This window comes from Pseudomonas sp. PLB05 (genome assembly GCF_021106615.1).
GTDB lineage: Bacteria > Pseudomonadota > Gammaproteobacteria > Pseudomonadales > Pseudomonadaceae > Chryseomonas > Chryseomonas benzopyrenica.
Genome location: NZ_JAJOHO010000004.1, coordinates 284700 through 340235, shown reverse-complemented (window position 1 = coordinate 340235; position 55536 = coordinate 284700). Strand labels below are relative to the sequence as shown.

Sequence of the window (55536 nt, the reverse complement as noted above, 5' to 3'; positions counted from 1 at the left end):
ACTGAGTGCTGGGCTAAGTCTGCAACCTGACGGGGGTTTTTAGTCTCACGAAGTTGCCAGTTGATCCGGACACCTCGCATAAGACTTGTACCTAAAAATGGCAAACTAAGAGCGCGACATAAAACTTTAACATTTGTAAATTGAGGCGGTTTATCGGCTCGACTGCCACGCCGCACCAATGGAAACAAAAGACCATCAGCCTGGTCGGGAAACCACCTTCGACGAAATTCAAGATAATCCTCAAGCCATGACTTATAAGACTGGAAGATTTCGAAAAGAACCTCACCTTGGCGTCGTCTCTTAAAGGTACGAACCTGATAACCATCAAGATGACTAGTATAATGAAACTGCTCAAGCCGCAAACTGTAAGCCTGAGCTAGATTCAAGCCAGTTTGAGCTATAAAAATCAGAAGTTCACAGGCAATTCTCAAATTGACTAGCGGGTAGCGAGTTTGCAACGTTTTATCCGCCTCACGAGAAGATCGCCGCTTCAGTGATACAGCAATGCGAGAAAACCTTCGAGCAGGACTTGTCTTAGCTGCTATTTATTCTGGATCTTGCAAACGAGACCAGTGTAGATAAACCTGACCAGTACGTAGTGAGATAGAAACCGGCAATTCACCTATAGAGGCCTCCCACGACAGGGCAACACAAACATCTGAAAGCATGTGGCCGAAATTGAACAGCTTTTGCAAATCATGCTTATCAACTTTAGAGACATTTTTTCTAATTGATCCTAACTTGCGTATGCGGGTACTTTTAAGCAAGCTAACCTTACGATCCAGAATTCGATCCAACACATTACAACACCTGGTAACCCTGTCATACATCCATATTTCAGATATTGATCGATTGGTTCTTTTTAAATGAAGGAGATGGTCGGCATAACGGATAAATGATTCGGCGACGGAATCCATTGCAAGGCTGGCTCCAGACTCATCGCACCATGAAAAGAATTGCCGCAGAGCTCGAATTCTGTTCTCTACAGTATTACGACTTAGGCCGCTGACAAGATCAGCCGTCACATGCGCGTGAATTTGAAGCACTAACGGCATACGCTCATGAAGCAACGGATCCAATTCACCTAGCTCAATCTTCCGCCTAGCTACGTTAGATCTAGCCGATGCACCACCCTTGTACAAAAATATGATGAGATCCCATGGCGTCTCAGCAGTACCATACCTGAGCATAGGGAAAGTCAAGTTTAAATCATTGACGGCTTCCATTATTGCCTACCTTAAGATCGGCACCGCTGAATGCAGCCATAAACTTGTCAGCGAGCGCTTGCTTTACCGGAAGCGTCTGCACAAAGCGAATATATTTGAAAGTAGTAGCTTCAGAGTTCGGCCCATGAAGTAAAGCATCGCTCACAACAGCAATAACAAGTGCTGCGTCAGAAGTGACGGCCAAGGCTAATCGAGCCAACTCTGTGCCAAATGTGCATCGAGTTTGATGGAACCTGAAGCTACGAAGTACCTCCACTCCTTTCTGACTAGCCTTTCTCCTTATCGCGGACATCTCGACATTGATTGCGGAAGATTGGTTACTTTTCAGCCTCCCATAAGAATTTCCAAATCTGGTTAAAAAAACCAAGTCGCGATTTTCTTTTTTGGCCTTGGCTTGCCGCAGGCTCCTGCGCAAAGTTGCGGTATACTCCAACAGTTCATCCCGCAAGGCTTTGGGCATCCATACATGACCTGTCACATTAAACTTTGTATGGATTGGCGGTTGTGCACCAGGGCCAACAGCAAGCTTTAGAAGCGCAGGCGCATATGGATCGACAACCGCTTGGGCTAGGGCTGTGATTTTTAAATCGCAAATACTTCCAAGACGCATTCCAGTAAAGAAGCCAGTTGCTAACATTAAATATAGCTCGCGCGATCCATTCGCAGAAACGAAGTCTAATATAGACTCGCGGTCAGCGGACGATACTGGCAAGAGATTTCCTTCCAATCTAATCCCAGGCCTTTGTCTATTTGGAATGCCGAGGTCGGTAGTAATACCAGTAATCGTCCTGTTGAAGCCATGACTATCGAAAAAACTAAAGGCATAAGGAAGCTCTCGCCATAGTGGCACGTGCTCACCAAGCAGTTTATTCTCCTTAATCCAATGATAGAACATGATGCAATTACGCATGTACTCTGACGCGGTAGCAGGACTTATCGCGCCCGAATCCCGCAGTTTCACTAGGAATCCGCGATAAATAACCAAGCAGCGTTCTGACTTGCGACGAGGGAATTGAAACCAAGAGACATTTCGGGCTTCAAGAAAATTTGCATAGTTCAAAAGACCGTTCATGTTACTTGAAACAGTCTTTAGCGATGCCCTAGATGAAGTTGCACGTTCGACAGCCCAAAGATTTGCTTCTTGCCATGGCTTATTATTAGCCCAAAAGATTTGGGGGAGACCTTCAATGGCTTGTCGATTGCTTAAAGAATATATCGTCTTGTCTTCCGAAGGGACGACGACATAGGGAACGAAGCGCACACGCTCTATTTTTGCCATTTGTCGACCTCAACGAGGAGACGATGTCCATGGATGACATCACAAGGCTTGGGTGCCCCCACCATACACCTTGCCATTATCGATGCTGTAACGCTCCAGGCGCGGCACCAGGGTCGCCAGGGTGCGCATCACCCGATCGCTGAGATCGCCATAGAGGGCGTAGTTGGAACTGAAGGCCTCGACCTCGCCGCGCCGGGCCAGTTCGCGCACCTGGAACCAGGGCGCGGCCATGGCGATGCCCAGGCGCTTGGCCTCGGGCGAGCGGGCGATCACGCAACCGTCGTTGTTCGATAGCACCACCACCGGGCGCCCGGCGAGATCGGGGCGGAAGACCCGCTCGCAACTGCAATAGAAGGCATTGCAGTCGATCAGCGCCAACACCGACTCAGCCATGGCCAAAGCGCCTCAGGCTGTGGGTGGCTACACCCCACACCTCGAAGTCGTCGCGCTCGCCGATGACCAGGGGCGCATAGGCGGGATTTTCCGCCAGCAGGACGAAGTTCGCGCCGCGCCGGCCCAGGCGCTTGAGGGTGGGTTCGCGATCGCGCACCGCCACCACGATATCGCCGACCCGCGCCGGACGGGCGCGGTCGACGATCACCAGATCGCCAGGAAAGATGCCCACCCCGGTCATGCTGTCGCCACTGACCTGGATGACGTAGGTATGAGGAGCGCGCAGGTCGACCAGTTCGTCCAGCGAGACCTGGCGCTCCAGATGATCCTGGGCCGGCGAGGGAAAACCGCACGGCAGGCGAAAATCATAGAGCGGCAACTGGGTGTCGGACGACGCCAGGCAACCCAGGACGGTAACGGACATGACAAGGTGCTCCTGCGGATAACTGTCTATTTATACAGTTATCCGCAGGAGCCAGGTTGTAAAGTCGGACCTGGTTCCTGCCGATGAGCGGCGCCCTCAGGCGCTGAGGCGAAAGCGCGAGACCACGCTGCGCAGGTCCTGGGAGAGGCCCGCCAGGCGCTCGGCGGTACCGGCGTCGGACTCGATCCCGCTCAGTACCTGCACGGTACTGGCACGGATGCCCGTGGTGTTGCGGTTGATGTCCTCGGACACCGCGGCCTGTTGTTCCGCGGCGCTGGCGATCTGTACGTTGACGTCGACGATGCGTCCTACCGCGGAGCCGATGCTGGTCAGGCTGGCACTGGCCTGCTCGGCGGCCGCGACCCCCGTCAGCGCATGGCCACGGCTGGCCTGCATCTGGCCGACGGCCTCGCCGGTAGCGCCCTGCAATTGCTCGATGATGCGGCGGATCTCCTCGGTGGAGGTCTGGGTGCGCGAGGCCAGGGTGCGGACCTCGTCGGCCACCACGGCGAAGCCGCGGCCCTGCTCACCGGCCCGGGCGGCCTCGATGGCGGCGTTGAGGGCCAGCAGATTGGTCTGCTCGGCGATGGTACGGATCACCGCGATGACCCCGCCGATGGCCTGGCTGTGACTCTCCAGGGCGGCGACCTTGGTGGCGCTGAGATCCACCTCGGCGGCCAGGGCTTCGATGGCCTGTTGGGTCTGCTGCATCACCCGGGCGCCGTCACGGGTGGCCTGATCGGCCTGCTGGGCAGCCGCGACAGCGCCTTCGGTGTTGTTGGCGACGTCCGCCACGCTGGCGGTCATCTCGGTGATGGCCGTGGCCACCTGGTCGGTCTCGCCCTGTTGCGCCTGCATGGTCGAGCGTGCCTGACCGATGGAGCCGGCCAGGGCACCGGATGCCTGGGCGACTGCCTGGGAAGCCTGATCGACCTCGCGCAGCGAGCGACCGAAGGCCTCCAGCATCTCATCCAGGCTACGACCGATGTCGGCGATCTCGTCACGCCCGGACAAGGCGGCCCGGCGGCTCAGATCGCCCCGGGCAGCGGCGGCGGTCACCTCGACCAGCTCGGCGATCCCCAGGCGCAGGGCCTGGTAGATGCCGGCGAAGGTGTAGCTCAGCAGCAGCAAGGCCCCCAGGATCATGCCCAGCATCATATTGCGCAGCGCGGTCTCATAGGCCAGACGCTCGGCCAGCATCTGGGACAGAAGGCCCTGGGCCTCTTCCAGAACCTTGTAGTAGCGGGCGACCACGGCATTGCCCTGGGCACCCAGAGCGCGCCCGGCAACTACACCCTCCCCGCTCATGGCAGTCAGCATGCCCTGGCGGAAGTTGGCATAGTCGTCCGCCGCGAGCGCCAAAGAGCTCTTGAGGCGTTGCGCCAATTCAGGCGCCTGGCGCGCCAGCAGCCGCAAACCCTGCTCCAGTTCGTCGGCGGTCTGCCGCTCCTGGCGCACCAGGGTACGCGCCACATTGAGGGTGGCCGGATCGAAGTTGTTGGTAGCGCTCAGGCCGCTCGCCAGGCCGCGCAGCTGGCCGATGAGATTGATCTCCCGCGGCAGTCGCAGCGAGGTGATATCGATGAGAAAGAGGCTGGTGTAGTCGGCATCCAGCGCCAGGCCCGAGGTGGCCGAGACGTAATAGAAGAAGTTGAGGGTCTTGGTCAGCTGCTCATTCCAGCCTTCGAACACCTCCAGGGAGTTGCCTGAGGTGCCCTGCAACAACCGTTCGGCTCCCAGCCGCAGCTGGCTGACGCGATCGCCGGTTTCCAGCTTACCGCCGAGTTCACGATCCAGCTGCCCCAGGTCGTCATAGGCCTTGAGCAGGTTGTCGCGATTGTTCTGCCAATCCTGCTGCGCCGAGGTGTCGCCATCTTGGACACGCTTGGTTAGGGCACGCTGCAACATGCTCAGTCGGGCGACCGGGGTCAGCTGCGTCAGATAGCGTTGACCGTCGATCTCCTGGGTCAGGCTCACGCGCTGCTCCTGGATATCCTGATAGAGGTAGACGCTGAGAAACAGAAGCGGCACCAGAACGATGGTGGCGAGGCAGGCGAACTTGGCGGGAAACCTCAGGCGATTCATTATCGTTACAGCAGGGGTCAGCAGATTCATGGCTAGCTCGGGCGGCGGCGAAAGGGGTCATTAGGGCTGTACCGCCCTATTTGTGACGTAATAGACAAAAATTCTTGTAACAGTTTCGTCTCTATCGAGCTGTCGCTTCGCTTCCTTGGCTATTTGCCACTCGGCGGTCGAAAGCCGCCCCTCAACGGTCTTCGGATAGCTCTAGCATGCACGACTTATTGATTCGCAATGCCTTGGTGCTGGACGGCCACGACCGTCCGGGCAGGCCGCTCGATGTCGCTATCGCAGCCGGACGTATCCAGAAGCTGGGCGACCTGGCCACTGAACCAGCCCGAGAGGTCCGCGACGGCAGCGGCCTGGTGCTGGCGCCTGGCTTCATCGACGTTCACACCCATGACGACACCATGGTCATCCGCCGCCCCGAGCAGTTGCCCAAGCTCAGCCAGGGAGTCACTACCGTGGTGGTGGGCAACTGCGGCATCAGCGCCGCCCCGGTGCGGCTACGTGGCGAGCCGCCGGACCCGCTGAATCTGCTCGGCCCGGCCATGGCCTTCGTCTATCCCACCTTCGCCGCCTACCGCACCGCCGTGGAACGGGCGCAGCCCGGCGTCAACGTGGCTGCCCTGGTCGGCCACACGGCGTTGCGCAGCAACCACCTGGACGATCTCCAGCGTGCCGCCACTCCGGCCGAAATCGCCGCCATGCGCCTTGAATTGCGTGAAAGCCTGGCGGCTGGCGCCCTGGGGCTCTCCAGCGGGCTGGCCTATGCCTCCGCCGCGGCGGCGCCGACCTCAGAAGTAGCCGAATTGGCCGCGGAGCTGGACGCCGTGGGCGGACTCTATGCCACCCACCTGCGCAGCGAATTCGCCGCGGTGCACGAGGCCTTGGACGAAGCCCTGGACATCGGTCGCCAGGCCCGGGCACCGGTGGTGGTCTCCCACTTCAAGTGCGCCGGGGTGGACAACTGGGGGCGCGCACCGGAACTGCTCGGCGCCCTGGCCGAGGCCGCGCAGACCCAACCGGTCGGCTGCGACTGCTATCCCTATGCAGCCAGTTCTTCCACCCTGGATCTCAGGCAGGTCACCGACCGGCACCGCATCACCATCACCTGGTCCACCCCGCATCCCGAGTGCGGCGGCCGCGACCTGGACGCCATCGCCGCTGACTGGGGCCTGGACCTGCAGGAAGCCGCCCGTCGCCTGCAACCAGCGGGTGCCGTCTACTACGGCATGAGCGAGGCCGATGTGCGGCTGATCCTCGCTCATCCGCTGAGCATGATCGGCTCCGACGGCCTGCCCGAGGATCCCTTCCCCCATCCGCGCCTCTGGGGCGCCTTTCCGCGGGTGCTCGGCCATTTCAGCCGTGACCTCGGTCTCTTCCCCCTGCACACCGCCGTGCACAAGATGACCGGCCTGTCCGCCGCCCGCTTCGGCCTCAAGGATCGCGGCCTGATCGAACCAGGCGCCCAGGCCGACCTGGTGCTGTTCGATCCCGCCCGCATTCGCGACGTGGCCGACTTCAGCGAGCCACAGCGCCCCGCCGAAGGCATCCACGCCGTCTGGGTGAATGGCCGTCTGGCCTATGCGCCGGGCCAAAGCATCGACGAGCGCCATGGCCGCTTCCTGCCCCGTGCCGGGGACCTGCGGCAAACCTTCCCACGCTGCTGATCGAACGCTACCGGGTAACGTCCTGACCTGGTGCACCGCCGTTACCTTCCGCCACTTCCCGGTGCCACCCACGGCACCGAGAGCCTCTTCTTTGCTCGTCGTTCAAGCCAAGCCATTGATTTGCAAAGCCATCGAAAAAGCTGGCACAGTGACTGCAGTCTATTCCGTTGTTACGAACATTATTCCGCTATAACGGAAAAGGAGTCGCATGATGACGGGCAAGACGAAGGGGTGGAAAACACTGGCGCTGCTGGTGGGTCTGGTCGCCATGACCGGCGCCCAGGCGGCCAAGCTGGATGACGTACTCAAGCGCGGTCACCTGATAGTGGGTAGCGGCAGCACCAACGCCCCCTGGCACTTCCAGAGCGCCGACGGCAAGTTGCAGGGCTTCGATATCGATATCTCCAAGGTCATCGCCAAGGGCCTGTTCAACGATCCGGAAAAGGTCGAATTCGTCGTGCAGGGTTCGGATGCGCGCATCCCCAACCTGCTCACCGACAAGGTCGACATCAGCTGCCAGTTCATCACCGTGACCGCCAGCCGCGCCCAGCAGGTCGCCTTCACCCTGCCCTATTACCGTGAGGGCGTGGCCCTGCTCCTGCCGGCCAACAGCCGCTACCAGCAGATCGATGACCTCAAGGCGGCCAAGGACGACCTGACCGTGGCCGTGCTGCAGAACGTCTATGCCGAGGAGCTGGTGCACCAGGCGCTGCCCGGCGCCAAGGTCGATCAGTACGACAGCGTCGATTTGCTCTACCAGGCCCTGGGCACCGGCCGTGCCGACGCCGTGGCCACCGACCAGTCCTCGGTCAAGTACCTGATGACCCAGAATCCCGGTCGCTACCGCTCGCCCGACTATGCCTGGAGCCCCCAGACCTACGCCTGCGCGGTCAAGCGCGGCGAACAGGACTGGCTGAACTTCGTCAACACCGCCCTGCACGAGGCCATGACCGGTGTGGAATTCCCCACCTACCAGGCGTCCTTCAAGAAGTGGTTCGGTGTCGAGCTGCCGTCTCCGGCGATCGGCTTCCCTGTCGAGTTCAAGTGATCCTGGCCCGGCGCGGCCTGTCCGCGCCCTCTCGGTAGACGTCTAGCATGAACTACACCCTGAACTTCGCCCCCGTGTGGCAGAACCTGGATCACCTGCTGGCCGGGCTCGCCCTGGGTCTTCAGCTGGCCCTGGTGGGCATCGCCATCGGCTGCCTGATCGGCCTGGCCACCGCCTTCGCCCTGCTCTCGCCGGTGCGGGCGCTGCGCTGGCTGGCGGCGGGCTACGTCACCCTGGTGCGCAACACCCCGATCCTGGTGCTGATCCTGCTGCTGTACTTCGCCCTGCCCAGCGTCGGTATCCGCCTGGACAAGCTCAGCTCCTTTCTCATCACCCTGGCGCTCTATGCCGGCGCCTACCTGGCCGAGGTGTTTCGCGGCGGCCTCATGGCCATTCCCAAGAGCCAGCGCGAGGCGGGCCTGGCCATCGGCCTGCGCGAATGGCAGATCAAGGCCTACGTCATCATTCCGGTGATGCTGCGTAACGTCCTGCCATCGCTCTCCAACAGCTTCATCTCCTTGTTCAAGGACACCTCCCTGGCGGCGGCTATCGCCGTGCCGGAGCTGACCTACCAGGCACGCAAGATCAACCTGGAAAGCTACCGGGTCATCGAGACCTGGCTGGTGACCAGCCTCCTCTACATCCTCACCTGCTACGTCATCGCCCTGCTGCTGCGCCAGCTGGAACGACGGCTGAGCCTGACCCGCTAGGAGCCGTATCGTGTACGAAGCCCCCTCCTGGTTCCTGGAATTGTGGAACGCCCGCCAGACCCTGGCCGCCGGTTTCGCCACCACCCTGGCCTGCTCCGTGCTGGCGGTACTGGGCGGCACCCTGCTCGGTACCCTCGGCGGCCTGGCGCTGACCTATGGTCGCTGGCCGCTGCGCCTGCCGTTCCGCCTCTATTCCGACCTGATCCGGGGTACCCCAGTGTTCGTGCTGGTGCTGGCCTGCTACTACATGGCACCGGCCCTGGGCCTGCGGCCCACGCCCTTCCAGGCCGGCACCGCGGCGCTGCTGCTGTTTTGCGGCTCCCATGTGGCGGAGATCGTCCGCGGCGCCCTGCAGGCCATTCCGCGTGGCCAGCACGAGGCGGCCAAGGCCATCGGCCTGACCTTCGCCCAGAGTCTCAAGGAGGTGCTCCTGCCCCAGGCGCTGCGCCAGATCCTGCCAACCTGGGTCAACGCCTCCACCGAGATCGTCAAGGCTTCCACCCTGCTCTCGGTGATCGGCGTGGCCGAGTTGCTCCTGAGCAGCCAGCAGGTCATCGCCCGCACCTTCATGACCCTGCAGTTCTATCTGTTCGCCGGGCTACTGTTCTTTCTCATCAACTTCGCCATCGAGCGGCTCGGCCGCTACCTGGAAAAACGGGTGACCCTGCCATGACCGACCTCAACGCTCCCCTGCTCAGCATCGACGGCCTGCACAAGAGCTTTGGCACCGTGGAGGTACTCAAGGGCATCGATCTCGCCCTCCATCGCGGCGACGTGGTCACCCTGATCGGCTCCAGTGGCTCGGGCAAGACCACCCTGCTGCGCTGCGTCAACCTGCTGGAAGACTTCCAGGGTGGCAGCATCCGGCTGGCCGGCGAGGCCATCGGCTACCGTGAAGACAGCGGTCGCCGCCAGCGCCTGCCGGAACGCGAAATCGCTCGTCAGCGCTCGCTCACCGGCATGGCCTTCCAGCAATTCAATCTGTTTCCGCATCTCACCGCCCTGGAAAACGTCACCCTCGGCCTGCGCAAGGTCAAGAAGCTGGGCAAGGACGAAGCCATAGCCATCGGCGAGCAGTGGCTGCGCCGGGTCGGACTGATCGAGCGCCGCGATTACCATCCCGGCCAGCTCTCTGGCGGTCAGCAGCAGCGCGTGGCCATCGCCCGCGCCATCGCCATGAATCCCAGTCTGATGCTGTTCGACGAACCCACCTCGGCGCTGGACCCGGAGCTGGTCGGCGAGGTGCTGGCGGTGATCAAGGACCTGGCCCAGGATGGCATGACCATGCTGCTGGTGACCCACGAGATGAGATTTGCCCATGAGGTGTCGGATCGCATCGTCTTCATGAGCCAGGGCCGCATCGAGGAGCAGGGTCCGCCCCGCGAACTCTTCGAGCGGCCGCGCTCCACCCGTCTCGCCGAATTCCTCGGCCGGACCTCTTTTTGAATCCCATCCCCGCTACAGGAGCACCCTTATGAGCATCATCCGTTACGGCGCCGGCGAACGCGGCGCAGGTGGCCAACCCCTGCCCTTCGCCCGCGCGGTGGAAGCCGATGGCTGGCTGCACGTCTCCGGCCAGGTGGCCATGGAGAATGGCGAGATCATCGACGGCGGCATCGTCGCCCAGACCCACAAGACCATGCAGAATCTGATCGCCATCCTCAATGAAGCCGGCTACGGTCTGGAGCACGTGGTACGCGCCGGCGTCTGGCTGGACGATCCGCGTGACTTCTGGAGCTTCAACAAGGTGTTCGCCGAATACTTCGCCGGCAACGCCCCGGCGCGCGCCTGCGTGCAGTCCTCCATGATGGTGGACTGCAAGGTCGAGATCGACTGCATCGCCTACAAACCCAAGGCCTGAGACAAATCGCACAGATGACCGAACCTACCCGCCAGAGAGCCCGCGGCCTGGACCGCGCCTTCGATATCCTCGATCACCTCAAGCGGGTGGGTCGGCCGCTGCGCCCCAACGAGATCGCCGCCGGCCTGGGCATTCCCAAGTCCACCGTCTACGACCTGGTCGGCCTCTTGCTGGAGCGGCACATGCTCGATGCCGTGGGCCGCGACGGCCAGGTCTACCTGGGCCGCGAGCTGTACTTTCTCGGCCAGGCGCACCTGCGCCACTTCGACCTGGCCCGCGAGGCTGGGCTGCTCTTGGACGACATCGTCGCCCAGACCCGCGAGACCGCCCAGCTGTGCCAGCTCAACGGCCGCAAGTACACCGTCTCGCTGATGAAGGAAGGCGCCCGCGCCTTTCGCATCTCCTCCAATGTCGGCGAGGACGCGCCCATTCCCTGGACCGCTTCCGGACGACTGCTGCTCGGTCATCTGAGCGATGCCGAGATCCTCGCCCTGATCGATCCGGACGACTTCATCCTGCCCGATGGCAGCCGCCTGCCCCCGGCGACCTTTATCGCCGAGATCCGTAGCGCCTGCGCCGAAGGCTTCTTTTCCTTCGACAGCATCGCCGACACCTACACCCACTGCTTCGCCGCCCCGGTGCAGGATGCCAGCGGCCTGAACATCGCCACCCTGTGCATCGTCGCACCCCGTGCCGACGCCCAGGCCCACCATGCCGAGTACCGCCAGGTACTGGTCGACAGCGCTCTCCGCCTGTCCCAGCGCCTGGGCGGCCAGGAGAATCCATGACCGCTCTACATGCCCCCGAGAAAGGCGCCGCCAGTCCTGGCGCCAGCCTGCTCCGCGACATCGCCCTGCCCGCCCTGGTCATCCACCAGGACGCACTCGACCACAACATTGCCTGGATGCAGGCTTTCGCCAGCGACCGCGGCGCCGAGCTGGCACCCCACGGCAAGACCAGCATGGCGCCGGCGCTGTTCCAGCGACAACTGGTCGTGGGCGCCTGGGGCATGACCCTGGCCACCGCGGTGCAGACTCGCGCTGCCCAGGCCCACGGCGTGCGTCGGGTACTGATGGCCAATCAGCTGGTGGGAGCGCCGAACATGGCGCTGATCGCCGAACTGCTCACCGCCGATCCAGACTTCGACTTCCATTGCCTGGTGGATCATCCCGACCAGGTCAACGCTCTGGGTGCATTCTTTGGCGCACGCGGCCTGGCGCTGCAGGTGATGATCGAATACGGCGTACCCGGCGGCCGTTGCGGTTGCCGCAGCGAAGCCGAGGTGCGCACCCTGGCCCAGGCCATCGCCAAGCAACCGGCACTGCGGCTGACCGGCATCGAAGGTTACGAGGGCGTGATCCATGGCGCCGAGGCGGCCACCGACATCCGCGCCTTCGCCGATTCCCTGGTGCGCCTGGCCGAGGAGTTGCGTGGCCAGGGCGCCTTCGCCCTCGACCGGCCCGTCGTCACCGCTTCGGGCTCGGCCTGGTACGACCTGATCGCCGCCGCCTTCGACCAGCTGGAAGTGCGCGAGCGCTTTCTCGCCGTCATGCGTCCCGGCAGCTATGTGGTCCATGACCACGGGATCTATCGCGATGCCCAGTGTGGCGTCCTGGCCCGCACCGGTCTCGACGAAGGCCTGCAACCGGCGCTGGAAGTCTGGGCCCACGTGCAATCCATGCCCGAACCCGGTTTCGCCATCCTCGCCCTGGGCAAGCGCGACATCGCCCACGATGCCGGCCTGCCGCTGCCGCTACGCCGCTACCGGCCGGACCAGACCGCCAGCGAAGCCGTCGATGTCAGCGACTGTACCGTCACCGCCATCATGGACCAGCACGCCTTCATGGTCGTCGCACCAGGTACGGAGCTGGCCATCGGCGACATCGTCGCCCTGGGCACCTCCCATCCTTGCCTGACCTTCGACAAGTGGCGCCAGGGCTGCGTCGTCGACGAGGGGCTGCAGGTGGTCGAGACCTTCGCGACCTGCTTCTGAGGCGCTAGGGACGCAGCTCGCCCTCTTCCTCGCCATCCCAGTAGCGGATGCGCTCGGCATGCACCTTGATGAGAATCATGCCGGGCGTGTCGGTGCCCTGGGGAAACCAGCGATTGAGATTCTTGGTCCAGTGGGCCTCGAATTGCGCCTTGTCGCGGATCAGCTCGGCATGCCCTTCGATGCCGATGAAGATGCCGGGCTTGCCCAGTAGGCTCTTACCCTCGCTGAAGCTCAAACCCACTGCCGGATCAGCCTCGATGTCGCGGATCTTGGCCGAATCCTCATAGGCGTAGAACCAGGAGTCGCCGTCGTATTCGACGTCGCCGTTATTGCTCATCGGCCGGCTGGTCAGACGCCCGGTGCCAGTAGTCAGCATGCAGAAATCCAGATCGCTCATCGCTTTGGACAGGTCGTGCAGGGTCTTGTCGGCCATGGGTATTGCTCCGGTAGGGGGCAGGCAGTGCCCGTCTGAATTCAGACCCGGAGCTGCTGTCGCTTGGTTCCGACGCGCAGCCGCCGACCCGGCTTTTCAGACGGACTGCGCTGCCGACTTCAGGTCCCCCTGGGCTTGGCCCGCGCCGTCGGTTCGGCGATCAGCGGATCGTCCGGCCAGTAGTGCTTGGGATAGCGACCCTTGAGGTCCTTCTTCACCTCGCCATAGGTGTTGGCCCAGAAGCTGGCCAGGTCCTGGGTCACCTGCACCGGACGCCGCGCCGGGGAAAGCAGGTGTAGCTTGACCGCCAGGCGCCCACCGGCGAGGCGCGGGGTATCGGCCAGGCCGAACAGCTCCTGCAACCGCACCGCCAGCACCGGCGGCTGCTCACTGTAGTCCAGGCGGATGTTGGAGCCGGAGGGTACCGCGAGGGTGCGCGGGGCCAGCTCGTCCAGCTGGCGCGGCAGCGGCCAGGGCAGCAGGCCCTGGAGCATGGCGGTCAGATCCAGGGTAGCGAAGTGGGCCAGGCGGGTGACACGGTCCAGGTAGGGCAACAGCCAATCTTCCAGGTTGGCCAGCAGGGCCGTGTCGCTGACGTCCGGCCAGTCGCTCGCCTGCTTCTGCTGCAGATCCAGCTGGCGCAGCAGGGCCACCCGCGCCTGCCACTGGCGCAATTCCGGCGTCCAGGGCAGCAGCTCCAGGCCCTTGCGCCGCACCAGCCCCAACAGCGCGCGGCTGCGGGCCGCGGCGTCCAGGTTCTTCAGCGGTTCGCGACTCAGCACCAGCTGGCCGACCCGTCGCTGGCGCTCGGCGCGCAGGACGCCTTCGCGCTCGTCCCAGTCCAATTCATCGTGACTCACGACCTGCTCGGCCAGCGGCCCTTCGAACAATGCCGGATCCAGTTCGGCGGCCAGGTAGATGCGTTCCTCGCGCTGCCCCTGGCGACTGCCCAGGTCGGCCACCACCAGCCAGGGCGATTTCATCAGCCCGTCCGGCTCGCCAAAGCTGGCGGCCCGGCCATTGGCCAGGCGATAGTCCTGGCCGCCGGCCTTGCGCTGCTGGGCGATGCGATCCGGATAGGCACAGGCCAGCAGGGCGCCGGTCCAGCGCGGGTGCTCGGGATCAGCCACCGGCTGCCCGGCCGGGCCGCGCAACAGGCCGCGGTACTGACGGACCAGCTGGCGAATGCGCGCCACCCCGCCACGCGGACCGCGCCCCTCACCGGCCAGGAGCAGCAGGCGGGTATGCAGGTCGGCGCCCTGCCCCGGGGCCAGGTCGCGCTCGCCCAATAGTGCGGCGATCGCGCAGGCGCGCTCGGCCAGGCCCCAGGCCTGACCACGCAACAGCAGGTGCGCCAGCCGCGGATGGGCCGGCAGACCGCTCATGGCCTGACCGTGGCTGGTGAGCACACCCTGAGCGTCCAGGGCACCCAGGCGCATCAGCAGGTCGCGGGCCTGGGCCAGGGCGGCGGCGGGCGGGGGATCGAGCCAGGCCAGCTCCTCGGCGCTCATACCCCAGCGGGCCAGTTGCAGCGCCAGCCCGGCCAGATCGGCCTGGAGAATCTCGGCGCTGTCGTAGGCTGGCAACTGCTGGTGCAGCTCCTCCGACCAGAGGCGATAGCAGACGCCCGGCTCCAGGCGGCCGGCGCGGCCCTGGCGCTGGGTGGCCGAGGCGCGGGAGATGCGGCGGGTGGTCAGGCGGGTCATACCGCTGCCGGGATCGAAGGCCGGCACCCGCGCCAGGCCCGCGTCCACCACCACCCGCACCCCTTCGATGGTTAGGCTGGTCTCGGCGATATTGGTGGCCAGCACCACCTTGCGGCTGCCGGCCGGCGCCGGCTCGATGGCGGCGCGCTGGGCCGCCAGCTCCAGCTCGCCATGCAGCGGACAGAGCAACACCCCGGCAGGCAGCTGCTCCGTCAGGCGCTCGGCGGTGCGCCGGATCTCCGCCTGCCCGGGCAGGAATACCAGCAGGCTGCCAGTTTCCTCGTCCAATGCCTGCAACACCGTGGCGGCCACCCGCGCTTCCAGGCGCTCGTCCTGGCCGAGCGGTCGACTCCAGCGGGTCGTGACCGGAAACATCCGGCCTTCGCTGCGCACCACCGGCGCCTCGCCAAGCAAGGCAGCGAGACGCTCGCCTTCCAGGGTGGCGGACATCACCAGCACCTTGAGCGGCGTATCGCGCAGCAGTTCGCGCCCGCTCAGGGTCAGCGCCAGGGCCAGATCGGCGTCCAGACTGCGTTCATGAAATTCGTCGAAGATCACCAGGCCGACACCGTCCAGCGCCGGATCATCCTGCAGCCGCCGGGTAAGGATGCCCTCGGTGACCACTTCTATGCGGGTGCGCGGCCCTACCCGGCTTTCCAGGCGGATGCGATAGCCCACCGTCTCGCCGACGCCTTCACCCAGCTCCGCGGCCAGACGCTCGGCTGCGGCGCGGGCCGCCAGCCGTCGGGGTTCGAGCAGCAGGATGCGCTGACCGGCCAGCCAGGGTTCGTCCAGCAGCGCCAGGGGCACCCGGGTGGTCTTGCCGGCGCCGGGCGGCGCTTCCAGCACACAGTCATCACGGCGGGCAAGGGCCTGGCGCAGCTCGGGCAGGACAACATCGATGGGCAAGGGCGTCATGGGGCTCGGCCGGTGGTCTCAACGGGGCGGGCAGTATAAGAGCGGCTAACAAAATGTAGCGAGCGGCTGTCAGGCAGGTGCGCGCGGCGCGCAGGAACCGCAGTGTACGAGTGGTACATGAGGATTCCGAGCACTGCACGCACCTGTATGGCAGACGCGCAGTAGTTTTGTTTGTCGCTCTAAAGCGTCTCGCCCGCCGTGATTCCGGCCGCTATAGTGGCGTCCTCATCCAACCGGAGGTTGTCTATGTCGATGCGTACCCGCGCGGTGTGTGGCGTCCTCGCCGCCGCCCTGTTCACCCAGCTGACCGCTTGCGGCTCGCTGTTCTATCCCGAGCGCCGCGGCCAGATCACCGGCAGTGGCCGGATCGATCCGGGCATCGTCGCCCTCGATGCCATCGGCCTGCTGTTCTACATCATTCCCGGCCTGATCGCCTTTGGCGTGGACTTCGCCACCGGCGCCATCTACCTGCCCGACAACAAGCGCGCCGAGGTCGATCCGAGCGAGCTGAACAAGGCGGTGAACCCGGACGGCAGCGTTGATCGCGCGCGCCTCAAGGCCATCATCCAGCAGGCCACCGGCCACAACCTGCCGCTGGACGATCCACGCCTGCTGCAGCGCAGCGGCAGCAACGAGCAGCTCGCCAGCCTGGGTCTCGCGCCGCGCGCCTGATGAGCGACCCGCACCGCACCGAGCGGCTCCTGCGTCGCGCCACCGCCGCCTCGGTGGCGGTGGCGACGACGCTGATCCTGGCCAAGGCCGTGGCCTGGTGGTTCAGCGGCTCGGTCAGTCTGCTCGCCGGCCTGACCGATTCGCTGCTCGATGGCCTGGCCTCGGTGTTCAACCTGCTGGCGGTGCACTACGCCCTCAAGCCCGCGGACGACGACCACCGCTACGGTCATGGCAAGGCCGAATCCCTGGCCGGCATCGCCCAGGCGGTGTTCATCGGCGTCAGCGCCGTACTCATCGCCTGGCAGGCCATCGGTCGCCTGCAGCAGCCCGAGCCCCTCGGCGCCCATGCCCTGGGTATCGTCGTCACCCTGTTTTCCCTGGTCCTGACCGCCGTGCTGGTGGCCTACCAGCAACACGTCATCCGTCTCACCGATTCCACGGTGGTCCGCGCCGACGCTCTGCACTATCGCTCCGACCTGCTGCTCAACGTCGGCATCCTGATCGCCCTGGCGCTGACCGGCTTCGGCTGGTACTGGCTGGATCCGCTGTTCGGCCTGGCTATCGCCCTCTACATCCTCTGGAGCGCCTATGGCATCGCTCGTGACTCCTTCGGCGTGCTGATGGACCAGGAACTGCCCGCCGACATCAGCGAGCACATGCTGCAGCTGGCCTGCCAGGTACCCGGTGTGATCGGTGCCCATGACCTGCGTACCCGTCTCTCCGGCAATCACTGGTTCGTGCAACTGCACCTGGAGCTGCCGGGGCAGATGAGCCTGTCCCGCGCTCATGTGCTGTGCGACGAAGTGGAAGCGGCCATCCGCGCCGAGTACCCCCAGGCCGAGGTGCTGGTCCACGCCGATCCGCTGGATGCGCCCGACGTGCCCCATCGTCATCCGCTGCCGCCCGCCACCTGAGCGGAACCCGGCACCGTTGCGCTCCCTCGAATCTGCATAGCCTGATTTGAGAGCGTCCCAGACGGCGCCGGAGCCCACCATGAAAACCCTGTACCCGGTCGCGCGCCTCGCCGACCTGCGCGAAGACCGTGGCACCGCGGTCAAGATCGAAGACATCGAAATCCTGCTACTGCGCGTCGGCGACCAGGTGCGGGCCTTCCAGGCCCACTGTCCCCATGCCGGCGCCCCGCTGGCCGAGGGCGCCGTCTGCCAGGGGCGGCTGGTCTGTCCCTGGCACAAGGCGAGCTTTGCCGTCGACGATGGCAGCCTGTGCGAACCGCCGGCGCTGGACGCCCTGCAGCGCTATCCGGTGGAGGTGCGCGATGGTGAGGTGCTGGTCGGTACCGAGCCACTGCCCTCACAAGCGGCCGAAACCCAAAGTGACGAGCGCCTGCTCGTCGTCGTTGGCGCCGGCGCCGCAGGCACGGCCGCCGCCGCTGCCCTGCGTGAGTTCGGCTTTGGCGGTCGCCTCTTGCTGGTCGGCCAGGAACCGGGCGAGCCCTATGATCGGACCGCCCTGTCCAAATTCGTCCTCCAGGGCGACAAGGCCCCCGACGAAGCGCCGCCGCTGCGCGAGGCCGACTTCTTCCGCCAGCAGCGCATCGAACGCCTGCACGCCGAGGTGATCCGCCTGGATCCCCAGACCCGCCAGCTGGAACTCGCCAACGGACAGACCCTGACCTACGACGGCTGTGTGCTCGCCACCGGTGGTGAACCCAGGCCGCTTGACGTTCCCGGCGCCGACCTCAAGGGCATCCAACTGTTGCGGACCCGCGCTGACGCGGCCGCCATCCTGGCCGACTTGCCCGCCGAGGGCCGCGCGGTGATCGTCGGTGCCAGCTTCATCGGCCTGGAAGCCACCTCCGCCTTGCGCAAGCAGGGCCTGGCGGTGGACGTGGTCTCCCCCGCCTCCCTACCCTTCGTCAAGCAGATGGGCGAGACCCTGGGCCAGCACTTCAAGACCCTGCACGAGGCCAATGGCGTCATCTTCCACGCGCCCAGCGAGGTGATCGGCTTCGAAGGCGAGGGTCAGGTCCGCCAGGTCAGGCTCAAGGACGGTACCCGCCTACCCGCCGACCTAGTACTGGTGGGTACCGGTATCGCCCCGGCGACTGCCTTCCTCGTCAACCTGCCCCTGGCCGACGACGGCAGCGTCCCGGTCGACGGCCAGCTCAGGGCCGCCGAGGGTCTCTACGCCGTCGGCGATCTGGCCACCTTCCCTTATGCCGGTCAGCCGACCCGGATCGAGCACTGGCGCCTGGCTCAGCAGCACGGCCGCCTGGCAGCACGTAATCTGCTCGGCGAGGCCGAGGCCTATGCCGACGTCCCCTTCTTCTGGACCCTGCACCACGGCAAGCGTTACGAATACCTCGGCCACCCCCGCCAGTGGGATGACATGCACCTCGACGGCAGCCTGGGTGATCAGACCTTCGTCGCCCTGTTGCTGGCCGAGGATCTGGTAGTGGGTGTAGTCGCCTGCCAACGAGAGCGTGCTACCGCCATCCTGTCCCAGCGTCTGCGCCAGCCGCTGGGACGCGCCGAGGCCCTGGACATCGTCCAGGCCGACTGAGGAGCTGCCATGGCCAATCCCTATCGCATCGGCCTGATCGCCGACACCCATGGCCTGCTTCGGCCGCAGGCCCTGGAGGCGCTCGCCGGCAGCGATTTCATCCTGCACGCCGGCGACATCGGCAAACCGGAGATTCTCGATGCGCTCCGCGGGCTGGCGCCCCTGGCCGTGGTCCGGGGCAACAATGACGATGTGCCCTGGGCCGATGACATCCCCGAGCGCGTCACCCTGACCCTGGCCGGGGTCGACGTCCATATGCTGCACATCCTGCCGGAGCTCGACCTGGAGACCGCCGGCGCCGCAGTGCGCGTGGTGGTCAGCGGGCACTCGCACAAGCCGCTGATCGAAACGCGTGATGGCGTACTCTACGTCAACCCCGGCAGCGCCGGCCCACGGCGCTTTCGGTTGCCAATCAGCGTCGGCCGCCTGACCCTGGACGCCGGCCAGATCCAGGCCGAGATCCTGGAACTCACTCCCTGAAGGAACCCCGATGAGCATCGACTACCACTCCTACGAACCCGCCCAGGGCCATGGCCTGCCCCACGATCCCTTCAACGCCATCATCGCGCCCCGTCCCATCGGCTGGATCTCCTCCCATAGCGAAACCGGCGTTCTCAACCTGGCGCCCTACAGCTTCTTCAACGCCTTCAACTACAAGCCGCCGCTGATCGGCTTTTCCAGCCAGGGCTACAAGGACAGCGTGGCCAATATCGAGCGCACCGGTGAATTCGTCTGGAATCTGGCCACCCGCGAACTGGCCGAGGAGATGAACGCCAGCAGCGCCATGGTCGGGCCGGAGGTGGACGAATTCGCCCTGGCGGGCCTCGAGCCCGCACCCTCCACCCTCGTCAAGGTGCCACGGGTCGCCCGGGCCCAGGTGGCCTTCGAATGCAAGCTGAGCCAGATCGTGCGTCTCAAGACCGCCGCTGGTGAGGACCTGGACCAGTGGCTGGTGCTGGGCGAGGTGGTGGCGGCCCATATCGACAGGCGCCTGCTCAAGGACGGCATCTACCAGACGGCGGCCGCTCGTCCCATCGTACGGGGCGGCGGCCCGGCCGACTATTTCGAGATCACCGAGGCCGCGCTGTTCCGCATGCGCCGCCCGGACTGACCGGCTTGCTCCGGAATGCAAAACGGCGCCCTTGGGCGCCGTTGTTGTTTTCGCGAGGACTAACCCGCCGCGCTGACGCGGAAATTCAGGCGCGGGAAATGCACCTGGATGGCCCCCAGCTGCTCATCGTGGCGACGGATCACCAGGGCTTCGCTATCGGCATGGACCAGCTCACCCACCACGGGATCCACGCCATAGTCGGTCGCCGCCACGCTTACCCGCTCGCCCCAGGCAAAGCCCTCCACGGCCAGCGCCTGGTCACGCGGCAAGGCCACCGGCTCCGCCGTCCTGGCGATCTCCAGCGCCTCGGCGGCACTGAGATCCTCGTGGGTACCGTGGCCGAAACCCAGCACCCGAGCGAACCAGGCGGCGATCTCGGGGCGCTCGTCGATCAGGGGCGCCAGCTGCGGCGTGCTCTTGAGGAACCAGAAGTTGTGGGCCAGGGCGATGTCGGCCACCGAGGGCGCGCCGAAGAGGAATTCACCGGAGGCACGCTGAAGTTGGGTCTCCAACCGGGTCAGCAGGGTCGGCAACTGCTGCCGGGCCTGCTCGGGGCTGAGGCGGTTCAGGCTGCCGCCGCTGAACAGCGCCTTGCGGTCATCCAGGAAGGCCTGGGCCTGCTCCGGCGGCAGGCTGGCCAGGCGCGGCCCCATGATCTCTGGCTGGAACATCAGCGCCACGGCGTGCTGGAACAACACCGAGTCCGCCCAGCCGGCAAAGGCGGCCACGACCGCCTCCTGGCCTTCCGGGAACAGCGCCGGCACGGCCTTTTCCGCCTCCAGGCGGCGAGCGATCAGGGCCGTGTCGCGATAGACGTCCGCGCCCACCTGCAGCACCGGCGTCTTGCGATAGCCACCGGTGAGGGCCACCAACTCGGGCTTGGGCAGCATCCGCGGAATGATCACCGAACGCCAGGCCAGCCCCTTGAAGCCCAGCAGCAGGCGCGCCTTCTCGGCGAAGGGCGATTGCCAGTAGTGATGCAGAATCAGCTCGGACATGACAGCACTCCTGAATCAGCCGCGGACAGAGTACCGGACAGGGCCAGCACCAGGGATTCCTTGGCTCGTTTGGGTAGCTTCTTGATCTGGATTTCGCGGCGCAGGGCGGCCGACTTGTCGCCGCAGGCTTCCACATAGACCAGCGCCTGGGCCGGGCTGGAGGCGAAGAAGCGGGCACCGCGGCCACTGCGGTGCTGGGCAAAACGGCGCTCGGGATCATCGCTGATGCCGCAATAGAGTGCCTGATTCTCGGCACGCACCAGGTAGACATACCAGGTGCGCGCGGGTGGCAGGGGGTTGTCGCTCACCGTCAGGCGAACCACTCCCGGGCGGTACGCCAGACGCACACGCCAACGAAGTAGATGCCGCTGGCGAACCAGAGCACCATCAGCCACAGCGGCTTGTCGGGATGCACGAACACCATCATGGCGCTGCTGAGCAGCCAGATGGAGGTCACGGTGATGTTCACCGCCATCAGCTGGCGCACACGGAAGGGATGCAGGAACTTGACCCGGGTCAGGGTCAGGGCGGCCAGTACCAGCACCACTGCCATGCTGAACCAGGGCGCCAGGTCCAGCACGTAGAAATACAGCGCCACCACGTTCCAGGCCGCGGGAAAGCCGACGAAGTAGTTGTCGGCGCTCTTCATGTTCACATTGCAGAAACAGAACAGCGACGACAATAGGATGATGCCCACCGCCACCAGCTCGAAGTGCGGCGGCAAGGGAACGAAGCGATAGATGAAGATGGCCGGAATGAACACGTAGGTCAGGTAGTCGACCACCAGGTCCAGCGCCGAACCGTCGAAGTGGGGCAGTACCCGCTTGACCTCGAACTTGCGCGCCAGGGTGCCGTCGAGCCCGTCGACGAGCAGGGCGATGCCGAGCCACATCAGGCAACCCTTGGGTTGACCGTCGACCAGAGCGAGCAGCGCCAGAAGCGCGAGGATCACACCACTGGAGGTCACCGCATGGGCGCCCCAGGCCTTGGCTTTTGTCAGCATGAGCGGATGGGAAATGGAGTTCACGGGCGTCTCTCTATGATGACGGCTTCGACTGCCCGGCGCACCGCTCGTTCTAGCGATGCGCTGCGAAATCGACAATGAAGCCGGTGAACGGCAAGGCGGACCTTGACCGCCGACCCCGGAAACCGGGCGCCAAACATCGAGGATACCGCGCCTTGAGGTCCTTTGCCCGCCTTCCCGCCGAACGCCCGTGATTGGGTTCGCAGGACGACCGGGGCGGATGGGTGTCCACCCCGGTCGCGTCTCAGTGCAGAATCTGCCCGAGGAACAGGCGCGTACGCTCATTCTGCGGGTTGTCGAAGAACTGGTCCGGAGCGGCCTGTTCGACGATTTCGCCCTTGTCCATGAAGATCACCCGGTTGGCCACGGTGCGGGCGAAGCCCATCTCGTGGGTCACGCAGAGCATGGTCATGCCGTCCTGGGCCAGACCGATCATGGTGTCCAGCACCTCCTTCACCATCTCCGGGTCGAGCGCCGAGGTCGGCTCATCGAACAGCATGATACGCGGCTGCATGCACAGCGCCCGGGCGATGGCCACGCGCTGCTGCTGGCCACCGGACAGCTGGCCCGGAAACTTGTGGGCCTGCTCGGGAATGCGCACCCGCTGCAGGTAGTGCATGGCGATCTCTTCGGCCTGCTTCTTCGGCAGCTTGCGCACCCACATGGGCGCCAGGGTGCAGTTCTGCAGCACGGTCAGGTGCGGGAAGAGGTTGAAGTGCTGGAACACCATGCCGACTTCGCTGCGAATGGTCTCGATCTGCTTGAGATCGTTGGTCAGCTCGGTGCCGTCGACGATGATCTGGCCCTTCTGGTGCTCTTCCAGGCGATTGATGCAGCGGATGGTGGTGGACTTGCCCGAGCCGGACGGTCCGCACAGCACGATGCGCTCGCCCTGGGTCACGGTCAGGTTGATGTCCTTGAGCACGTGGAACTGGCCGTACCACTTGTTCACGTCCTTGAGCTGGATCATGACCTTGCTGCTGTCGACCGGCTGCTTGTTGCTTACGTTCATCTATTGACTCCTAACGCTTGTGGCCGGTGTTCAGCTTGCGCTCCAGACGGGCGGAGTAGCTGGACATGGCGAAACAGAAAATCCAGAAGACCAGGGCGGCGAACACATAGCCTTCGGTGGACAGACCAGGCCAGGCCGGGTCGGAGGTGGCGCGCTTGATGCTGTTGAGCAGGTCGAACAGGCCGATGATGACCACCAGGCTCGAATCCTTGAACAGCGCGATGAAGGTGTTGACGATGCCCGGGATCACCAGCTTGAGCGCCTGCGGCAGGATCACCAGACCGGTGGTCCGCCAGTAGCCCAGGCCCATGGCCGCGGCGGCTTCGTACTGGCCCTTGGGAATGGCCTGCATGCCACCCCGCACCACCTCGGCGATATAGGCCGCCTCGAAGATGATCACCATGACGATGGCGCGCAACAGCTTGTCGAGGTTCATGCCATCGGGCAGGAACAGCGGCAGCATCACCGACGACAGGAACAGCACCGTGATCAGGGGGATACCCCGCCAGAACTCGATCATGGTCACGCAGATGACCTTGATCGCCGGCAGCTTGGAGCGCCGTCCCAGGGCCAGCAGGATGCCCAGCGGCAAGGCGCCGACGATGCCCACGGCGGCGATCACCACGGTCAGCATCAGGCCACCCCATTCGGTGGTGGGCACCACGCGCAGACCGAAACCGCCATACAGCAGCCAGAAGGCCACCAACGGATAGATCACCAGCAGGGCCAAGCCGTAGCGAGCCTTGTGCTTGAAGCTGTCGAGGAACAGCGGGATGGCGCCGATCACGGCGATCACCACGGTCAGATCCACACGCCAGCGCTGATCGCCGGGGTAGAAGCCGTACATGAACTGCCCGAAGCGCTCCTTGATGAACACCCAGCAGGCGCCGCCCGGGGCGCAATCGGCACGGGTGCTGCCGCTCCAAGTGGCATTGATGAAGGCCCAGTTCACCACCGGCGGCACGATCAGCCAGACGATGTAGAGACCGAACAGCGTCAGCAGGGTATTGCCGATGCTGGAAAACAGATTGCCCCGAATCCAGGCCAGGGCACCGACGCTGGAAGGCGGCGGCGGCAGGTCCGGTTTGAAGGTATGGGTCTGGTTACTCATACGCGCTCCTTAACGCTCGATCAGCGCGATGCGCTTGTTGTACCAGTTCATCAGGATGCTGATGCTGATGCTGATGGCCAGGTAGACGCTCATGGTGATGGCCATGGTCTCGATGGCCTGGCCGGTCTGGTTCAGGACGGTGCCGGCGAACAGCGCCACCATCTCCGGATAGCCCACCGCGGCGCCCAGCGAGGAGTTCTTCATCAGGTTCAGATACTGGTTGGTCAGCGGTGGGATGATCACCCGCAAGGCCTGGGGAATGATCACCAGCCGCAGGGTCAGGCCCGGACGCAGCCCCAGGGAACTGGCCGCCTCGGTCTGACCGTGGCTGACCGCCTGGATACCGCCGCGCACCGTCTCGCCGATGAAGGCCGCGGTATAGACCGACAGGGCCAATGCCAGGGAGACCAGCTCGGGAATGATCACCCAGCCGCCGCGCAGGTTGAAGCCCTGCAATTCCGGCACTTCCCAGTGCAACGGCCTGCCGAAGACCAGGGCCGCCAGCAGCGGGATCCCGATCAGCAGCGCCAGCACGGTCCACAGCACCGGAAAGCGCTGGCCGGTGGCATGCCGCCGTTTGCGCGCCCAGCGCACCACCACCACGCTGGCGACGATGGCGATCAGCAGCGCGATCAGACCGGGCAAAAAGCCGGCATCGGCGATCGGCGCCGGCATGTACAGGCCGCGGTTGTTGACGAAGAAGGCATCGCCCAGGGTCAGGCTCTGGCGCGGACCCGGCAGGGGCGCGAGCACGGCGAAATAGACGAAGAAGATCAGCAGCAGCGGCGGAATGTTGCGGAAGGTCTCGATATAGACCGTGGCGACCTTGCGCAGCAGCCAGTTGTTTGACAACCGCGCCACACCCACGCTGAAGCCGATGATGGTCGCCAGGAAGATGCCGATGACCGACACCAGCAGGGTGTTGAGCAGACCGACCAGGAAGACGCGCCCGTAGGTATCGCCTTCGCTGTACGGAATCAGGTGCTGGGGAATGCCGAAGCCGGCGGTGTTGTTGAGAAAGCCGAAGCCGGAGGTGATGCCCCGGTTGGCGAGGTTGGTCTGGGTGTTGTCGAACAGGAACCAGCCGAAGGCCACCACGGCGACCACGGCCACGATCTGGAACAGCCAGGAGCGTACCTGCGGGTCGGTGAGCAGCGACCCACGGACCGGTGCGGACGGTTTGCTAACGTTTTGCATCTACTTGGAGCCTCATTAAATTCTCGCCCCACAGCGCGGGCAGCGCTGCAGGGCGAGAATCTGCACATCCGGAAGGTGTTCGGCGACTAAGGCGCCGAGATCAACGGACCGGCGGGGCGTACTGCAGACCGCCTGCATTCCACAGGGCGTTGAGGCCACGCTTGATCTTCAGGTCGCTGCCCATGCCGACGTTGCGCTCGAAGACTTCGCCGTAGTTGCCCACCTGCTTGACGATCTTCACCGCCCAGTCCTTCGGCAGCTTCAGATCCTTGCCGAATTCGCCATCGGCGCCGAGCAGACGACGCACGTCAGGGTTCTTGGAGTCCTTGGCCTGGGCTTCGACGTTGGCGGAGGTCAGACCCAGCTCTTCGGCGTTGACCATGGCGAACAGCGACCACTTGACCACGGTCAGCCAGTCTTCGTCGCCACGCCGCACGGCCGGTGCCAGCGGCTCCTTGGAGATCACCTCGGGCAGCACGACGTAGTCGTCGGGCTTGGACAGCTTGTTGCGCTGGGCGTACAGCTGCGACTGGTCGGAGGTCAGGACGTCGCAACGACCGGCTTCCAGCGACTTGGCGCTCTCGTCCGAGGTGCTGTAGGTGATGGGGGTGAACTTCATGCCGTTGGAACGGAAGTAGTCGGCCAGGTTGAGTTCTGTGGTGGTACCGGCCTGGATGCAGACGGTAGCGCCGTCCAGTTCCTTGGCGCTCTTCACACCCAGCTTATTGCTCACCAGGAAGCCCTGGCCGTCATAGTAGGTGACGCCGGCGAAGATCAGACCCATGCCGCCATCGCGGGAGCTGGTCCAGGTGGTGTTGCGCGACAGCACGTCGATCTCGCCGGATTGCAGCGCGGTGAAACGCTCCTTGGCGGTCAGGGGAGTGAAGCGAACCTTGGTGGAGTCACCGAAGACCGCAGCGGCCACGGCGCGGCAGACGTCGACGTCGATGCCCTTGTAGTCACCCTTGGAGTCGGTGAAGGAGAAGCCCGGCAGGCCATCGCTGACGCCGCATTGCACGAAACCTTTGTTCTTCACCGCATCCAGGGTAGCGCCTGCGTGAGCCATGCCGGACAGGCCAAGAGCAGCGGCGGTGGTCAGAATTGCCAGGGTAGACTTCACCATCTTCATCGATAAGCTCCACTTTGTTTATGAATTACGTTCCAGTCGCACGGCAGCACGATGTCTCTCGCCTGATTGCCGTGGAACCCGCCCACCCGATCCCTGGGCGTCCTTCATCAAGGGAAGAAGGAGACGCACTGGAAGGCATGACGAAGCAGTGAGTCAGTGTTACCTGTTAGTGCACTACCTGGCCGCAGCCTAGATGAGGCAATTTGCGGACCAGTGAATGCGACAGAAGCTCACTTGGCTCAAACCCGGCAATCGCGAGACTTCGAGCAAAAAGCCGGACAACTAAATTACGAAAATGCGACACGCATTTTGTGCACCATCTGTTACCACACCCATTTTTAGTGGCACCAAACTGGAGCAAAGCCTTGGAAAATTCGCCTCTTGTGCTGGAATCGCCCAGCGGAACCGCCGATAGCTGCGTCATTTGGTTGCATGGCCTGGGGGCCACCCAGCATGACTTCGAACCCGTTGCCGAATTGTTGCAGCGCACCCTGACCACAACCCGCTTCGTCCTGCCTCAGGCACCGACCCAGGCGGTCACCATCAATGGTGGCTGGGCCATGCCCTCCTGGTACGACATCCTGGCCATGAATCCGGCCCGGGCCATCGACCGCGCTCAGCTGGATGCATCGGCCGCCACGGTGCAGGCGCTGATCGAGACCCAGCAGGACCAGGGCATTCCTGCCGAACGCATCGTGCTGGCCGGCTTCTCCCAGGGGGGCGCCGTGGTTCTGCATACCGCCTACAACACCGCCTGCCCCACCCTGGGTGGCGTCATGGCGCTGTCGACCTATGCGCCCAGCTTCGAAGACGCCCAGGTCAACCGCGGTGGTGCCACCCCGGTGCTGTGCCTGCATGGCGACCAGGATGACGTGGTGCCCCTGGCCCTGGGGCGCGCTGCCTACGAAGCGCTGGTGGCCGCAGGCGTGGAAGCGCTCTGGCACAGCTATCCCATGCGCCACGAGGTCATTCCCGCGGAAATCCAGGATATTCAGGACTGGCTACTGGCACGTCTCGGCGGAAAATAAAGGCCGAATCGCCGAGCCGTTGCGTTTTTGGAAACCGGTCGACAATTTGCGGAATCCGGGCACGAATGGAGGCCCGGACAGGGCCAAGCGAACGAACTTTGAGGTACCCATCCGGTCCAGTAGGGGTGCCTGAAGGTCGTGATGTGCATGGAGCAGCTATGGCCCGAGTTTTCCTTTCAGCCCCCGGGGTGATCCTTTGATGGCTGCCCCCTTGTCGGCCTGGCTGGCCGAAGTACCGGTCGCTTCCCTGAAGGACCTGCGCCTGTTCAAGGGCGTGGAGACCTACCTGCTGGAAGCCCTGATCGCCCGCTCGGCCACCCGTAGCCTGGTCGCCGGTGAGTGCCTGCTCTCGCCCGCCATGATCAACCAGTACATGTACCTTGTCCTGGAAGGTCGCCTGCGGGTCCACCTGGGCTCGCCGGAAAATCCGCCCATCTATCTGCTCGGCCCGGGCGAATGCTCGGGCGAGATCAGCTTCATGGACAGCGAGCGGCCCAGCGCACACGTCATCGCCGAAGCCGACACCCAGGTGCTCTGCCTGCATCGCGACCTGGTGCTGGAGCTGATCGAGCGTTCCTCCAAGGCCATGCACAACCTGCTCGGCATCCTCTGTGAGCGGATGCGCCGTGGCAACCAGCTCATCGTCGACACCGAACGCAACGCCAATGTCGATACGCTGACCGGCCTGTTCAATCGGCGGCGCCTCGAGCAGTTGTTCGAGCGCGAGAGCACCCGTTGCGCCTTCAATCGGCAGCCCCTGAGCCTGCTGATGCTGGATGTCGATCACTTCAAGCGCTACAACGACACCCATGGTCATCTGGCGGGCGACTATGCCCTGTGCCTGGTCGCCAATACCCTGCGCGACCAGTTGAGACCCAAGGACAGCATGGCGCGCTATGGCGGCGAGGAGTTCGTCATCCTGTTGCCGGAAATCAATCGCGACGAGGCGATCGCCATCGCTGAACGGCTGCGCCAGAGCCTGGCGGAGATCAAGGACTTCTATTCGCCCTGCGGCAAGCTGCCGGGCGTCACGGTGTCGATCGGGCTGGCCCAGATGCGCAAGGCCGACTCCCTGGAGGAGTTGGTAGGGCGCGCGGACAAGTCGCTCTATCAGGCCAAGAATGCCGGGCGCAATCGGATCAGCGGCTGAGCGGATTGCGCTTGCGTTCGGCAGGTAGTTGTTGCCGGGCACGTAGGTTGCTTTACACTGCGGTCTCATTCCGCTTTCGATGATCGAGACCCTCCGTGCTCAAGGCACTCAAAAAATTTCTGGGCAAGGATCAAGAGGTCGCTCAGCCGATCCCCTCCCCTGCGCCCCAAGCTACCCCCAGCGCCGCTCCTGAAGCCCCCTCCTCTCCTGCCCTGATCGCGCCCGAGCCCCAGGCCGAGCGTGCGCCGCGCAAACCGCGTACCCCAGGCGAAACCCGCAGCCAGGAATCCCGCCCCCAGGAGCCGCGCGCCCAGGTGGAAAAATCCGCCAAGCCACGTCGCGAACGCAGCCCGCGCAAGCCCAAGCCGATCGACACCTGGAAACTGGAAGACTTCGCGGTCGAGCCCCAGGAAGGCAAGACGCGCTTCCACGACTTCAAGCTGGATCCGCGGCTGATGCACGGCATCCACGACCTGGGCTTTCCCTACTGCACGCCTATCCAGGCGGAAGTACTGGGCTTTACCCTCAAGGGCAAGGACGCCATCGGCCGTGCCCAGACCGGCACGGGCAAGACCGCTGCCTTTCTGATCTCGACGATCACCCAGCTGCTGACCACCCCGCCGCCCAAGGAAAGGTACATGGGTGAGCCGCGGGCACTGATCATCGCGCCGACCCGCGAGCTGGTGGTGCAGATCGCCAACGACGCTCTGGATCTGGCCAAGTACACCGGGCTCAACGTCATGAGCTTTGTCGGCGGCATGGACTTCGACAAGCAGCTCAAGCAGCTCGAAGCATGCTATTGCGACATCCTGGTCGCCACCCCCGGCCGTCTGCTGGACTTCAACCAGCGCGGTGAGGTGCACCTGGACATGGTCGAGGTGATGGTGCTGGACGAGGCCGACCGCATGCTGGACATGGGCTTCATCCCCCAGGTCCGCCAGATCATCCGCCAGACGCCGCCCAAGAGCGAACGCCAGACCCTGCTGTTCTCCGCCACCTTCACCGACGACGTGATGAACCTGGCGCGGCAGTGGACCACCGATCCGGCCATCGTCGAGATCGAGCCGGAAAACGTGGCCAGCGACACCGTCGAGCAGCACGTCTATGCCGTGTCCTCCAGCGACAAGTATCGCCTGCTCTACAACCTGGTCGCCCAGAACAACTGGGAACGGGTGATGGTGTTCGCCAACCGTCGCGACGAGGTGCGCCGCATCGAAGAACGCCTGACCAAGGACGGCATCAGCGCCGCCCAGATGTCCGGCGATGTGCCCCAGCACAAGCGTATCAAGACCCTCGAAGGCTTCCGCGCCGGCAAGATCCGCGTGCTGGTGGCCACCGACGTGGCCGGTCGCGGCATTCACGTCGACGGCATCAGCCACGTGATCAACTTCACCCTGCCGGAAGACCCGGACGACTACGTGCACCGCATCGGTCGTACCGGTCGCGCCGGCGCCAGTGGTACCTCCATCAGCTTCGCCGGTGAGGACGACGCCTTCGCCCTGCCGCCCATCGAAACCCTGCTGGGGCGCAAGATCGGTTGCGAGATGCCACCAGCCGAGTTGCTCAAGCCGGTCCCGCGGCAGCGCTGAGTAGCGCTGCCCCACCACGGCTCCTACGGACCGCGGTAGGTTGGGCTGAGCGCAGCGAAGCCCAACATTGCCTCGAGGGCCACCACTGTTGGGCTTCGACGATGGAACCGTCTCAACCCAACCTACGGTCTATCATGGCCATGACTGCGATAAGCCAGTCGCTCCTACAAGATAGGTCGTAGAGTGGATGATGGCGCAGCCTCATCCACCAACAGCCGGAGCACTACGTGGAAAACGCTGTGCGATTTTCCCCTACGTCGTCCAACGCCCCGCGGCGTCTTGGTCGCTGGCACGCCCATCCACCCAGCGCGGGCCCTCGGATGTGTCCTCCTTCTTCCAGAAGGGTGCGCGGGTCTTGAGATAGTCCATCACGAAATTGCAAGCCTCGAAGGCCGCCTGGCGATGGGCGCTGGCGGTACCGACGAAGACGATGGGCTCGCCCGGCTCCAGGCGACCGATGCGATGCAGGATATCGACGTTAAGCAGCGGCCAGCGCTGATTCGCCTCTTCGACGATGCGCGCCAGGGCCTTCTCGGTCATGCCGGGAAAGTGCTCGAGGAACAACCCACCCACATCTCGACCATCGTTGAAGTCCCGCACATAACCGACGAAACCCACCACGGCACCGATGCCGGTGTTGGCGGCATGCAGGGCATTGAGCTCCTGGCCAGGATCGAAAGCCGCAGCCTGTACACGAATGGCCATGCCTAGCCTCCGGTCACGGTGGGAAAGAAGGCGACCTCGTCGCCATCGCGCAGCGGCTCGGCCAGCCCGCAGAGTTCTTCATTGCGGGCGCACATGAGACCGCGCTCGCCCAGGGTCTCGGTCCAGATTCCACCGCGCTGGACCAGGTGCTCGCGCAGGTCGCCGACGGTGGCCAGATCGGGCTCCCAGGCCAGACTGTCCTCGGCGAGGCCCAGCACCTCGCGATAGCGGGCGAAGAATTGCACGCGGATCATGCCGGCTGCTCCTCGGCGCGGAAGTGGCCACTCTTGCCGCCGTTCTTTTCCAGCAGGCGTAACGCCTCGATGGTCATGCCCCGATCGACCGCCTTGCACATGTCGTAAAGGGTCAGGGCCGCGACACTGGCTGCGGTCAGGGCCTCCATCTCCACCCCGGTCTGCCCGGACAGCTTGCAGGTGGCGGTGATCCGCACCGCATCGGGCGCTTCCGCGGCCAGCTGGACCTTGACGCCGGTCAGCATCAGCGGATGGCAGAGCGGGATGAGATCGGCAGTCTTCTTGGCCGCCTGGATGCCGGCGATACGGGCCACGGCGAAGACATCGCCCTTGGGGTGGCCGCCGCTCTGGATCAGGTCGAGGGTTTCCGGACGCATGCGCACCCGGGCTTCGGCGGTGGCTTCACGGAAGGTCACCTGCTTGTCGGTGACATCGACCATGTTGGCACGGCCTTGGGAATCGAGATGGGTCAGCACGGCATGACTCCTGGAAAGGACCTGCCATTGTAGACCTGCGGCTAGGGATTTGATCCCCGCCCGTGACCAGGCGGGGATCGTGGGCTGTGTCTAAAAAGTGCCTGCGCTCGGTCATGCTGCGTTAAAAATCCGTTCGGAATGCTCATTTACCACTCGTAAACTCCGCTTCCTCACGGATTTTTGCCTTGCCTGACCTTCGCTCGGCTACTTTTCAGACAAGCCCTAGCACTTACAGATGGGACTCTGCGTATTCGGCGAGGATGGACCGGGGTACGCCCTGCAGGGTGATGTGCACTCCGTGGTTGAAGCCCTTGAAGCGCTCGGACAGGTAGGTGAGACCCGAGCTGGTGGCGGAAAGGTAAGGCGTATCGATCTGCGCCAGGTTGCCCAGGCAGATCACCTTGGAGCCGCTACCGGCGCGGGTGATGATGGTCTTCATCTGGTGTGGCGTGAGGTTCTGGCATTCGTCGATGAGGATCAGACTCTGCTGGAAGCTGCGACCGCGGATGTAGTTCAGCGATTTGAACTGCAACGGCACCTTGCTGAGGATGTAGTCCACGCTGCCGTGGGGGTTGTGGTCGTCCATGTGCAGGGCTTCGAGGTTGTCGGTGATGGCGCCCAGCCAGGGCTCCATCTTCTCGGCCTCGGTCCCGGGCAGGAAGCCGATGTCCTCGTCCAGGCCCTGGACGCTACGGGTGGCGATGATCCGCCGGTATCTCTTGGTGACCATGGTCTGCTCGATGGCCGCGGCCAGCGCCAGGATGGTCTTGCCCGAACCCGCCGCACCGGTCAGGTTGACCAGGTGGATATCCGGCTCCAGCAGGGCGAACAGCGCCAGCGCTTGGTAGATGTCCCGCGGCTTCAGTCCCCAGGCTTCCTGGTGCATCAGGGGCTCCTGGTGCATGTCGAGCAGGATCACCTCGCCGTCACGCACCGCCTTGACCCAGCCGACGAAGCCCTGCTCGTCGAGCACGAAGTCATTGACGTTGAACGGCGGCATTTCGGCCGACAGCTGCACCCGGTGCCAGACCCGGCCCAGCTCCTGCCGGCTTTCCACCTTGCTCACGTTGTCCCAGAAGGACCCCGGTAGGTTGTGATAACCCTGGGACAGCAGGGAGACATCATCGAGCAACTGGTCGGTCTGGTAGTCCTCGGCGGCGATGCCGCAACCACGCGCCTTGAGGCGCATGTTGATGTCCTTGGTGACCAGCACCACCCGCTCCTGGGGATGCTGGGTGCGCAATTCGACGAGCTGGTTGATGATGCGGTTGTCGTTGATGTCGTCGGGCAGGCAGGCCATGGGCCCGGCGCGACGTCCCATGAGGATGGACAGCCGCCCCTTGGCCTCGCCCTTGCCGCGGGGGATGGGTACGCCCCGCTCGACGTCCTCGGGCGAGGATTCGGCCAGGACACTGTCGATCAGGCGGATCGCCTGCCGGCATTCGGCGGCAACGTTGTGCTTGCCGGTCTTGAGCTTGTCGAGTTCCTCCAGGACCGTCATGGGGATGGCGACGTGATGCTCCTCGAAATTGAGCAGCGCGTTGGGATCGTGGATCAGTACGTTGGTGTCGAGCACATAGAGGGTGGGCTGGGTGGGGCGGGAACGTCCGTGATCATCCATACTCGGTCACCTCGTAGAAACGCTTGACTCGCAAGCCTGTCGACGGAGCGCCAGAACGACGCTCCGCGGCGAAAGGTGCCGTCGCTCCAGCAACGGGTTCACGGACCGGCCAACATGAGGGCACGGGACCCGAGAGATGCGACGGACACTTTGGTAATAACGCAAAAGACCTGAGGCACAAAAGCTTTTTTTGGCCGCATCCAATTTTTTTCACGGAGCTGTCGATGTTGCCGCCCGACCCAGCAACCTCGCCCCGAGACCGTGGTCAATACCTATCGACTCCATCGGCAAGGCCCACTGGAGCCGAGCGGCGGAGACTTCTAGAATGGCGCCTCGCCCAGAGGAGCCAAGCCGATGCTGATGGTGATTTCCCCCGCCAAGACGCTGGACTACAGCACACCGCCCAGCACGTCCCGCCATACCCTGCCGCAATACCTGGAGCACTCCCGCGAACTGATCGACGGACTTCGCCAGCTCGCCCCGGCAGAGGTCGCCGCGCTCATGGGGGTGTCCGACAAGATCGCCACCCTCAATGTCGCCCGCTTCGGCAGCTGGACCCCGGATTTCACGCCGGAGAATGCCAAGCAGGCGCTGCTGGCGTTCAAGGGTGACGTCTACACCGGGCTCGCCGCCGAGGATTTCCTGGAAGACGACTTCGATTTCGCCCAGCGCCACCTACGCATGCTGTCCGGTCTTTACGGCCTGCTGCGCCCGCTGGACCTGATGCAGCCCTATCGCCTGGAAATGGGCACCAAGTTCGCCAATCCGCGCGGCAAGGATCTCTATGCCTTCTGGGGCGAGCGTATCAGCGACTGGCTCAAGGCGGATCTCGCGGCCCAGGGGGACGACGTCCTGCTGAATCTGGCCTCGAACGAATATTTCAGCGCGGTGCGCCGGGCGCGCCTGCAGGCCCGAGTCGTGGATGTGGAGTTTCGCGATCTCAAGAATGGCGACTACAAGATCATCAGTTTCTACGCCAAGAAGGCGCGCGGCCTGATGGCGCGGCACGTGATCAAGCAGCGCGTCTCCACGGTGGACGAGTTGCGCGAGTTCGGTGACCAGGGCTATCGCTACTCGACCGAGCGCTCCTCGGCCGACACGCTGGTGTTCCTGCGCGATACACCGCCGGATTAGCCGGGCGAATCGACGGATGGCACAATTGCCCGCACACTGGGCCGCCGAACTGGCTAGAGGGTCACATTCGACGCCTGCCATCCGTGAAAGACTGTCATCTCCCTCCAATAAAAAAGGTTTCAGCCCCGTAGCGGAGATGCTTCAGGCAAGAAAAGTTGCCAGACGTCTCAAAATCGCTGCCTTTCCGGAAAAAGGAAAATTCGCTGAGAACCACTTTCGTTTGATTCTGTCTTTGTCTGGTCCTTGCCCTAGGCCATGATGGCCAATGGCAATCAGTCCGCACGTTCAATTTGTACCGGTCGACGCTTCGGCCGGTTGATCTTTTCGAAGCATGGACGCTTCGTCCCGACCTCAGGGACAGCGGCCACAAATCAGCAGACGCTGAAGGAGTAACGCCCATGATTCCCGTCATCCTGTCCGGTGGTAGCGGCTCGCGACTCTGGCCCCTCTCGCGCAAGCTCTACCCCAAGCAGTTCCTGGCCCTGACCAGCGAACAGACCATGTTCCAGGAGACCATCAATCGCCTGGGCTGCGAGGGCAGCATCGATTGCCCCATCATCGTCTGCAACGCCGAACACCGTTACCTGGTGGAAGAGCAGCTCAAGGCCGTCGAGTGCAAGCCGCAGGCGCTGATCATGGAGCCCTTCGGTCGCAACACCGCGCCGGCCGTGGCCATCGCCGCCATGCAACTGGTCGCTGACGGCAAGGACGACCTGATGCTGGTGTTGCCCGCCGATCACGTGATCGAGGACGAAGCCCAGTTCAAGGCCGCCCTGCAACAGGCCGCTGCCGCCGCCGAGCGTGGCGAGATGGTGCTGTTCGGCATTCCGGCCACCGCGCCCGAGACCGGCTACGGCTACATCAAGACCGGTTCCAACGATGGCCTGCCCCAGGGCGTGTCCCACGTCGAGCGCTTCGTCGAGAAGCCCGACGCCGTCACCGCTACCGAATACGTGGCTTCCGGCGACTACTGCTGGAACAGCGGCATCTTCCTGTTCCGCGCCAGCCGTTTCCTGGAAGAGCTGAAGAAGCACGACACCGACATCTATGACACCTGCCTGCTGGCACTGGAGCGCAGCAGCATCGACGGCATCAACATCAGCATCGATGCCGCCACCTTCGCCGTCTGCCCGGACAACTCCATCGACTACGCCGTGATGGAAAAGACCACCCGCGCCTGCGTGGTACCCATGAGCGCCGGCTGGAACGATGTTGGTTCCTGGTCCGCGCTGTGGGACGTCCATGCCAAGGACAGCAACGGCAACGTCCTCAAGGGCGACGTCGTCCTGCATGACAGCCGTAACTGCCTGGTGCACGGCAACGGCAAGCTGGTGACCCTGGTCGGCCTGGACAACGTGGTCGTGGTGGAAACCAAGGACGCCGTCATGATCGCCCACAAGGACAAGGTCCAGGACGTCAAGAAGCTGGTCAACACCCTCGAGAAGCAGAATCGCAACGAGGTCAAGGCGCACCAGGAAGTCTTCCGTCCCTGGGGTTCCTACGACTCCATCGACATGGGCCAGCGCTTCCAGGTCAAGCGCATCACCGTCAAGCCGGGCGCTCAGCTGTCGCTGCAGATGCACCACCACCGTGCCGAACACTGGATCGTGGTCTCCGGTACCGCCGAGGTCACCTGTGACGACAAGGTCTTCCTGCTGACCGAGAACCAGTCCACCTACCTGCCGATGACCTCCGTGCACCGCCTGGCCAACCCCGGCAAGGTACCGCTGGAGCTGATCGAAGTGCAGTCTGGTGGCTACCTGGGCGAAGACGACATCGTCCGCTTCGAAGACATCTACGGCCGCGTCGACACCCAGGCCCTGGAAGTTGCCAAGGCCGGCAAGGCGCCCACGCGCTAAGCACTGCCAACAGGCACCAAACAGACACCGGCTCAGGCCGGTGTCTGTGTTTTCGGCAGCCGCTCGGCAAAACGGGTTAGGCTTGTCGTTTCCCCTTTTCGCCATCGGATCCGCCGCATGACCGCTCCCACCCTGCTCCGCCTCGCTCAACTGGACGAGGCGCTGGCCGCCTACGACGGCTTCATCCTCGACCTCTGGGGCGTGCTGATCGACGGCTACGAGACCTTTCCCGGTGCTCGCGCCTGGCTGGAGCGTCGCGCCGCCGAGGGCAAGCCGGTGTGGTTCCTCAGCAATGCCTCCCGCGATGCAGACGGCATGGTCGAAGAGCTGGGCAAGCTGGGCGTGTCGCGCGACCTCTTCGCCGGCATCACCACCTCGGGCCAGCTGGCCATCGACGCCTTTCAACAAGACCCTAAATTTCGCACTGGTGGCATCTACCTCTCCGGTCCTGGCACCGGCCAGGTCGGCTGGCCCGCGGAAATCCGCGCGCGTTTCGTCGAGGATATTGACCAGGCCGCCATCATCCTCGGCGTCGGCAGCTTTCCGGAAGACGAGCTGGAGACCCGCTTCGCACCCTTGGCGACTGCCCTGGACAAGCCTTTTCTCTGCGCCAACCCGGATCGCAACGTGGTGTCCGGCGGTCTACCCTTCTATGCGGCCGGCAAGCTGGCCGATCGCTTCGCTGCCCTGGGTGGCGAGGTTACCTGGTACGGCAAGCCCGATCCCTATGCCTTCCATCGCGCGGCAGGGGCGCTGGCCGAACGGGGTGCCAGGCACCTGCTGTTCGTCGGCGACTCCCTGGTGACCGATGTGCCCGGTGCAGTGGCGGCAGGTATCGACTGCCTCTGGCTGGCCACCACCGGCATCCACCGCGAGGCGCTCGGGCTGGGCTTCAATCAGGAGCCGACCCGCGAGGGTCTCGAGCCGTTGCTCAGGCAACATCCCGAGCGTCCGCGCTTCGCCGCGGCCGGTCTGGCCTAATCCTTTTCCGTACGCCGAGGTATCGATGAGCAAGAAGCACGTAATGGTCTTCAACCGCCTGCCCGAAGAACTGGTGGAGCGTCTGCGCCAGCACTTCACGGTCGAGGTGATCCCCTTCAGTGCCAACATCGACCTCTTCGCCGCCTCCGCGGCCAAGGCCCAAGGCCTGATCGGCGCCAGTCGCAAGCTCGGCGAGCAGGAACTGGAGATGGCCACCACCCTGGAAGCCATCGCCAGCGTTTCGGTCGGCTACGACAGCTATGACGTGGACTACCTGACCGGGCGCGGCATCCTGCTCACCAACACCCCTGACGTATTGACCAACACCACCGCCGACCTGGGCTTCACCCTGCTGATGAGCGCCGCCCGGCGGGTGCCGGAGCTGGACGCCTTCGTCAAGGCCGGCCTCTGGCGCAAGGGCATCGGCGAAGAGCATTTCGGCACCGACATCCATGGCCGTACCCTGGGCATCGTCGGGGCCGGTCGCATCGGCGCCGCCATCGCCAAGCGTGGCCACTTCGGCTTCGACATGCCGATCCTCTATACCGCCAACAGCGCCAAGCCCGAGCTGGAAGAGCAGATGGGTGCCCAGCGCCTCGAGCTGGACGAGCTGCTCAGGGAAGCCGACTTCGTCTGCCTGGTGGTGCCCCTGTCGGCGGCCACCGAAGGACTCATAGGGGCACGCGAGTTGGGCCTGATGAAGTCCAGCGCCATCCTGATCAACCTGGCGCGCGGCCCGGTCATCGACGAGGCGGCACTGATCGAGGCGCTGTGCAGTGGCCAGATCCGTGGTGCGGGCCTGGACGTCTATACCCGCGAACCGCTGGAGGCCTCGCCGCTGTTCGAGCTGCCCAATGTGGTGACCCTGCCGCACATCGGCTCGGCCACCCACGAGACCCGCTACGCCATGGCGGAGCGCGCGGTGGACAATCTGATCGCGGCCCTCGAAGGCAAGCAGCCGACCGATCTGGTCAATCCGGCGGCCCTGGACCGCCGCTAGGCGCTGATCGCCCACCGTCGACCCAGGTGGCGTGCCGTCCGGCCGCTTAAAGGCTATACTGCCGCGCCGCTCTCGGGTCGGCCGCCCGGCCGGGTGGGCCTCTCTCAGTGTGTCCAGGCCACCCCTCCGATCGGGCTCCTTCGCGGCCCGGTCCGTGCGACCCGAATTGCGCGCCCGTCTCGCCACCGCCCGTGGTCGAGACGCAAGAAACCGCCAAGAGGAGCGCGTACATGACCGTGATCAAGCAGGATGACCTGATCCAGAGCGTTGCCGACGCCCTGCAGTTCATCTCCTATTACCACCCCGTCGATTTCATCCAGGCCATGCACGAGGCCTACCTGCGCGAAGAATCCGCCGCCGCGCGCGACTCCATCGCTCAGATCCTGATCAACTCGCGGATGTGCGCCACCGGCCATCGGCCGATCTGCCAGGACACCGGCATCGTCACCGTCTTCGCCAAGGTCGGCATGGACGTGCGCTGGGACGGCGCCACCCTGAGCCTGGACGAGATGATCAACGAGGGTGTCCGTCGCGCCTATAACCTGCCGGAAAACGTCCTGCGCGCCTCGATCCTGGCCGACCCGGCCGGTGCCCGCAAGAACACCAAGGACAACACCCCGGCGGTGATCCACTACCAGATCGTTCCCGGCAACACCGTGGAGATCGACGTCGCGGCCAAGGGCGGCGGCTCCGAGAACAAGTCGAAGATGGCCATGCTCAACCCGTCCGACTCCATCGTCGACTGGGTGCTCAAGACCGTGCCGACCATGGGCGCCGGCTGGTGCCCGCCGGGCATGCTGGGCATCGGCATCGGCGGCACCGCCGAGAAGGCCGCGGTGCTGGCCAAGGAATCGCTGATGGACGAGATCGACATCCATGAGCTCAAGGCCCGCGGCCCGCAGAATCGTTTGGAAGAGCTGCGCCTGGAGATCTTCGACAAGGTCAACCAGCTGGGCATCGGCGCTCAGGGCTTGGGCGGCCTGACCACGGTGCTGGACGTCAAGATCAAGGATTACCCGACCCACGCCGCCTCCCTGCCGGTGTGCATGATCCCCAACTGCGCCGCCACCCGCCACGCCCACTTCGTGCTCGACGGCTCCGGCCCCGCCAGCCTGGAAGCCCCGCCGCTGGACGCCTATCCGGAAATCGTCTGGGAAGCTGGTCCGAGCGCTCGCCGCGTCGACCTCGACACCCTTACCCCGGAAGAGGTGCAGAGCTGGCAACCGGGCGAGACCGTGCTGCTCAACGGCAAGATGCTCACCGGTCGCGACGCCGCCCACAAGCGCATGGTCGACATGCTCAACAAGGGCGAGCCGCTGCCGGTGGACCTCAAGGGCCGCTTCATCTACTACGTCGGCCCGGTCGATCCGGTAGGCGACGAGGTGGTGGGGCCGGCCGGACCCACCACGGCCACCCGCATGGACAAGTTCACCCGTCAGATCCTCGACCAGACGGGTCTGCTGGGCATGATCGGCAAGTCCGAGCGCGGTCCCATCGCCATCGAGGCGATCAAGGACCACAAGGCGGTCTACCTGATGGCCGTGGGCGGCGCCGCCTACCTGGTGGCCCAGGCCATCAAGGGCGCCCAGGTGCTGGCCTTCCCGGAACTGGGTATGGAAGCCATCTATGAGTTCGAAGTGAAGGACATGCCGGTGACCGTGGCCGTGGACACCCGTGGCGAATCGGTGCACATCACCGGTCCGCAGCTGTGGCAGAAGAAGATCGCCGACAGCCTCGCCGTCGAGATCTAGGTTCCGCCCCACGAAAAAGCCCAGCCCAGTGCTGGGCTTTTTCGTTCAGCGCCTGGGTTCCAGTACTTGCCACTGCTCCGGCCAGTCGCGACGGATGAACACCTGGCCATGGGTCCGCACCTGCCGCACCTCGTCCAGATCGAGGTCGGCATAGAGCCATTGGCTGACGTCTGGAGAGAGTTCTGCGCTCTGGGCGATCACGCCGTCCGCAGGCATGCCACGATCCGGCGGGACGAAGAGGCCGGCCCGACCGACATTTTCGTCCAATGCCGGCGACCAGGGCGCCAAACCCACCGTCGGCGACTGCAAGACGGCGACCTGGTTCTCCAGCGCCCGGGCCTGGGCACCGATCCGCACCCGATGGAACCCAGCGACGGTATCGGTACAACTCGGTACCAGAATCAGGTCCGCGCCCGCTTCGGCTAGGTGGCGGGCCAGCAGCGGGAATTCGCTGTCGTAGCAGATCAGGATGCCGAGACACCCGAGGGCCGTATCGAATACCTGCAGGCCTTCGCGGCCACCGGAGATGTTCCACTCTTCCCGTTCGAAGCGGGTCATCATCAGCTTGTCCTGATGGCCCAGGCAGCCCTCGGGGCCGAACAGCCAGGCGCGATTGCGGTATTGGCCGTCGCTATCCAGGACGGGAAGCGAACCGGGCAACAGGTACAGCCGCAGCCGGCGTGCCAGGCTTTCACAGAGGTCGCGCCAAGCCGGAATCAGTGGCTGGATGCCAGCGATGGAGCCCTGCAGATCGCTGCGCTCGTCGGGCGGCAGCTGGCCGCTGAGCACCAGGCCGGCGTATTCGGGCAATAGCAGCAGCTGACTGCCTTCGGCTGCGGCCTCCTCACAGAGGTCGGTCAGGTGCGCGGCATAGGCGTCCCAGGTCTCCAGCAATTCGATGGCGTATTGGCAGGCGGCGAGGCGGATCATGGCAACTCCTTGAGCCAGAAGGTCATGGGTTTGGGCGATTCGACCATCTCGTCGAGATCCTGCCAGAAGTAGTGGGTCAGCAATTCCGGATGCTCGACGAAGCCCTCGCCATGCCAGAGGCCGTGTAAGGGTCGATAACCCGCTGGCCGGCGCGGATGGTCATCTGGACGCTGCACGGCGCAGAAGGCGCACCAGGCGAAGCGCCCCAGTTGCCGGGCCCGCGCCTCGCGCTCGGCAAAGAAGCGCCGGCCGAGTCCCTGGCCCCGGTAGGCCGGCAGCAAGAGGGATTCGCCGAAGTAGTAGATCCGTTCCACCGGCCATCCCTGGGCGAGGAAGGGCTGCTGGAATTCCGCAGTCTCGTCCACCAGCGGCAGGGCGGTGGCGGCACCCACCACCCGCCCGGCATCGCGAACCAGCACGCAAAGGCTATCCGGCGCCTCCGCATAGGTCTGCAGATAGCGGGACTCGTAGTCCAGGGTGCCGTCGTAGAGATAGGGAAACTCGCGAAAGACCGCGATGCGCAATTCGGCGAGTTCGGGAATCAGCGGGGTGATGGCAGCGCCGTGGAGGAGTTGGATGTCCATGGACTCTTCTGGTTAAGCAGGAGACGTGAATGGCTATGTCGGCTTCGTAGCGGCACCCTACCATGTGCGGGCAAAGCCATTTTTTCGTCCACGACAGGAACCGCCATGACCACGACCGACCTCATCGACGCCTATTACGCCGCCTTCAATGCCGGCGATATGGACATCTTTCTGGAGTTGCTCACCGAGGATGTGGTCCACGACATCAACCAGGGCGAGCGTCAGGTGGGCAAGGCCGCCTTCGCGGCCTTCATGGCGCACATGAATCGCTGCTATCGCGAACGCCTGACCGATTTGGTCGTCATGGCCGAACCCAGCGGGCGCCGCGCCGCCGCCGAATTCGTCATCCACGGCGAGTACCTGGCCAGCGACGAAGGCCTGCCGCCGGCCAGCGGCCAGACCTATCGCCTGCCGGTAGGGGCCTTCTTCGAGATCCGCGACGGCAAGGTGGCGCGGGTGACCAACTACTACAACCTCAACGACTGGATCGCCCAGGTCGGCGGCTGACGTCCGTCAGTTGACGGGAGCACTGCCCGCCGGCAGGAGTCGCATGGAGACCACCCCTGACCCCGGAGTTTCCATGCCCACCCTTCCCAGCGATTCCGTCTGCAGCCTGGCCCCCGTCTTCGCCATCCAGCCCGACCAGCTCGAGGCCTTCAAGCGCCTGGGCGAGGCCATGCTGCAGCGCACCCAGAGCGAACCCGGCTGCCTCTACTACGGTTTCTGCTACGACGGCGCCACGGCGCGCTGCCGCGAGGGCTACCGCGATGCCCAGGCGCTGCTGGCCCACCTGGACAACGTCGGCGATCTGCTGGAACAGGCCCAGGCCATCGCCACCCTGGAGCGCTTCGAAGTATTCGGCGCGGCCGATCAGCTGGAGCAGCTACGCGAGCCGCTGGCGGCGCTGAACGCCCGCTTCTTCGTCATGGCCGCAGGCTTCCGCCGCTAGCCTGGGGCGGCTTCTGCGGCGGCGCCAGACGCGGCAGCAGCACCTTGAGAATGCGCTTGCGGGTCGGCACCACCAGCCGCTCCTGGAACAGCACGCAGAGCACCACCACCGCCAGCAGGAACAGCCAATACCACTCGATGGAATTGGTATAGGCCCCGGCGGCAGCGATACAGACCTCGCGATTGCCGCTGAGACAGGCCTTGAGATCGCCGCCGATCAGCTGCTCCAGGGTCATGTAGATGCCCGACAGGGGCACGTGCAGGGCGAACATCGACAGCGACGCTGCGCCCAGCCGCGGTGACCAGTGACGGATGCGCTCACTGGCCGGCTCCTGAGCCAGCGCGGCCAGGTAGACCAGGATCAGCTGTGACGGCAGGAACAGGCCGTTATGGAACAGGAAGTACCAGAACTTGGGCCCATGGGTGAACAGTGCCGTACCCAGGGCGAAGCTCAGGACCAGGTAGCTCGCCAAGAGCACCCGCTGCCGCTCCGACGGTGCCCAGCCTCGCTCGTACTGGCGGCGAAAGATGGCATACAGCAGGATGCCGGCGAGAAACTCCGGCAAGCGGAACAAGGGCACCCGCTGCAGGAGGCCAGTGAAGGGCATGCCGTAGTTCTGGTTGGCGATCACCAGCAGCGGCGGGATCAGATAGAGCGCCCAGACCAGCAGCAACAGCTGCCAGGGACGTTCACTGGTCATCAGCCGCGGTGCCAGCTTGGGAAAGGTCAGGTAGAAGAAGAACAGCGCCGAGATCGACCAGAGCGGCGCATTGAAGGTGAGATAGTAGGGATTCCAGGCCTGCAGCATGAACAGTTGCAGCACGGCGTTGAAGGCCAGCTCCACGTTGGTCATGAAGTGCTGGAACAGCTCGGGGTTGGTCCGTGCCAGGGGCTCGTTGGTGTCGAACACCACGAAGCGGATGCTGGCCGTGGCCGCACCCGGCGGTATGTCGAGGCTGCCGATCCAGGTCACCACCGCCATCGCCAGCAGCAGCGCGAAGATATGGATCGGATAGAGGTTGGCGAACCTCTTGACCCAGAAGCTGCGCGCCGGCTCGCGCAGGCTGCCACGGCCGCAATAGACATGGGCGAGCAGAAAGCCGGAGAGCACGAAGAAGGTGCTGGTGGCGAAGAAGCCCATGCTGGTGATCTCGTCCAGCAGGGGGATGGTCTTGCGCTCGGGATAGAAATGGATGGTGTGGTAGACGACCACATAGAAACCCATCAGGAACCTGAGCCACTCCAGACCGATGAAGCGGTGTTTATCTAAAGTCTGCACTAAGGCGTTACTCGTCTGGCCTCGTCCGCGGGACGATGGGTCCGGCCTACCTGCACCGGATCGGTTATGTTACCCGCACCTGACCACCAGGGCTGCTAACCGCGCCCCAGTACACCGATCACCAAGCGATCCAGCGAACCCCACAGCCACTCACGCGCCCGTCGCCACCAGGGACGACTGCGCCAGAATTCCAGGGTGATCTCGCGGCTCTGGGCGAAATCCTTGACGAAGCTGGCCGCCACCGCCTGGCTCAGACCGCGATCCACCGCCTCGACATTGGCCTCCAGGTTGAATCTCAGATTCCAGTGATCGAAATTGCAGGAGCCGACGCTGACCCAGTGGTCCACCAGCACCATCTTGGCGTGGATGAACCTGGGCTGGTATTCGTAGATGCGCACGCCCGCGCGCAACAGGCTGCGGTAGTAGCGCTGCCCGGCGAAGCGCACCGGTGGATTGTCGGTATGGCGACCGGTGAGCAACAGGCGCACGTCGACGCCACGCCGCGCCGCGCGCCGCAAGGCCCAGCGCACGCGCCAGGTCGGCAGAAAATAGGGTGTGGCGAACCAGATGCGCTCCTGACCACCCACCAGGGCGCGGATCAGCGCCTGCAGGATGTCGCGGTGCTGGCGGGCATCGGCATAGGCAACCCGGCCCTGACCTTCCTGGGCAACGGGCGGCGGCGGTGGACGCTCGCGTCCCCGCCGCGGTCGCGGCTTCCAGGCGCGGCGGCGACGGACCGCTTCCCATTGCCGCTCGAACAGAGCCAGCCAGTCCGCCACCAGTGGCCCCTGGATACGCACCATCACCTCGTGCCAGTTGCAGTCGCTCTTGGCCGGATCCCAGAAGTCATCGGTCGCGCCGCTGCCACCGACAAAGGCCTCTTCGCCGTCGATGACGAAGATCTTGCGATGATCGCGGTGCAGGTTGTGCAAGCCATGACCGAAGCGCACGGGATTGAAGAGCCGCAGCTCGGCGCCCGCTTCTTCCAGCTGGCGGCGCAAACCGGCGTCCATCCGCAGGGTACCGAAGCCGTCGAACAGGCAGCGCACCACGACGCCCCGACGGGCCGCCTCGGTCAGCGCCACGAGCAGCTGCTCGGAGCAACTACCGGCTTCTACCAGATAGAGTTCGACATCGATCTGGCGACTGGCGCCAGCGATGGATTCGAGCATGGCCGGAAAGAACCGACCGCCGTCCACCAGCAATTCGAACCTGTTGTTTTCCCGCCATGGAAAGACGGCGCCCCGCATGCTTCCTACTCCGTGCCTGTGGCCATTGCATAAGAAGGCGCGGACGAAGGTTCGTTCAGTGGCGGTCGTGGTTTGGCTGGCGAGTGCCGGCCTGGAAAGTCTCGCCAGCCCTGGCACGCCGCCTGCCCGACGGCCTGCGCCGATGGTTGGCGGCGCGCCTAGAGCGTCGGCTCGGGGCGCCGGGAGATCCAGTCCACCTGCTGCGGGAAGCGTCCGGTCAGCTCGGCGCTCAATGGCCGGGAAACCAGGAAGCCCTGCATGATCTCGCAGCCATGCTCAAGCAGCCAGTCGCGCTGTTCCAGGGTCTCCACCCCTTCGGCGATGACCTCCAGATCCAGGTTGCGGCCCAGTTCGAGGATGGTGCTGACGATGGCGGCATCGCGCGAGGAATCCAGCATGTTGGCAATGAACAGCTGATCGATCTTGAGGGTATCCAGTTCGAAGTGACGCAGATAGGCCAGCGAAGAATAGCCGGTGCCGAAGTCGTCCACCGCGATACGCACGCCCAGCGCGCGCAGTTGTGACAGCTGCGCCCGGGTGTAGTCGATGTCGTGCATCAGCGCCGATTCGGTCACCTCGATTTCCAGCTGCTCGGGCCGCAGCTGGTGGGTCTCGATGATCTGGCGCAGACTCTCCGTCAGTTGCGGCATGCCGAATTGCACCGGGCTGAGATTGATGCTCAGCAGCAGTTCGTCGCCATAGATCTCCTGCAGGGACTGCAGCTTGGTCGCGCCTTCGCGGAAGATCCAGTCACCGATGCGGTTGATCAGCCGGGTCTCTTCCAGCAGCGGGATGAAGACACTGGGCGAGACCTTGCCGGCCACCGTGTGCTCCCAGCGCAGCAACGCCTCGAAGCCACGCAGGCGACCGTCGCGCAGATAGACCTGCGGCTGGTAGGCGAGGACGAAATCCTTGTTGTCGATGGCATTGCGCACGCTTTCTTCGAGCATCAGCCGGGAACGGGCACGGCCATTCATTTCCGGCGAGAAGAAACGGTATTGCTGACGACCGCCACGCTTGGCCTCGTACATGGCGATGTCGGCGGATCTCAGCAGGCCGTCCACGGTGTGGCCGCAGTCGGGATAGCTGGCGATGCCGATGCTGGCGCCCAGGCTGACCTCCATGCCATCGATGCGATGCACCGTGGCCAGCAACTCCAGCAGCTTTTCGGCGACCCGGGCAGCATCCTCGGGATGTTCGAGGGAATCGAGCAGTGCGGTGAATTCGTCGCCGCCCATGCGCGCCAGGATGTCGTAGGGCCGCATGCAGCTCTTGAGCTGCTCGGCGACGATGCACAGCACCCGGTCACCCGCTTCGTGGCCGAGGGAATCGTTGATGCGCTTGAAGCCATCGAGATCGATGTAGAGCACGGCCATGCGCTTGCCGTTGCGGCCGCTGCGCGCCAGCGCCGCTTCCAGCGTCTGGTTGAAGCCGCGGCGATTGAGCAGGCCGGTCAGGGCATCGGTGACGGCCTGGGATTCCAATTGGTCCTGCAACTCGCGCATGCGCGACATGTCCAGGGCGATGATGACCATGGCCCGCTGCATGCGCGGCAGCGGCGCGCAAGATAGTGCCACCGGCAGGCTGTCGCCGCGGTTGGTACGCAGGCGCGCGTCGTGCAGGCGATAGGTCTCGCGGCGGTCGTAGTGCTCCATGAAGGGCGAGGTCTGCCAGTCGTCGAGACCGCTGCCGCCTTCGAGGAAGTCGAGAAAGTTGGCGTGTACCAGGTCGCTGACGCTGCATCTCAACATGCGGGCGATGGCGGCGTTGGCGAAGGTCACCCGACCCTGCTCGTTGACGGTGAGGATGCCCTCGGCGGCGTTGTCGAGCAGCGAGTCGCTGAACGACTTGGCCAGCTCCAGCTGCTGGGTGGCCTGCAGCAACTCGCGGCGATTGCGCTCGTGATCGAGCAGCGAGCGTACCTTGTGCCTGAGGATGTTGGGATCGACGGGCTTGAGCAGGTAGTCCACCGCACCGGTGGCATAGCCACGCAGCACCGATTCGTATGAGTGGGCTTCAGCGGAGACGAAGATGATCGGCGTGAAGCGGGTGCGCAGGTTGCTGCGCATGATGCGCGCCACCTCGAAGCCGTCCATGATCGGCATCTGGACGTCGAGCAGGACCAGGTCCACGGTTTCGTCCAGCAGGTATTGCAGGGCGCGCTCACCCGAGGCGGCGGTGATCACCCGCCAGTTCCCGACCTCCAGCACGGCCTGCATGGCGAACAGGTTCTCCTGACGGTCGTCGACCACCAGCAACACCGGGCCTTGTTCTGTCTGCGGCAACGGGCACTCCATCAAGCCTCTTCTCCCCGCGGCGTCTGCCGCCGTGCAGCAGCCATGCGCGGCTGGCTACCCCTTCCCTTCGTGTCCGTTATGCGATGTGTCGCTCCAACCCTACTAGCGTAGCAGCCGGACAGGCGTCTGCCGCCTGCAATTTGCCAGGAGGGACCCTTCGCGACGTCTATCAGAGCGCAAAACGAAAAAGCAGTTTCCGCAACCCTTCACCAAGGTGCGGAAACTACGGGTCGCGGGCGACGAGCGGTCACTATTGGGCGGGGGTGCCAGTAGCGCCGGGCAGGGGACGCAGGTTGACCTCGACGCGGCGATTTTGCGCCCGACCATCGGCGGTGGCATTGCTGGCGATGGGCGCATCGGGACCGGCGCCACGGGTGCTCAACCGCGCCGTGGGTACGCCCTGGGCGGTCAGGTAGCCGGCGACATTCTGGGCGCGGCGCTGGGATAACTCGACATTGTGGGCGCGGCTGCCGGTGCTATCGGTGTAGCCGACGATTTCGATGCTGTTCTGATCGAACTGCTTGAAGGAATTGGCCAGGTCGTTCAGCGGCTTGTAGAAGCTGTTGGCGATATCGGCGGAATCAGTGGCGAAGGTGATGTTGCCCGGCATGATCAGCTTGATGTCATCGCCCTGACGCTGCACCTCGACACCGGTGTTTTCCATCTGCCGACGCAATTCGGCTTCCTGGCGATCGGCGTAGTAACCGTAGCCGGCAGCGGCTGCGCCCACGGCAGCGGCGCCGATCAGCGCGCCCTTGCCTCGGTGATTGTGATCGATGGCGGCACCGGCGACGGCACCGGCCAAGGCACCTAGGCCGCCGTACTTGGCGGTCTTGGAGGTACCACCGCTGGCCTGACCCTGGTTCTCGTAGGGATTGGGGGATGCGCATCCAGCCAGGGTGGCCAGGGCCAGGCTGGCGAGAAGGATACGGGTGGGCAGCGCCATGTCTTTACTCCTTGAAATCCATCGCGGCGGACAGGGGCCGCTCCTGGCAATTCTAGCTACGTGATCTGAATCGCAACTGAACGAGGCGGTAGCCACGGACACTTATCGCGATAGTGAGGCTCTAAGCCCACGATAGCCAGAATCGAAGATAGATAGCTTGCATATCGATTTTTTGCGATCTAAGGTTCGGTACAACCCAATATGACGATACGACCGCAATGGACGAGATCCTCAAGGCCCTGGCTAATCCCCTGCGCTGTCAGATCCTGGGCTGGCTGCGTGATCCCCAGCAGTATTTTCCGCACCAGGAACACGACCTGGGGACGGGCGTCTGCGCCGGCCAGATCGAGGCGCGCGCCGGACTGTCGCAATCCACGGTCTCGGCGCATCTGGCGGTATTGACCCGGGCCGGGCTGGTCACCACGCGGCGCATCGGCCAATGGGTCTTCTACCAACGCGACGAGGCCGCCATTCAGGCCTTTCTGCAACGTCTCGCTCGCGAACTCTAGTCTGCAAGGAATCCTGATGCCCGCTTCCCTCATCGTGCTGGCGCTGAGCGCTTTCGCCATCGGCACCACCGAGTTCGTCATCATGGGGCTGCTGCCCAACGTCGCCGCCGATCTCGGCGTATCCATCCCCAGCGCCGGCTGGCTGGTGACCGGCTATGCCCTGGGTGTGGCCGTCGGCGCGCCCTTCATGGCGCTGGCCACGGCCCACTGGCCGCGCAAGCGCGCCCTCCTCGCCCTGATGGGCATCTTCATCGTCGGCAACCTGCTCTGCGCGGTGGCCAGTGGCTATAACATGCTGATGCTGGCCCGGGTGGTCACGGCGCTCTGCCACGGTGCCTTCTTTGGCATTGGCGCTGTGGTGGCCGCGAGCCTGGTGCCGGAGAATCGCCGCGCCTCGGCGGTGGCCCTGATGTTCACCGGCCTGACCCTGGCCAATGTGCTGGGCGTGCCCTTGGGCACCGCCCTCGGCCAGGCCGCCGGCTGGCGTTCGACCTTCTGGGCGGTGGTGGCGATCGGCGTGGTCGCCCTGATCGGTCTCTGGCGGGTCCTACCCACCGATCGCAACCAGCCGCGCGCCGATCTGCGCCGGGAGTTGCTCGCCCTGCGGGGCCTGGGCTTCTGGTTGGCGCTGTCGATGACGGTGTTCTTCGCGGCCTCCATGTTCGCCCTCTTCACCTATGTCGCGCCGCTGCTGCAGGAGGTCACCGGCGTCTCGCCCCGTGGCGTCACCGGCACCCTGCTGTTGATCGGCCTGGGCCTGACCCTGGGCAACTTCATCGGCGGTCGGCTGGCCGACTGGCGCCTGGCCACCAGCCTGGTGGGCATCTTCGTCGCCCTGGCGCTGACCTCCGCCGCCCTGCGCTGGACCGGCCAGGCCTTCCTGCCCGCCGAGATCACCCTCTTCCTCTGGGCCGCGGCCGCCTTCGCCGCCGTACCGGCCCTGCAGATCAACGTGGTCACCTTTGGCAAGGACGCGCCGAATCTGGTCTCGACCCTCAACATCGGCGCCTTCAACGTGGGCAATGCCCTTGGCGCCTGGGTCGGCGGCCTGGTGATCGACCACGGTCTGGGTCTTACCGCGGTACCCCTCGCCGCCAGCGGGCTCGCCCTGCTGGCCCTCATCGCCACCCTGCTGACCGCCAGCCAGGCCCGCAAGAGCGGCCTGGCGACCGCCAGCTAATCAAGAGAGCTAGCCATGACTCAGCTGTTCGAGCCGATCAAGATCGGCGCCCTGGAACTGCCCAACCGCGTCATCATGGCGCCCCTCACCCGCTGCCGTGCCGAACCGGGCCGGGTTCCGGGCGACCTGATGGTCGAGTACTACGTGCAGCGCGCATCCGCCGGCCTGATCATCACCGAGGCCACCTCGGTGGATCCCATGGGCGTGGGCTATCCCGACACCCCCGGCATCTGGTCCGACGCCCAGGTGGCCGGCTGGCAGCGCGTGACCACCGCCGTGCACAAGGCTGGTGGCCGCATCGTGCTGCAACTCTGGCATGTGGGCCGCATCTCCGACCCCCGCTACCTCGACGGCGAACTGCCGGTGGCGCCGAGCGCCATCGCCGCCCAGGGCCACGTCAGCCTGCTGCGCCCCAAGCGTGACTATGTCACCCCGCGGGCACTGGAAACCGCCGAGATCCCCGGTATCGTCGCCGCCTATCGCCATGGCGCCGAAAACGCCAAGCGCGCCGGGTTTGATGGCGTCGAGGTCCACGGGGCCAACGGCTATCTGCTCGACCAGTTCCTGCAGAGCGACACCAACCAGCGCACCGACAACTATGGCGGCTCCATCGAGAATCGCGCCCGGCTGCTGCTGGAAGTGACCGATGCCTGCATCGATGTCTGGGGCGCCGATCGCGTCGGCGTGCACCTGTCCACCCGTGGCGACATGCACACCATGGGCGATAATGACCCCGCCGCCACCTTCGGCCATGTCGCCCGCGAACTGGGCCAGCGCCAGGTCGCCTTCATCTGCATTCGCGAAGCGGCCGGCAGCGACAGCCTTGGCCCGGACCTCAAGGCGGCCTTCGGCGGCGTCTACATCGCCAACGAGAAATTCGACAAAGCCAAGGCCAATGCCTGGCTGGACGAGGACAAGGCCGATGCCGTGGCTTTCGGCGTGCCCTTCATCGCCAACCCGGATCTGCCGCAACGGCTGGAACAGGACGCCGCGCTGAACGAGCCGCACCCGGACACCTTCTACAGCAAGGGCCCGGTGGGCTACATCGACTATCCGCGGCTGTAGGTTTTCAGCTGGATAGAAAAAGCCCGCCGATTGGCGGGCTTTTTTATCGGCGGGAAATAGATGACCGTAGCATCGGAGCTTTGGTTTATCGCGGCCATGGGCCGCTCCTACAGTGACGTCCGTGCCTGTAGGAGCGGCCCATGGCCGCGATTGGCAATGCTCCATCACAGGAACCGCCGTATCAGCGGACCGCCATTGATGGATCAGACAGCCCCAGGCCAGAACGCGCGGATCGCCGCCACGCCCTGGGCGCCGGCCTGCCAGGCGCCGGCGAGATCGTCATCGCCTAGCCCCCCCAGCAGATAGGCCGGCAGGTTGCAGTCGGCCAGCAGTTGCTGGGCCTTGACCCAGCCCAGGGTCGGGGCGCCGGGGTGGCTGGCGGTGGGCATCACCGGCGACAGGGTGACGAAGTCCACCCCCATCTGCTGGGCCAGGGCCAGTTCTTCGGCGTCGTGGCAGGAGGCCGCCAGCAGGCGCTGTTCCGGAAAGGGCCGCCCATTGGGCGCATAACGACGCAGTTGCTCGGCGGTCAGGTGCCAGCCAGCGGCGGGGAAATCACCCAGCCACTCCAGCGGACCTTTGAGCATCAGCTGGGCGCGGCCGGTGCAGAGCCCCTGGACGTCGCCGGCCAGGTCGCGGTACTGGGGATCGAAGTTGTCCGGCGTGCGCAGCTGGACCAGGCGGATGCCGCTGTCCAGCGCTCGATGCAAGCCGTTGAGCAACTCCGCGGTGCTCAGCTCGCCGGGGGTGATGAGATAGCGGTCTGGCAGCCGCGCCGCCTGGACGATGGGTCGGTTGGCTGCGGGAAAGTCATAGTCGAGCAGCGCGCGCGGGGCGACCCAGGCCAAGGGCTGGCCCTCGGCGCCGTGGGCCTCGCCGGTGAAGGCGTCCACCTGCCAGACGTCCAGCAGCACCGCCTGGTCGGGATAATCGTGGCGGACCTGCAACAGCGGGCGGGCCGCAGTCACCCTGATGCCCAGCTCTTCGGCCAGTTCGCGTTCGAGCGCCACGGCCGGGGCCTCACCGGCCTCGACCTTGCCCCCCGGAAATTCCCAGAGTCCGCCCTGGTGCTTGTGCGCCGGACGCTGGGCGATAAGGATCTGCCCCTGGGGATCGCGGATCACCGCGGCAACCACATGCAGACGAGTCATGCGCTCTGCTCCTCCGTTTCAGCCTCCGCCAACCAGCGCTGGAAGGCCGGCCAGGCGTAGATGGTTTCGACATAGGCGGCCGCCTCGGCCGACAGTTCCACCCCGTAGCTGTGGAAGCGGCTGGCGACCGGGGCATAGAAGGCATCGGCGATGGTCGGCGTACCGAACAGATAAGGGCCCTGCTGGCCATAGCGCTCGCGGCATTCGCGCCACAGGCGCTGGATGCGCTGGATGTCTTCCACCGCCTCGGCGGTGGTCGACTTCAGCCGCTGGCGGCGACGCAGGTCCATGGGCAGCTCGCGGCGCAGGGCCAGGAAGCCACTGTGCATCTCGGCGCACAGCGCCCGGGCATGGGCGCGGGCCAGGGTGTCCGTCGGCCACAGCCCGGCATCGGGATAGGCCTCGGCGAGATACTCGACGATGGCCAGGGAATCCCAGATGGTGCCCTCGGCCAGTTTGAGCACCGGCACCTTGCCGGTCGGTGACTGGGCCTTGAGCAAGGCGCGGCTGTTGGGGGTATAGAGCGGAATCGCCACCTCTTCATAGGGGGCGCCGCTGAGCTCCATGGCCAGCCAGGCGCGTAGCGACCAGGAGGAGAAATTCTTGTTGCCGATCACGAGTTGCAGCTGGGACATGCGGGGATTCCTCGAAACGATGCGGCCCGCAAGGACCGCCGCAGGCGCCCGCCGGAGCGGACGCCCAGGCGTCGGGTAGCCGTCAGGTACGGTACTCGGCGTTGATCTTCACATAGTCGTGGGAGAGGTCGGTGGTCCAGATGGTCTCGCTGTGGCTGCCGCGACCCAGCTCGATGCGGATCTCGATCTCGGCCTGGGCCATGACCCGCGCGCCCTGCTCTTCGGTGTAGGTGGCCGCGCGACCGCCCTGCTGGCAGATCTGCACGCCACCAAGGAAGACGTCGATCAGGCTGACATCCAGTTGGGGCACGCCGGCCCTGCCGACGGCGGCGAGGATGCGGCCCCAGTTGGGATCGGAGGCGAACAGCGCGGTCTTGATCAGCGGCGAGTGAGCGACGGCGTAGCCAACGTCCAGGCACTCCTGGGCATTGCCGCCACCATTGACCTGCACGGTGACGAATTTGGTGGCACCCTCGCCGTCGCGCACGATGGCCTGGGCCAGTTCGGCGAACACTGCGAACACCGCCTCGCGCAGCTGCTCGAAGGCCGCACCGCTGGGCTGGGCGATTTCCGCCATGGCCGCCTGGCCGGTGGCAACCAGCATGCAGCAGTCGTTGGTGGAGGTGTCGCCGTCAATGGTGATGCGGTTGAAGGAGCGATTGGCGGCATCGGCCAGCAGGTCCTGCAGCAGGCCCCGGGCGACCTTGGCGTCGGTAGCTACGTAGCCCAGCATGGTCGCCATGTTCGGCTTGATCATGCCGGCGCCCTTGCTGATACCGGTCACGGTGACGGTGGTGCCGTCCACCTGGAACTGGCGGCTGGCGCCCTTGGGCAGGGTGTCGGTGGTCATGATGCCGGTGGCGGCGGCGGCCCAGTTGTCTTCGGCCAGGTCGGCCAGGGCGGCCGGCAGCGCAGCTTCGATCTTTTCCACCGGCAACGGCTCGCCGATCACGCCGGTGGAGAACGGCAGCACCGCTTCCTCGCCGACGCTGGCCAGAGTCGCCAGGGTCTTGGTGGTGCGCTCGGCCGCGGCCAGGCCCGGCTGGCCGGTACCGGCGTTGGCATTGCCGGTGTTGGTCAGCAGATAGCGGACGGGGCCAGCGAAGCGCTGGCGGGCGATGATGACCGGCGCCGCGCAGAAGGCGTTCAGGGTAAAGACCCCGGCCACGCTGGAGCCTTCGGCACAGCGCATCACCACCACATCCTTGCGCCCGGGACGCTTGATGCCGGCAGAGGCGATACCGAGTTCGAAACCGGGAACCGGGTGCAGCGTGGAGAGCGGACCGAGACCGACAGCCATGGGAAAACTCCAGTGAAAGAAAAGGAAACGCCGCGAGCGGAAAACCGGTCGCGGCGTGGAAATCAGCCTTCCAGCGCCCGCCTCGCCCAGCCTGGGCAAGGGGCGCAGACAGCCTAGCGGGTGGAGTTTACAACCTGTCGGCGGCTATGCCGACCGGTTGCCGTCGCCGCGGCTGCCTGGGCAGGTCTCAGTCGAGCTTGCCGTGGCACTGCTTGTACTTCTTGCCGGAACCGCAGGGGCACGGCTCGTTGCGACCGATCTTCTGGTCGTTGCGCTGGGGCTGCAAGGGCACCACGGTGTCCTCGCCCTGCTCGTCCTCGAGCACCTCGGGGTCGACCAGCGAAGGCGCCTCGGCGTGCTGGAACTGCATACGCTCGGCCAGGGCCTCGGCCTCGCGGCGCATGCGCTCCTCTTCCTCGACCGGATCCTCGCGGCGCACCTGGACGTGGGACAGCACGCGAATGGTGTCGCGCTTGATGCTTTCCAACAGCTCCTGGAACAGGGTGAAGGACTCGCGCTTGTATTCCTGCTTAGGGTTCTTCTGGGCGTAGCCGCGCAGATGGATACCGTGGCGCAGGTGGTCCATGGTGGTGAGGTGGTCCTTCCAGAGGTCGTCGACCACCCGCAGCAGCATCTGCTTCTCGAAGTTGCGCAGGGCTTCGCGACCGGCCATGTCTTCCTTTTCCATGTAGGCCGCTTCGAGCTGCTCGAGGATCTTCACCCGCAGGGTGTCCTCGTACAGCTTGTCGTCTTCGTCCAGCCACTGGCCGATGGGCAGCTGCAGGCCGAAGACGCTGTAGAGCTCGGCCTCCAGGCCGGGGATATCCCACTGCTCGGGCAGCGATTGCGGCGGGATGTGCTCGTTGATCACCTGGGTCAGGGTTTCCTCGCGGAAGCCCTTGATGGTGTCGCCGACATCTTCGTTGGCCAGCAGGGTGTCGCGCATGTGATAGATCACCTTGCGCTGCTCGTTGGCCACGTCATCGTATTCCAGCAGCTGCTTGCGGATGTCGAAATTGCGGCCTTCGACCTTGCGCTGGGCCTTTTCGATGGCGTTGGTGACCATGCGGTGCTCGATGGCCTCGCCGCCCTGCATGCCCAGGGCCTTCATGAAGTTCTTCACCCGGTCGGAGGCGAAGATGCGCATCAGGCTGTCTTCCAGCGACAGATAGAAACGGCTGGAGCCCGGGTCGCCCTGGCGACCGGCACGGCCACGCAGCTGATTGTCGATCCGGCGGGATTCGTGGCGCTCGGAGGCGATCACGTGCAAGCCGCCGGCGTCGATGACCTGTTTATGACGCGCCTGCCAGGCGGCCTTGATCGCGGCGATCTGCTCCTCGGTGGGATTCTCCAAGGCCGCGACTTCGACTTCCCAGTTGCCGCCGAGCAGGAT

Annotated in this window: 53 protein-coding genes, 1 other RNA gene and 2 pseudogenes (2 of these 56 running past the window's edge); 26 read left to right on the top strand and 30 right to left on the bottom strand. The window is 64.7% G+C overall.

The window, feature by feature from the left end:
- The 6 genes and pseudogenes from LRS53_RS19430 to LRS53_RS19405 form a co-directional block, all read right to left on the bottom strand.
- A protein-coding gene (locus LRS53_RS19430) for a hypothetical protein (protein ID WP_231356999.1) crosses the window boundary here: on the bottom strand, positions 1–458 show its 5' end (the start). It extends 511 nt beyond the left edge of the window; 458 of the gene's 969 nt are visible here — the first part of the coding sequence; it begins with the start codon at positions 456–458; its stop codon lies beyond the left edge, outside the window.
- A gap of 87 nt (positions 459–545) precedes the next feature.
- Positions 546–1226, bottom strand: coding sequence for a hypothetical protein (locus tag LRS53_RS19425; protein WP_231356998.1), 681 nt, complete (start codon positions 1224–1226; stop codon positions 546–548).
- A complete protein-coding gene (locus LRS53_RS19420; RefSeq protein WP_231356997.1) occupies positions 1210–2505 on the bottom strand; it encodes a tyrosine-type recombinase/integrase in 1296 nt (431 codons plus the stop codon). The genes LRS53_RS19425 and LRS53_RS19420 overlap by 17 nt, the downstream gene beginning before the upstream one ends.
- A gap of 78 nt (positions 2506–2583) precedes the next feature.
- Positions 2584–2898 (bottom strand): annotated as a pseudogene (locus LRS53_RS19415) (Y-family DNA polymerase); the annotation flags it as partial.
- Positions 2891–3322 carry a LexA family protein gene (locus LRS53_RS19410; RefSeq protein WP_059313673.1) on the bottom strand — a complete coding sequence of 144 codons (432 nt, stop codon included), beginning with the start codon at positions 3320–3322 and terminating at the stop codon, positions 2891–2893. The pseudogene LRS53_RS19415 and the gene LRS53_RS19410, both read right to left, overlap by 8 nt.
- 96 nt (positions 3323–3418) lie before the next feature.
- A complete protein-coding gene (locus LRS53_RS19405; protein ID WP_231356996.1) occupies positions 3419–5437 on the bottom strand; it encodes a methyl-accepting chemotaxis protein in 2019 nt (672 codons plus the stop codon).
- A gap of 176 nt (positions 5438–5613) precedes the next feature.
- On the opposite strand from LRS53_RS19405, the gene LRS53_RS19400 reads away from it, so the two are divergent.
- The 8 genes from LRS53_RS19400 to LRS53_RS19365 all read left to right on the top strand — a co-directional run bounded on the left by LRS53_RS19400 (position 5614) and on the right by LRS53_RS19365 (position 12686).
- A complete protein-coding gene (locus LRS53_RS19400) occupies positions 5614–7074 on the top strand; it encodes an N-acyl-D-amino-acid deacylase family protein (RefSeq protein WP_231356995.1) in 1461 nt (486 codons plus the stop codon).
- A gap of 268 nt (positions 7075–7342) precedes the next feature.
- Entirely contained in the window at positions 7343–8122 is a 780-nt protein-coding gene (locus tag LRS53_RS19395; RefSeq protein ID WP_231357090.1) for a transporter substrate-binding domain-containing protein, read from the top strand.
- 47 nt (positions 8123–8169) lie between these two features.
- Positions 8170–8832 carry an amino acid ABC transporter permease gene (locus LRS53_RS19390; RefSeq protein WP_231356994.1) on the top strand — a complete coding sequence of 221 codons (663 nt, stop codon included), beginning with the start codon at positions 8170–8172 and terminating at the stop codon, positions 8830–8832.
- 10 nt (positions 8833–8842) lie between these two features.
- A complete protein-coding gene (locus tag LRS53_RS19385) occupies positions 8843–9505 on the top strand; it encodes an amino acid ABC transporter permease (protein WP_160924018.1) in 663 nt (220 codons plus the stop codon).
- Positions 9502–10278: an amino acid ABC transporter ATP-binding protein gene (locus LRS53_RS19380; protein WP_231356993.1), complete on the top strand. Its 777-nt coding sequence runs from the start codon at positions 9502–9504 to the stop codon at positions 10276–10278. The genes LRS53_RS19385 and LRS53_RS19380 overlap by 4 nt, the downstream gene beginning before the upstream one ends.
- A gap of 28 nt (positions 10279–10306) precedes the next feature.
- On the top strand, positions 10307–10693 hold the full coding sequence (locus LRS53_RS19375; RefSeq protein WP_059313667.1) for a RidA family protein: 387 nt from the start codon (positions 10307–10309) through the stop codon (positions 10691–10693).
- A 14-nt stretch (positions 10694–10707) separates the two neighbouring features.
- On the top strand, positions 10708–11481 hold the full coding sequence (locus LRS53_RS19370; protein ID WP_231356992.1) for an IclR family transcriptional regulator: 774 nt from the start codon (positions 10708–10710) through the stop codon (positions 11479–11481).
- Positions 11478–12686: an amino acid deaminase gene (locus LRS53_RS19365; RefSeq protein WP_231356991.1), complete on the top strand. Its 1209-nt coding sequence runs from the start codon at positions 11478–11480 to the stop codon at positions 12684–12686. Before LRS53_RS19370 ends, LRS53_RS19365 begins: the two co-directional genes overlap by 4 nt.
- 4 nt (positions 12687–12690) lie before the next feature.
- On the opposite strand, the gene LRS53_RS19360 is transcribed toward LRS53_RS19365, so the two are convergent.
- The 3 genes from LRS53_RS19360 to LRS53_RS19350 form a co-directional block, all read right to left on the bottom strand.
- Positions 12691–13119: a pyridoxamine 5'-phosphate oxidase family protein gene (locus tag LRS53_RS19360; protein ID WP_093254001.1), complete on the bottom strand. Its 429-nt coding sequence runs from the start codon at positions 13117–13119 to the stop codon at positions 12691–12693.
- A gap of 119 nt (positions 13120–13238) precedes the next feature.
- Positions 13239–15743 (bottom strand): ATP-dependent helicase HrpB, encoded by a 2505-nt coding sequence (gene hrpB / locus LRS53_RS19355; RefSeq protein WP_231356990.1) that lies wholly within the window; start codon positions 15741–15743, stop codon positions 13239–13241.
- 43 nt (positions 15744–15786) lie between these two features.
- Positions 15787–15862: non-coding RNA, sX9 sRNA (locus LRS53_RS19350), on the bottom strand.
- 127 nt (positions 15863–15989) lie between these two features.
- On the opposite strand from LRS53_RS19350, the gene LRS53_RS19345 reads away from it, so the two are divergent.
- From LRS53_RS19345 to LRS53_RS19325, 5 genes are all read left to right on the top strand, one after another.
- Positions 15990–16415: a hypothetical protein gene (locus LRS53_RS19345; protein WP_017639149.1), complete on the top strand. Its 426-nt coding sequence runs from the start codon at positions 15990–15992 to the stop codon at positions 16413–16415.
- Entirely contained in the window at positions 16415–17329 is a 915-nt protein-coding gene (locus tag LRS53_RS19340) for a cation diffusion facilitator family transporter (RefSeq protein WP_184292183.1), read from the top strand. Before LRS53_RS19345 ends, LRS53_RS19340 begins: the two co-directional genes overlap by 1 nt.
- A gap of 79 nt (positions 17330–17408) precedes the next feature.
- Positions 17409–18938, top strand: coding sequence for an apoptosis inducing factor family protein (locus LRS53_RS19335; RefSeq protein ID WP_231356989.1), 1530 nt, complete (start codon positions 17409–17411; stop codon positions 18936–18938).
- A gap of 9 nt (positions 18939–18947) precedes the next feature.
- A complete protein-coding gene (locus LRS53_RS19330; protein ID WP_231356988.1) occupies positions 18948–19418 on the top strand; it encodes a metallophosphoesterase family protein in 471 nt (156 codons plus the stop codon).
- A 10-nt stretch (positions 19419–19428) separates the two neighbouring features.
- Positions 19429–20049: a flavin reductase family protein gene (locus LRS53_RS19325; RefSeq protein ID WP_231356987.1), complete on the top strand. Its 621-nt coding sequence runs from the start codon at positions 19429–19431 to the stop codon at positions 20047–20049.
- 59 nt (positions 20050–20108) lie between these two features.
- On the opposite strand, the gene LRS53_RS19320 is transcribed toward LRS53_RS19325, so the two are convergent.
- From LRS53_RS19320 to LRS53_RS19290, 7 genes are all read right to left on the bottom strand, one after another.
- Positions 20109–21047 carry a glutathione S-transferase family protein gene (locus LRS53_RS19320; protein WP_231356986.1) on the bottom strand — a complete coding sequence of 313 codons (939 nt, stop codon included), beginning with the start codon at positions 21045–21047 and terminating at the stop codon, positions 20109–20111.
- Positions 21035–21355 (bottom strand): GIY-YIG nuclease family protein, encoded by a 321-nt coding sequence (locus tag LRS53_RS19315; RefSeq protein ID WP_231356985.1) that lies wholly within the window; start codon positions 21353–21355, stop codon positions 21035–21037. Before LRS53_RS19315 ends, LRS53_RS19320 begins: the two co-directional genes overlap by 13 nt.
- 2 nt (positions 21356–21357) lie before the next feature.
- The gene (gene pcsA / locus LRS53_RS19310; RefSeq protein ID WP_085982652.1) at positions 21358–22050 is read right to left on the bottom strand and encodes a phosphatidylcholine synthase; all 693 of its coding nucleotides are present in this window, start codon (positions 22048–22050) and stop codon (positions 21358–21360) included.
- A 265-nt stretch (positions 22051–22315) separates the two neighbouring features.
- Positions 22316–23083, bottom strand: a complete 768-nt coding sequence (locus LRS53_RS19305; RefSeq protein WP_017639134.1) for an amino acid ABC transporter ATP-binding protein — start codon at positions 23081–23083, stop codon at positions 22316–22318.
- 10 nt (positions 23084–23093) lie between these two features.
- Positions 23094–24194 carry an amino acid ABC transporter permease gene (locus LRS53_RS19300; RefSeq protein WP_017639133.1) on the bottom strand — a complete coding sequence of 367 codons (1101 nt, stop codon included), beginning with the start codon at positions 24192–24194 and terminating at the stop codon, positions 23094–23096.
- A 9-nt stretch (positions 24195–24203) separates the two neighbouring features.
- Positions 24204–25391, bottom strand: coding sequence for an amino acid ABC transporter permease (locus tag LRS53_RS19295; protein WP_017639132.1), 1188 nt, complete (start codon positions 25389–25391; stop codon positions 24204–24206).
- Between the two features lie 100 nt (positions 25392–25491).
- Positions 25492–26520 carry an amino acid ABC transporter substrate-binding protein gene (locus LRS53_RS19290; RefSeq protein WP_017639131.1) on the bottom strand — a complete coding sequence of 343 codons (1029 nt, stop codon included), beginning with the start codon at positions 26518–26520 and terminating at the stop codon, positions 25492–25494.
- Positions 26521–26903: 383 nt separating this feature from the next.
- Between LRS53_RS19290 and LRS53_RS19285 the strand changes: the two genes are divergently transcribed.
- From LRS53_RS19285 to rhlB, 3 genes are all read left to right on the top strand, one after another.
- Entirely contained in the window at positions 26904–27548 is a 645-nt protein-coding gene (locus tag LRS53_RS19285; RefSeq protein ID WP_231357089.1) for an alpha/beta hydrolase, read from the top strand.
- 199 nt (positions 27549–27747) lie between these two features.
- Complete coding sequence (locus LRS53_RS19280) at positions 27748–28698, top strand: GGDEF domain-containing protein (RefSeq protein ID WP_231356984.1); 951 nt, start codon at positions 27748–27750, stop codon at positions 28696–28698.
- Positions 28699–28793: 95 nt separating this feature from the next.
- Complete coding sequence (gene rhlB, locus LRS53_RS19275; RefSeq protein WP_231356983.1) at positions 28794–30287, top strand: ATP-dependent RNA helicase RhlB; 1494 nt, start codon at positions 28794–28796, stop codon at positions 30285–30287.
- Positions 30288–30539: 252 nt separating this feature from the next.
- Here the strand turns inward: rhlB and moaE are convergent, their stop codons facing one another.
- The 4 genes from moaE to LRS53_RS19255 all read right to left on the bottom strand — a co-directional run bounded on the left by moaE (position 30540) and on the right by LRS53_RS19255 (position 33343).
- On the bottom strand, positions 30540–30992 hold the full coding sequence (moaE, locus tag LRS53_RS19270; RefSeq protein WP_231356982.1) for a molybdopterin synthase catalytic subunit MoaE: 453 nt from the start codon (positions 30990–30992) through the stop codon (positions 30540–30542).
- A 2-nt stretch (positions 30993–30994) separates the two neighbouring features.
- Positions 30995–31246, bottom strand: a complete 252-nt coding sequence (locus LRS53_RS19265; protein WP_017639126.1) for a MoaD/ThiS family protein — start codon at positions 31244–31246, stop codon at positions 30995–30997.
- Positions 31243–31722: a cyclic pyranopterin monophosphate synthase MoaC gene (moaC, locus tag LRS53_RS19260; RefSeq protein WP_231356981.1), complete on the bottom strand. Its 480-nt coding sequence runs from the start codon at positions 31720–31722 to the stop codon at positions 31243–31245. Before moaC ends, LRS53_RS19265 begins: the two co-directional genes overlap by 4 nt.
- Before the next feature lie 229 nt (positions 31723–31951).
- Positions 31952–33343 carry a PhoH family protein gene (locus LRS53_RS19255; protein ID WP_017639124.1) on the bottom strand — a complete coding sequence of 464 codons (1392 nt, stop codon included), beginning with the start codon at positions 33341–33343 and terminating at the stop codon, positions 31952–31954.
- Positions 33344–33697: 354 nt separating this feature from the next.
- Here LRS53_RS19255 and yaaA point away from each other — a divergent pair, with 354 nt between their 5' ends.
- From yaaA to LRS53_RS19230, 5 genes are all read left to right on the top strand, one after another.
- Positions 33698–34477: a peroxide stress protein YaaA gene (gene yaaA / locus LRS53_RS19250; RefSeq protein WP_231356980.1), complete on the top strand. Its 780-nt coding sequence runs from the start codon at positions 33698–33700 to the stop codon at positions 34475–34477.
- Between the two features lie 398 nt (positions 34478–34875).
- Positions 34876–36336, top strand: a complete 1461-nt coding sequence (locus tag LRS53_RS19245) for a mannose-1-phosphate guanylyltransferase/mannose-6-phosphate isomerase (protein WP_231356979.1) — start codon at positions 34876–34878, stop codon at positions 36334–36336.
- Positions 36337–36453: 117 nt separating this feature from the next.
- Positions 36454–37317 carry a TIGR01459 family HAD-type hydrolase gene (locus tag LRS53_RS19240; RefSeq protein WP_231356978.1) on the top strand — a complete coding sequence of 288 codons (864 nt, stop codon included), beginning with the start codon at positions 36454–36456 and terminating at the stop codon, positions 37315–37317.
- Between the two features lie 25 nt (positions 37318–37342).
- Entirely contained in the window at positions 37343–38317 is a 975-nt protein-coding gene (locus LRS53_RS19235; RefSeq protein WP_231356977.1) for a 2-hydroxyacid dehydrogenase, read from the top strand.
- Positions 38318–38547: 230 nt separating this feature from the next.
- On the top strand, positions 38548–40068 hold the full coding sequence (locus LRS53_RS19230; RefSeq protein ID WP_231356976.1) for a fumarate hydratase: 1521 nt from the start codon (positions 38548–38550) through the stop codon (positions 40066–40068).
- Positions 40069–40113: 45 nt separating this feature from the next.
- Here the strand turns inward: LRS53_RS19230 and LRS53_RS19225 are convergent, their stop codons facing one another.
- A complete protein-coding gene (locus LRS53_RS19225) occupies positions 40114–40998 on the bottom strand; it encodes a carbon-nitrogen hydrolase family protein (RefSeq protein ID WP_231356975.1) in 885 nt (294 codons plus the stop codon).
- Positions 40995–41582 (bottom strand): GNAT family N-acetyltransferase, encoded by a 588-nt coding sequence (locus LRS53_RS19220; protein WP_231356974.1) that lies wholly within the window; start codon positions 41580–41582, stop codon positions 40995–40997. The genes LRS53_RS19225 and LRS53_RS19220 overlap by 4 nt, the downstream gene beginning before the upstream one ends.
- Positions 41583–41687: 105 nt before the next feature.
- Here LRS53_RS19220 and LRS53_RS19215 point away from each other — a divergent pair, with 105 nt between their 5' ends.
- Positions 41688–42089: a ketosteroid isomerase-related protein gene (locus tag LRS53_RS19215; protein ID WP_017639115.1), complete on the top strand. Its 402-nt coding sequence runs from the start codon at positions 41688–41690 to the stop codon at positions 42087–42089.
- A gap of 73 nt (positions 42090–42162) precedes the next feature.
- A complete protein-coding gene (locus tag LRS53_RS19210; protein WP_231356973.1) occupies positions 42163–42531 on the top strand; it encodes a putative quinol monooxygenase in 369 nt (122 codons plus the stop codon).
- On the opposite strand, the gene LRS53_RS19205 is transcribed toward LRS53_RS19210, so the two are convergent.
- The 4 genes and pseudogenes from LRS53_RS19205 to LRS53_RS19190 form a co-directional block, all read right to left on the bottom strand.
- Positions 42506–43810 (bottom strand): acyltransferase family protein, encoded by a 1305-nt coding sequence (locus LRS53_RS19205; protein ID WP_231356972.1) that lies wholly within the window; start codon positions 43808–43810, stop codon positions 42506–42508. The two genes, LRS53_RS19210 and LRS53_RS19205, sit on opposite strands and share 26 nt — an antisense overlap.
- A gap of 95 nt (positions 43811–43905) precedes the next feature.
- A complete protein-coding gene (locus LRS53_RS19200; RefSeq protein ID WP_017639112.1) occupies positions 43906–45060 on the bottom strand; it encodes a phospholipase D-like domain-containing protein in 1155 nt (384 codons plus the stop codon).
- A 158-nt stretch (positions 45061–45218) separates the two neighbouring features.
- Positions 45219–47357 (bottom strand): putative bifunctional diguanylate cyclase/phosphodiesterase, encoded by a 2139-nt coding sequence (locus tag LRS53_RS19195; RefSeq protein WP_173150037.1) that lies wholly within the window; start codon positions 47355–47357, stop codon positions 45219–45221.
- A 250-nt stretch (positions 47358–47607) separates the two neighbouring features.
- Positions 47608–48353, bottom strand: a pseudogene (locus LRS53_RS19190) (OmpA family protein).
- A gap of 168 nt (positions 48354–48521) precedes the next feature.
- Here LRS53_RS19190 and LRS53_RS19185 point away from each other — a divergent pair.
- From LRS53_RS19185 to LRS53_RS19175, 3 genes are read left to right on the top strand one after another with little or no spacing between them, the layout of a single operon-like run.
- Positions 48522–48812 (top strand): ArsR/SmtB family transcription factor, encoded by a 291-nt coding sequence (locus LRS53_RS19185; protein ID WP_068382959.1) that lies wholly within the window; start codon positions 48522–48524, stop codon positions 48810–48812.
- 16 nt (positions 48813–48828) lie between these two features.
- Positions 48829–49992 carry an MFS transporter gene (locus LRS53_RS19180; RefSeq protein ID WP_017639108.1) on the top strand — a complete coding sequence of 388 codons (1164 nt, stop codon included), beginning with the start codon at positions 48829–48831 and terminating at the stop codon, positions 49990–49992.
- Between the two features lie 15 nt (positions 49993–50007).
- Positions 50008–51057: an alkene reductase gene (locus LRS53_RS19175; RefSeq protein ID WP_231356971.1), complete on the top strand. Its 1050-nt coding sequence runs from the start codon at positions 50008–50010 to the stop codon at positions 51055–51057.
- Positions 51058–51260: 203 nt separating this feature from the next.
- Here the strand turns inward: LRS53_RS19175 and LRS53_RS19170 are convergent, their stop codons facing one another.
- The 4 genes from LRS53_RS19170 to secA all read right to left on the bottom strand — a co-directional run.
- A complete protein-coding gene (locus LRS53_RS19170; protein ID WP_231356970.1) occupies positions 51261–52208 on the bottom strand; it encodes a Nudix family hydrolase in 948 nt (315 codons plus the stop codon).
- Complete coding sequence (locus tag LRS53_RS19165) at positions 52205–52843, bottom strand: glutathione S-transferase family protein (RefSeq protein WP_231356969.1); 639 nt, start codon at positions 52841–52843, stop codon at positions 52205–52207. Before LRS53_RS19165 ends, LRS53_RS19170 begins: the two co-directional genes overlap by 4 nt.
- Before the next feature lie 82 nt (positions 52844–52925).
- Entirely contained in the window at positions 52926–54143 is a 1218-nt protein-coding gene (gene argJ, locus LRS53_RS19160) for a bifunctional glutamate N-acetyltransferase/amino-acid acetyltransferase ArgJ (RefSeq protein ID WP_160924040.1), read from the bottom strand.
- Positions 54144–54330: 187 nt separating this feature from the next.
- A protein-coding gene (gene secA, locus LRS53_RS19155; protein WP_231356968.1) for a preprotein translocase subunit SecA crosses the window boundary here: on the bottom strand, positions 54331–55536 show its end. The gene runs 1536 nt beyond the window's last position; 1206 of the gene's 2742 nt are visible here — the last part of the coding sequence; its start codon lies off the right edge, out of view; the stop codon is at positions 54331–54333.

Bases quoted from the DNA above. Each gene is read 5' to 3' on its own strand.
- LRS53_RS19425 (WP_231356998.1), bottom strand. From the start codon at position 1,226: ATGGAAGCCGTCAATGATTTAAACTTGACTTTCCCTATGCTCAGGTAT.
- LRS53_RS19420 (WP_231356997.1), bottom strand. From the start codon at position 2,505: ATGGCAAAAATAGAGCGTGTGCGCTTCGTTCCCTATGTCGTCGTCCCT.
- LRS53_RS19410 (WP_059313673.1), bottom strand. From the start codon at position 3,322: ATGTCCGTTACCGTCCTGGGTTGCCTGGCGTCGTCCGACACCCAGTTG.
- LRS53_RS19405 (WP_231356996.1), bottom strand. From the start codon at position 5,437: ATGAATCTGCTGACCCCTGCTGTAACGATAATGAATCGCCTGAGGTTT.
- LRS53_RS19400 (WP_231356995.1), top strand. From the start codon at position 5,614: ATGCACGACTTATTGATTCGCAATGCCTTGGTGCTGGACGGCCACGAC.
- LRS53_RS19395 (WP_231357090.1), top strand. From the start codon at position 7,343: ATGACCGGCGCCCAGGCGGCCAAGCTGGATGACGTACTCAAGCGCGGT.
- LRS53_RS19390 (WP_231356994.1), top strand. From the start codon at position 8,170: ATGAACTACACCCTGAACTTCGCCCCCGTGTGGCAGAACCTGGATCAC.
- LRS53_RS19380 (WP_231356993.1), top strand. From the start codon at position 9,502: ATGACCGACCTCAACGCTCCCCTGCTCAGCATCGACGGCCTGCACAAG.
- LRS53_RS19375 (WP_059313667.1), top strand. From the start codon at position 10,307: ATGAGCATCATCCGTTACGGCGCCGGCGAACGCGGCGCAGGTGGCCAA.
- LRS53_RS19370 (WP_231356992.1), top strand. From the start codon at position 10,708: ATGACCGAACCTACCCGCCAGAGAGCCCGCGGCCTGGACCGCGCCTTC.
- LRS53_RS19365 (WP_231356991.1), top strand. From the start codon at position 11,478: ATGACCGCTCTACATGCCCCCGAGAAAGGCGCCGCCAGTCCTGGCGCC.
- LRS53_RS19360 (WP_093254001.1), bottom strand. From the start codon at position 13,119: ATGGCCGACAAGACCCTGCACGACCTGTCCAAAGCGATGAGCGATCTG.
- hrpB (WP_231356990.1), bottom strand. From the start codon at position 15,743: ATGACGCCCTTGCCCATCGATGTTGTCCTGCCCGAGCTGCGCCAGGCC.
- LRS53_RS19345 (WP_017639149.1), top strand. From the start codon at position 15,990: ATGTCGATGCGTACCCGCGCGGTGTGTGGCGTCCTCGCCGCCGCCCTG.
- LRS53_RS19340 (WP_184292183.1), top strand. From the start codon at position 16,415: ATGAGCGACCCGCACCGCACCGAGCGGCTCCTGCGTCGCGCCACCGCC.
- LRS53_RS19335 (WP_231356989.1), top strand. From the start codon at position 17,409: ATGAAAACCCTGTACCCGGTCGCGCGCCTCGCCGACCTGCGCGAAGAC.
- LRS53_RS19330 (WP_231356988.1), top strand. From the start codon at position 18,948: ATGGCCAATCCCTATCGCATCGGCCTGATCGCCGACACCCATGGCCTG.
- LRS53_RS19325 (WP_231356987.1), top strand. From the start codon at position 19,429: ATGAGCATCGACTACCACTCCTACGAACCCGCCCAGGGCCATGGCCTG.
- LRS53_RS19320 (WP_231356986.1), bottom strand. From the start codon at position 21,047: ATGTCCGAGCTGATTCTGCATCACTACTGGCAATCGCCCTTCGCCGAG.
- pcsA (WP_085982652.1), bottom strand. From the start codon at position 22,050: ATGCTGACAAAAGCCAAGGCCTGGGGCGCCCATGCGGTGACCTCCAGT.
- LRS53_RS19305 (WP_017639134.1), bottom strand. From the start codon at position 23,083: ATGAACGTAAGCAACAAGCAGCCGGTCGACAGCAGCAAGGTCATGATC.
- LRS53_RS19300 (WP_017639133.1), bottom strand. From the start codon at position 24,194: ATGAGTAACCAGACCCATACCTTCAAACCGGACCTGCCGCCGCCGCCT.
- LRS53_RS19295 (WP_017639132.1), bottom strand. From the start codon at position 25,391: ATGCAAAACGTTAGCAAACCGTCCGCACCGGTCCGTGGGTCGCTGCTC.
- LRS53_RS19290 (WP_017639131.1), bottom strand. From the start codon at position 26,520: ATGAAGATGGTGAAGTCTACCCTGGCAATTCTGACCACCGCCGCTGCT.
- LRS53_RS19280 (WP_231356984.1), top strand. From the start codon at position 27,748: ATGGCTGCCCCCTTGTCGGCCTGGCTGGCCGAAGTACCGGTCGCTTCC.
- moaE (WP_231356982.1), bottom strand. From the start codon at position 30,992: ATGGCCATTCGTGTACAGGCTGCGGCTTTCGATCCTGGCCAGGAGCTC.
- LRS53_RS19265 (WP_017639126.1), bottom strand. From the start codon at position 31,246: ATGATCCGCGTGCAATTCTTCGCCCGCTATCGCGAGGTGCTGGGCCTC.
- LRS53_RS19255 (WP_017639124.1), bottom strand. From the start codon at position 33,343: ATGGATGATCACGGACGTTCCCGCCCCACCCAGCCCACCCTCTATGTG.
- yaaA (WP_231356980.1), top strand. From the start codon at position 33,698: ATGCTGATGGTGATTTCCCCCGCCAAGACGCTGGACTACAGCACACCG.
- LRS53_RS19245 (WP_231356979.1), top strand. From the start codon at position 34,876: ATGATTCCCGTCATCCTGTCCGGTGGTAGCGGCTCGCGACTCTGGCCC.
- LRS53_RS19240 (WP_231356978.1), top strand. From the start codon at position 36,454: ATGACCGCTCCCACCCTGCTCCGCCTCGCTCAACTGGACGAGGCGCTG.
- LRS53_RS19235 (WP_231356977.1), top strand. From the start codon at position 37,343: ATGAGCAAGAAGCACGTAATGGTCTTCAACCGCCTGCCCGAAGAACTG.
- LRS53_RS19230 (WP_231356976.1), top strand. From the start codon at position 38,548: ATGACCGTGATCAAGCAGGATGACCTGATCCAGAGCGTTGCCGACGCC.
- LRS53_RS19225 (WP_231356975.1), bottom strand. From the start codon at position 40,998: ATGATCCGCCTCGCCGCCTGCCAATACGCCATCGAATTGCTGGAGACC.
- LRS53_RS19220 (WP_231356974.1), bottom strand. From the start codon at position 41,582: ATGGACATCCAACTCCTCCACGGCGCTGCCATCACCCCGCTGATTCCC.
- LRS53_RS19215 (WP_017639115.1), top strand. From the start codon at position 41,688: ATGACCACGACCGACCTCATCGACGCCTATTACGCCGCCTTCAATGCC.
- LRS53_RS19210 (WP_231356973.1), top strand. From the start codon at position 42,163: ATGCCCACCCTTCCCAGCGATTCCGTCTGCAGCCTGGCCCCCGTCTTC.
- LRS53_RS19200 (WP_017639112.1), bottom strand. From the start codon at position 45,060: ATGCGGGGCGCCGTCTTTCCATGGCGGGAAAACAACAGGTTCGAATTG.
- LRS53_RS19195 (WP_173150037.1), bottom strand. From the start codon at position 47,357: ATGGAGTGCCCGTTGCCGCAGACAGAACAAGGCCCGGTGTTGCTGGTG.
- LRS53_RS19185 (WP_068382959.1), top strand. From the start codon at position 48,522: ATGGACGAGATCCTCAAGGCCCTGGCTAATCCCCTGCGCTGTCAGATC.
- LRS53_RS19180 (WP_017639108.1), top strand. From the start codon at position 48,829: ATGCCCGCTTCCCTCATCGTGCTGGCGCTGAGCGCTTTCGCCATCGGC.
- LRS53_RS19175 (WP_231356971.1), top strand. From the start codon at position 50,008: ATGACTCAGCTGTTCGAGCCGATCAAGATCGGCGCCCTGGAACTGCCC.
- LRS53_RS19170 (WP_231356970.1), bottom strand. From the start codon at position 52,208: ATGACTCGTCTGCATGTGGTTGCCGCGGTGATCCGCGATCCCCAGGGG.
- LRS53_RS19165 (WP_231356969.1), bottom strand. From the start codon at position 52,843: ATGTCCCAGCTGCAACTCGTGATCGGCAACAAGAATTTCTCCTCCTGG.
- argJ (WP_160924040.1), bottom strand. From the start codon at position 54,143: ATGGCTGTCGGTCTCGGTCCGCTCTCCACGCTGCACCCGGTTCCCGGT.